General features: G+C 38.3%; 57 protein-coding genes (2 of these 57 cut by a window edge). 42 read left to right on the plus strand and 15 right to left on the minus strand.

Annotation, left to right across the window (positions count from 1 at the left end):
• Positions 1 to 708: the 3' portion of a glutamate-5-semialdehyde dehydrogenase gene (locus tag PI20285_RS01405; RefSeq protein WP_057775265.1), read on the plus strand. 540 nt of this gene lie to the left of the window's left edge; only the last 708 of its 1,248 coding nucleotides appear in the window; the start codon falls outside the window, past its left edge; its stop codon occupies positions 706 to 708.
• Positions 709 to 777: 69 nt separating this feature from the next.
• On the opposite strand, the gene PI20285_RS01410 is transcribed toward PI20285_RS01405, so the two are convergent.
• Positions 778 to 1,155: a VOC family protein gene (locus PI20285_RS01410; RefSeq protein ID WP_057775264.1), complete on the minus strand. Its 378-nt coding sequence runs from the start codon at positions 1,153 to 1,155 to the stop codon at positions 778 to 780.
• A gap of 139 nt (positions 1,156 to 1,294) precedes the next feature.
• On the opposite strand from PI20285_RS01410, the gene PI20285_RS01415 reads away from it, so the two are divergent.
• From PI20285_RS01415 to PI20285_RS01435, 5 genes are all read left to right on the plus strand, one after another.
• Complete coding sequence (locus tag PI20285_RS01415; RefSeq protein ID WP_057775261.1) at positions 1,295 to 2,842, plus strand: ABC-F family ATP-binding cassette domain-containing protein; 1,548 nt, start codon at positions 1,295 to 1,297, stop codon at positions 2,840 to 2,842.
• A 60-nt stretch (positions 2,843 to 2,902) separates the two neighbouring features.
• Positions 2,903 to 3,388, plus strand: a complete 486-nt coding sequence (locus PI20285_RS01420; protein WP_063698689.1) for a helix-turn-helix domain-containing protein — start codon at positions 2,903 to 2,905, stop codon at positions 3,386 to 3,388.
• A gap of 20 nt (positions 3,389 to 3,408) precedes the next feature.
• Positions 3,409 to 4,257 (plus strand): IS3 family transposase, encoded by an 849-nt coding sequence (locus tag PI20285_RS01425; RefSeq protein ID WP_245080607.1) that lies wholly within the window; start codon positions 3,409 to 3,411, stop codon positions 4,255 to 4,257.
• Positions 4,258 to 4,423: 166 nt separating this feature from the next.
• A complete protein-coding gene (locus PI20285_RS01430; protein WP_245080610.1) occupies positions 4,424 to 5,713 on the plus strand; it encodes an ISL3 family transposase in 1,290 nt (429 codons plus the stop codon).
• A 134-nt stretch (positions 5,714 to 5,847) separates the two neighbouring features.
• Positions 5,848 to 7,137, plus strand: coding sequence for an ISL3 family transposase (locus PI20285_RS01435; RefSeq protein ID WP_245080612.1), 1,290 nt, complete (start codon positions 5,848 to 5,850; stop codon positions 7,135 to 7,137).
• Between the two features lie 220 nt (positions 7,138 to 7,357).
• Here PI20285_RS01435 and PI20285_RS01440 read toward each other — a convergent pair whose 3' ends face one another.
• Together PI20285_RS01440 and PI20285_RS01445 are read right to left on the minus strand one after the other, a co-directional pair.
• A complete protein-coding gene (locus tag PI20285_RS01440; protein ID WP_057774147.1) occupies positions 7,358 to 8,266 on the minus strand; it encodes a proline-specific peptidase family protein in 909 nt (302 codons plus the stop codon).
• A gap of 53 nt (positions 8,267 to 8,319) precedes the next feature.
• Positions 8,320 to 8,874: a DUF2179 domain-containing protein gene (locus PI20285_RS01445; RefSeq protein WP_057774146.1), complete on the minus strand. Its 555-nt coding sequence runs from the start codon at positions 8,872 to 8,874 to the stop codon at positions 8,320 to 8,322.
• A gap of 87 nt (positions 8,875 to 8,961) precedes the next feature.
• On the opposite strand from PI20285_RS01445, the gene PI20285_RS01450 reads away from it, so the two are divergent.
• Positions 8,962 to 9,840, plus strand: a complete 879-nt coding sequence (locus PI20285_RS01450) for a biotin--[acetyl-CoA-carboxylase] ligase (protein ID WP_158694965.1) — start codon at positions 8,962 to 8,964, stop codon at positions 9,838 to 9,840.
• 39 nt (positions 9,841 to 9,879) lie between these two features.
• Here PI20285_RS01450 and PI20285_RS01455 read toward each other — a convergent pair whose 3' ends face one another.
• Both PI20285_RS01455 and PI20285_RS01460 read right to left on the minus strand, forming a co-directional pair.
• Positions 9,880 to 12,318, minus strand: coding sequence for a Xaa-Pro dipeptidyl-peptidase (locus PI20285_RS01455; RefSeq protein ID WP_057774142.1), 2,439 nt, complete (start codon positions 12,316 to 12,318; stop codon positions 9,880 to 9,882).
• 96 nt (positions 12,319 to 12,414) lie between these two features.
• Complete coding sequence (locus tag PI20285_RS01460; protein ID WP_057774140.1) at positions 12,415 to 13,818, minus strand: APC family permease; 1,404 nt, start codon at positions 13,816 to 13,818, stop codon at positions 12,415 to 12,417.
• 431 nt (positions 13,819 to 14,249) lie between these two features.
• Between PI20285_RS01460 and PI20285_RS01465 the strand changes: the two genes are divergently transcribed.
• The gene (locus tag PI20285_RS01465) at positions 14,250 to 15,068 is read left to right on the plus strand and encodes a PfkB family carbohydrate kinase (RefSeq protein WP_158694966.1); all 819 of its coding nucleotides are present in this window, start codon (positions 14,250 to 14,252) and stop codon (positions 15,066 to 15,068) included.
• Positions 15,069 to 15,072: 4 nt separating this feature from the next.
• A complete protein-coding gene (locus PI20285_RS01470) occupies positions 15,073 to 15,624 on the plus strand; it encodes an ECF transporter S component (RefSeq protein WP_057774136.1) in 552 nt (183 codons plus the stop codon).
• Between the two features lie 53 nt (positions 15,625 to 15,677).
• Here the strand turns inward: PI20285_RS01470 and PI20285_RS01475 are convergent, their stop codons facing one another.
• Positions 15,678 to 15,857, minus strand: a complete 180-nt coding sequence (locus PI20285_RS01475) for a hypothetical protein (RefSeq protein ID WP_046871436.1) — start codon at positions 15,855 to 15,857, stop codon at positions 15,678 to 15,680.
• A 254-nt stretch (positions 15,858 to 16,111) separates the two neighbouring features.
• Between PI20285_RS01475 and PI20285_RS01480 the strand changes: the two genes are divergently transcribed.
• From PI20285_RS01480 to PI20285_RS01540, 13 genes are all read left to right on the plus strand, one after another.
• Positions 16,112 to 16,681 (plus strand): nucleoside/nucleotide kinase family protein, encoded by a 570-nt coding sequence (locus PI20285_RS01480; RefSeq protein ID WP_057774134.1) that lies wholly within the window; start codon positions 16,112 to 16,114, stop codon positions 16,679 to 16,681.
• Between the two features lie 76 nt (positions 16,682 to 16,757).
• On the plus strand, positions 16,758 to 17,195 hold the full coding sequence (locus PI20285_RS01485; protein ID WP_057774132.1) for a Fur family transcriptional regulator: 438 nt from the start codon (positions 16,758 to 16,760) through the stop codon (positions 17,193 to 17,195).
• Between the two features lie 166 nt (positions 17,196 to 17,361).
• On the plus strand, positions 17,362 to 17,829 hold the full coding sequence (locus PI20285_RS01490) for a hypothetical protein (RefSeq protein ID WP_057774130.1): 468 nt from the start codon (positions 17,362 to 17,364) through the stop codon (positions 17,827 to 17,829).
• A 19-nt stretch (positions 17,830 to 17,848) separates the two neighbouring features.
• Positions 17,849 to 18,706: a DUF6681 family protein gene (locus PI20285_RS01495; protein WP_057774127.1), complete on the plus strand. Its 858-nt coding sequence runs from the start codon at positions 17,849 to 17,851 to the stop codon at positions 18,704 to 18,706.
• A gap of 204 nt (positions 18,707 to 18,910) precedes the next feature.
• The gene (locus PI20285_RS01500; protein WP_057774125.1) at positions 18,911 to 19,651 is read left to right on the plus strand and encodes an amino acid ABC transporter ATP-binding protein; all 741 of its coding nucleotides are present in this window, start codon (positions 18,911 to 18,913) and stop codon (positions 19,649 to 19,651) included.
• A gap of 12 nt (positions 19,652 to 19,663) precedes the next feature.
• Positions 19,664 to 20,497, plus strand: a complete 834-nt coding sequence (locus PI20285_RS01505; protein WP_057774123.1) for a transporter substrate-binding domain-containing protein — start codon at positions 19,664 to 19,666, stop codon at positions 20,495 to 20,497.
• The gene (locus PI20285_RS01510; RefSeq protein WP_057774121.1) at positions 20,494 to 21,132 is read left to right on the plus strand and encodes an amino acid ABC transporter permease; all 639 of its coding nucleotides are present in this window, start codon (positions 20,494 to 20,496) and stop codon (positions 21,130 to 21,132) included. The genes PI20285_RS01505 and PI20285_RS01510 overlap by 4 nt, the downstream gene beginning before the upstream one ends.
• Positions 21,133 to 21,145: 13 nt before the next feature.
• Positions 21,146 to 21,799 carry an amino acid ABC transporter permease gene (locus tag PI20285_RS01515; protein WP_057774119.1) on the plus strand — a complete coding sequence of 218 codons (654 nt, stop codon included), beginning with the start codon at positions 21,146 to 21,148 and terminating at the stop codon, positions 21,797 to 21,799.
• Between the two features lie 249 nt (positions 21,800 to 22,048).
• Positions 22,049 to 24,025, plus strand: a complete 1,977-nt coding sequence (locus PI20285_RS01520; RefSeq protein ID WP_057774116.1) for a peptide ABC transporter substrate-binding protein — start codon at positions 22,049 to 22,051, stop codon at positions 24,023 to 24,025.
• Positions 24,026 to 24,107: 82 nt separating this feature from the next.
• Positions 24,108 to 25,598, plus strand: coding sequence for an ABC transporter permease (locus tag PI20285_RS01525; RefSeq protein ID WP_057774114.1), 1,491 nt, complete (start codon positions 24,108 to 24,110; stop codon positions 25,596 to 25,598).
• Positions 25,599 to 25,650: 52 nt separating this feature from the next.
• Positions 25,651 to 26,538: an oligopeptide ABC transporter permease OppC gene (oppC, locus tag PI20285_RS01530; protein WP_406827451.1), complete on the plus strand. Its 888-nt coding sequence runs from the start codon at positions 25,651 to 25,653 to the stop codon at positions 26,536 to 26,538.
• Positions 26,539 to 26,553: 15 nt separating this feature from the next.
• Positions 26,554 to 27,648: an ABC transporter ATP-binding protein gene (locus tag PI20285_RS01535; RefSeq protein WP_057774110.1), complete on the plus strand. Its 1,095-nt coding sequence runs from the start codon at positions 26,554 to 26,556 to the stop codon at positions 27,646 to 27,648.
• Positions 27,629 to 28,585 (plus strand): ATP-binding cassette domain-containing protein, encoded by a 957-nt coding sequence (locus PI20285_RS01540; RefSeq protein ID WP_410250475.1) that lies wholly within the window; start codon positions 27,629 to 27,631, stop codon positions 28,583 to 28,585. Before PI20285_RS01535 ends, PI20285_RS01540 begins: the two co-directional genes overlap by 20 nt.
• A 148-nt stretch (positions 28,586 to 28,733) precedes the next feature.
• On the opposite strand, the gene PI20285_RS01545 is transcribed toward PI20285_RS01540, so the two are convergent.
• Positions 28,734 to 29,636: a magnesium transporter CorA family protein gene (locus PI20285_RS01545; protein ID WP_057774108.1), complete on the minus strand. Its 903-nt coding sequence runs from the start codon at positions 29,634 to 29,636 to the stop codon at positions 28,734 to 28,736.
• 18 nt (positions 29,637 to 29,654) lie between these two features.
• Positions 29,655 to 30,989 carry an APC family permease gene (locus PI20285_RS01550; RefSeq protein WP_057774106.1) on the minus strand — a complete coding sequence of 445 codons (1,335 nt, stop codon included), beginning with the start codon at positions 30,987 to 30,989 and terminating at the stop codon, positions 29,655 to 29,657.
• 472 nt (positions 30,990 to 31,461) lie between these two features.
• On the opposite strand from PI20285_RS01550, the gene PI20285_RS01555 reads away from it, so the two are divergent.
• The 3 genes from PI20285_RS01555 to PI20285_RS01565 all read left to right on the plus strand — a co-directional run bounded on the left by PI20285_RS01555 (position 31,462) and on the right by PI20285_RS01565 (position 34,772).
• Positions 31,462 to 33,087: a peptide ABC transporter substrate-binding protein gene (locus PI20285_RS01555; protein WP_057774104.1), complete on the plus strand. Its 1,626-nt coding sequence runs from the start codon at positions 31,462 to 31,464 to the stop codon at positions 33,085 to 33,087.
• A 120-nt stretch (positions 33,088 to 33,207) separates the two neighbouring features.
• On the plus strand, positions 33,208 to 33,882 hold the full coding sequence (locus PI20285_RS01560) for a helix-turn-helix domain-containing protein (protein ID WP_057775631.1): 675 nt from the start codon (positions 33,208 to 33,210) through the stop codon (positions 33,880 to 33,882).
• On the plus strand, positions 33,879 to 34,772 hold the full coding sequence (locus PI20285_RS01565; RefSeq protein WP_063696711.1) for an IS3 family transposase: 894 nt from the start codon (positions 33,879 to 33,881) through the stop codon (positions 34,770 to 34,772). Before PI20285_RS01560 ends, PI20285_RS01565 begins: the two co-directional genes overlap by 4 nt.
• A gap of 109 nt (positions 34,773 to 34,881) precedes the next feature.
• Here PI20285_RS01565 and hflX read toward each other — a convergent pair whose 3' ends face one another.
• Positions 34,882 to 36,159 carry a GTPase HflX gene (gene hflX, locus PI20285_RS01570; protein WP_057775241.1) on the minus strand — a complete coding sequence of 426 codons (1,278 nt, stop codon included), beginning with the start codon at positions 36,157 to 36,159 and terminating at the stop codon, positions 34,882 to 34,884.
• A 340-nt stretch (positions 36,160 to 36,499) separates the two neighbouring features.
• On the opposite strand from hflX, the gene PI20285_RS01575 reads away from it, so the two are divergent.
• The 7 genes from PI20285_RS01575 to PI20285_RS01605 all read left to right on the plus strand — a co-directional run bounded on the left by PI20285_RS01575 (position 36,500) and on the right by PI20285_RS01605 (position 46,238).
• Positions 36,500 to 38,134 (plus strand): peptide ABC transporter substrate-binding protein, encoded by a 1,635-nt coding sequence (locus PI20285_RS01575; RefSeq protein ID WP_057775245.1) that lies wholly within the window; start codon positions 36,500 to 36,502, stop codon positions 38,132 to 38,134.
• 299 nt (positions 38,135 to 38,433) lie between these two features.
• Positions 38,434 to 40,071, plus strand: a complete 1,638-nt coding sequence (locus PI20285_RS01580) for a peptide ABC transporter substrate-binding protein (RefSeq protein WP_057775248.1) — start codon at positions 38,434 to 38,436, stop codon at positions 40,069 to 40,071.
• Between the two features lie 355 nt (positions 40,072 to 40,426).
• Positions 40,427 to 42,055: a peptide ABC transporter substrate-binding protein gene (locus PI20285_RS01585; RefSeq protein ID WP_057775251.1), complete on the plus strand. Its 1,629-nt coding sequence runs from the start codon at positions 40,427 to 40,429 to the stop codon at positions 42,053 to 42,055.
• 120 nt (positions 42,056 to 42,175) lie between these two features.
• Positions 42,176 to 43,105 carry an oligopeptide ABC transporter permease gene (gene opp3b / locus PI20285_RS01590; protein WP_057775254.1) on the plus strand — a complete coding sequence of 310 codons (930 nt, stop codon included), beginning with the start codon at positions 42,176 to 42,178 and terminating at the stop codon, positions 43,103 to 43,105.
• 4 nt (positions 43,106 to 43,109) lie between these two features.
• Positions 43,110 to 44,132, plus strand: a complete 1,023-nt coding sequence (locus PI20285_RS01595; RefSeq protein WP_057775256.1) for an ABC transporter permease — start codon at positions 43,110 to 43,112, stop codon at positions 44,130 to 44,132.
• A gap of 12 nt (positions 44,133 to 44,144) precedes the next feature.
• Complete coding sequence (locus PI20285_RS01600) at positions 44,145 to 45,272, plus strand: ABC transporter ATP-binding protein (RefSeq protein WP_057775258.1); 1,128 nt, start codon at positions 44,145 to 44,147, stop codon at positions 45,270 to 45,272.
• 12 nt (positions 45,273 to 45,284) lie between these two features.
• Complete coding sequence (locus PI20285_RS01605; protein ID WP_057775260.1) at positions 45,285 to 46,238, plus strand: ABC transporter ATP-binding protein; 954 nt, start codon at positions 45,285 to 45,287, stop codon at positions 46,236 to 46,238.
• Between the two features lie 133 nt (positions 46,239 to 46,371).
• Here PI20285_RS01605 and PI20285_RS01610 read toward each other — a convergent pair whose 3' ends face one another.
• A complete protein-coding gene (locus tag PI20285_RS01610; protein WP_245080531.1) occupies positions 46,372 to 47,661 on the minus strand; it encodes an ISL3 family transposase in 1,290 nt (429 codons plus the stop codon).
• Positions 47,662 to 47,765: 104 nt separating this feature from the next.
• On the opposite strand from PI20285_RS01610, the gene PI20285_RS01615 reads away from it, so the two are divergent.
• Positions 47,766 to 48,302, plus strand: coding sequence for a helix-turn-helix domain-containing protein (locus PI20285_RS01615; protein WP_063698703.1), 537 nt, complete (start codon positions 47,766 to 47,768; stop codon positions 48,300 to 48,302).
• A 59-nt stretch (positions 48,303 to 48,361) separates the two neighbouring features.
• Complete coding sequence (locus PI20285_RS01620) at positions 48,362 to 49,180, plus strand: IS3 family transposase (RefSeq protein ID WP_245080653.1); 819 nt, start codon at positions 48,362 to 48,364, stop codon at positions 49,178 to 49,180.
• A 69-nt stretch (positions 49,181 to 49,249) separates the two neighbouring features.
• On the opposite strand, the gene PI20285_RS01625 is transcribed toward PI20285_RS01620, so the two are convergent.
• Entirely contained in the window at positions 49,250 to 49,561 is a 312-nt protein-coding gene (locus tag PI20285_RS01625) for a substrate-binding domain-containing protein (protein ID WP_057773439.1), read from the minus strand.
• 345 nt (positions 49,562 to 49,906) lie between these two features.
• On the opposite strand from PI20285_RS01625, the gene PI20285_RS01630 reads away from it, so the two are divergent.
• Positions 49,907 to 50,200: a hypothetical protein gene (locus tag PI20285_RS01630; RefSeq protein WP_063698250.1), complete on the plus strand. Its 294-nt coding sequence runs from the start codon at positions 49,907 to 49,909 to the stop codon at positions 50,198 to 50,200.
• A gap of 109 nt (positions 50,201 to 50,309) precedes the next feature.
• Here PI20285_RS01630 and PI20285_RS01635 read toward each other — a convergent pair whose 3' ends face one another.
• The 4 genes from PI20285_RS01635 to PI20285_RS01650 form a co-directional block, all read right to left on the minus strand.
• Positions 50,310 to 50,492 (minus strand): hypothetical protein, encoded by a 183-nt coding sequence (locus tag PI20285_RS01635; protein WP_057773443.1) that lies wholly within the window; start codon positions 50,490 to 50,492, stop codon positions 50,310 to 50,312.
• 51 nt (positions 50,493 to 50,543) lie between these two features.
• Positions 50,544 to 51,962 carry a PTS transporter subunit IIC gene (locus PI20285_RS01640; RefSeq protein ID WP_057773445.1) on the minus strand — a complete coding sequence of 473 codons (1,419 nt, stop codon included), beginning with the start codon at positions 51,960 to 51,962 and terminating at the stop codon, positions 50,544 to 50,546.
• Between the two features lie 109 nt (positions 51,963 to 52,071).
• Positions 52,072 to 52,377 (minus strand): PTS sugar transporter subunit IIB, encoded by a 306-nt coding sequence (locus tag PI20285_RS01645; RefSeq protein ID WP_057773446.1) that lies wholly within the window; start codon positions 52,375 to 52,377, stop codon positions 52,072 to 52,074.
• Positions 52,378 to 52,434: 57 nt separating this feature from the next.
• Complete coding sequence (locus PI20285_RS01650) at positions 52,435 to 52,926, minus strand: PTS sugar transporter subunit IIA (protein WP_057773448.1); 492 nt, start codon at positions 52,924 to 52,926, stop codon at positions 52,435 to 52,437.
• Positions 52,927 to 53,167: 241 nt separating this feature from the next.
• Here PI20285_RS01650 and PI20285_RS01655 point away from each other — a divergent pair, with 241 nt between their 5' ends.
• From PI20285_RS01655 to PI20285_RS01680, 7 genes are all read left to right on the plus strand, one after another.
• On the plus strand, positions 53,168 to 53,956 hold the full coding sequence (locus tag PI20285_RS01655; RefSeq protein ID WP_057773450.1) for a DeoR/GlpR family DNA-binding transcription regulator: 789 nt from the start codon (positions 53,168 to 53,170) through the stop codon (positions 53,954 to 53,956).
• Positions 53,953 to 54,381: a galactose-6-phosphate isomerase subunit LacA gene (lacA, locus tag PI20285_RS01660; protein ID WP_057773452.1), complete on the plus strand. Its 429-nt coding sequence runs from the start codon at positions 53,953 to 53,955 to the stop codon at positions 54,379 to 54,381. The genes PI20285_RS01655 and lacA overlap by 4 nt, the downstream gene beginning before the upstream one ends.
• Positions 54,382 to 54,678: 297 nt before the next feature.
• The gene (gene lacB / locus PI20285_RS01665) at positions 54,679 to 55,197 is read left to right on the plus strand and encodes a galactose-6-phosphate isomerase subunit LacB (RefSeq protein ID WP_057773454.1); all 519 of its coding nucleotides are present in this window, start codon (positions 54,679 to 54,681) and stop codon (positions 55,195 to 55,197) included.
• Positions 55,198 to 55,372: 175 nt separating this feature from the next.
• Positions 55,373 to 56,368 (plus strand): tagatose-bisphosphate aldolase, encoded by a 996-nt coding sequence (gene lacD / locus PI20285_RS01670; protein WP_057773456.1) that lies wholly within the window; start codon positions 55,373 to 55,375, stop codon positions 56,366 to 56,368.
• 64 nt (positions 56,369 to 56,432) lie between these two features.
• A complete protein-coding gene (locus tag PI20285_RS01675) occupies positions 56,433 to 57,110 on the plus strand; it encodes a DUF4867 family protein (RefSeq protein WP_057773459.1) in 678 nt (225 codons plus the stop codon).
• A gap of 14 nt (positions 57,111 to 57,124) precedes the next feature.
• On the plus strand, positions 57,125 to 57,247 hold the full coding sequence (locus tag PI20285_RS11995) for a hypothetical protein (protein ID WP_269084004.1): 123 nt from the start codon (positions 57,125 to 57,127) through the stop codon (positions 57,245 to 57,247).
• A 148-nt stretch (positions 57,248 to 57,395) separates the two neighbouring features.
• On the plus strand, positions 57,396 to 57,671 hold the 5' portion of the coding sequence (locus tag PI20285_RS01680; protein WP_057773460.1) for a MarR family winged helix-turn-helix transcriptional regulator. The gene runs 186 nt beyond the window's last position; only the first 276 of its 462 coding nucleotides appear in the window; the start codon lies at positions 57,396 to 57,398; the stop codon falls past the right edge of the window.

Consider the following 57,671-nt stretch of genomic DNA (forward strand, 5'->3'; position numbering starts at 1 on the left):
ACTTCACATGAAACGGCGACGGCTTTAATGCAGTTGACAGACTATTTGGATGTTTTGATTCCTCGTGGGAGCGCCAAATTTATCAAGATGGTTGTGGACAAGGCCAAAGTTCCGGTAATCGAAACAGGAGCCGGCAATTGCCACGTATATGTGGATGAAGGTGCTGATTTGCAAATGGCCACAGATATTGTGGTTAACGCCAAAACGCAACGACCTTCTGTTTGCAACGCGATGGAAAAATTAGTTGTGAACCAAGCTGTTGCAGCTAAACTGTTACCAATGGTTGCTGAGGCGCTGAAGCCTTTTAACGTGGATTTGCGTGGTGATGAACGTGCCAAGCAAATTTTGCCAGAAATCAGTTCAGCGACAGAAGCCGACTGGGGTACGGAATACAACGATTATATAATGGCAATCAAAGTGGTGGATGATTTAGACCAGGCAATTGCGCATATTAATCGCTATAACACCAAGCATAGTGAAGCCATCATTACCAACAATTATGCGCATAGTGAACGATTTACAAAAGAAATCGATGCTGCAGTTGTTTACGTAAATGCTTCAACCAGATTTACGGATGGGGTGGAATTTGGATTTGGTGCCGAAATTGGCATTAGTACTCAAAAGCTACACGCCCGTGGACCAATGGGCTTAAACGAAATTACATCTACGAAGTATGTGGTTCGTGGAAACGGACAAGTTCGAAAATAAAAATAAAAAAACAGCTTTCGGTTTTAGAATTTTTCTAAACCAAAAGCTGTTTTTAGTATCAATGGAAAATTAATAGTTACTGATTTCAATCAAGTTACCATCGGGATCGCGGACGTATACGGAAGTCAGTTTTCCGTGAGCACCGGTTTTTTGAACTGGGCCTTCAATGATATCAACGTAGTAGCTCCTGAGGTGATTAATGACCTCAGGTAACTTGTCTTTTACCACAATACACAAGTCTGCTGATCCAGGGGTGGGCTCGGATGCGACCGGATTGTGAGGGTGATCGCTGAGTTGAAAATTAATTTTTTGTTTCCCACATAAAACTGCCTTCCGATCATCGTCAAAGGTCATGATTGGCATATCGAAGACCTCGTGATAAAAACGGAGGCTCTTTTCAATATCGGTAACAGTTAAGACAATGTGGTCAATTTCACGTACATTCATAATAGATAACTTCCTTACTGAATTTAATTACCAATAGTATAGCATATTTCCTGATTGTGAATTGCTGTAGTTGACGCTGTTTGGCCGTTTGTGATACGGTTGATGATAGTAATTTACGAACGGATAGAAAGTGAGAAATATGAGTATACTAGCAGTTGAAAATTTATCACATGGATTTGCGGACAAAAGATTGTATGACGATGCCAATTTTGACCTCAATAAACAGGATCATATGGGGATCGTTGGTCAAAATGGGGCTGGAAAAAGTACCTTAATCAAAATATTAACTGGTGCCATCTTGCCTGATGAGGGATCAATTAAGTGGCAGAATAAAGTTACTTATGGTTATTTGGATCAATATGCAGATATTCCGGCTGGCGATACGCTTTACCAATTTTTAACAACAGCCTATGCTCATTTGTTTGAGTTGAAAGATCGTATGGATCAAGATTATGCCGATTATGCAGAGAACTTAGACGACGATCTGCTTGAAAAAGCTGGTCGGATTCAAGAAACTTTGGAAGCTAAGAATTTTTATGAAATTGATACCGAAATTGCGCGGGTAATGAGTGGACTTGGGTTAGATGACATCGGTAGAGATAACATTGTGAGTGAGATGAGTGGGGGACAACGGTCAAAGATTATTTTGGCAAAATTGCTTTTACAAAATCCTGATGTTCTTCTCTTGGATGAACCGACTAACTACTTGGATACGGCGCACATTGAATGGTTAGAGAACTATTTAACCACTTTTGATGGTACTTTTATTGTAATTTCTCATGATTATGATTTTTTGCAAGAAGTAACTAATTGTATTTGTGATGTGGCGTTTGGCAAAATTATTAAGTATCGTGGTAATTTCAAGTCTGCTATGCGTCAAAAAGAAGCTCGGAAAGAAGCCCAACTAAAGGCTTTTGAAAAACAACAGGTTGTGATTGAAAAAGCCGAGAAATTTATTCGCAAGAATAAGGCTGGATCTCATTCGACGATGGCCAAATCACGGGAAAAGATGTTGTCACATATTGATCGGGTGGATCCACCAAGCGAAAATCTACGTGCGCATTTTGATTTTCCATATTTGGAAACTGGTTCTCAGAATTCCGTAACTGTTAAAAAGTTAGCAGTTGGTTATGGCAAACGACAATTGCTGGAACCTGTCACCTTTAGTTTGACGGCTGGTGAAAAAATTGCCTTTTCTGGTTTTAACGGTGCCGGTAAGTCTACCTTGATCAAGTCGATCTTGGGAAAAATTCCAGCACTTAGTGGTACGACTTCATTTTCACCTTCGGCTAAGGTTAATTATTTTAGCCAAGAATTAGTTTGGGAAAAGCCTGAATTAACGCCGCTACAAACGATTCAAAATGTGTATCCAGATATGCAGCCAAGAACAATCCGCACAAAGTTAGCCAAATGTGGCATTAATGCGGCGGATACCCAAAAGGCGATGAGTATTTTAAGTGGTGGGGAACAGACGAAGGTTAAAATTTGTTTGTTGGAATTGGTTGAAGCAAACTTCTTAGTTATGGATGAACCAACAAACCATTTGGACGACGAAACGAAATCAGCTTTGAGTGAGGCTTTGCAGAGATTTAAGGGTAATTTGATTGTCGTCAGTCATGAAGATGGGTTTTATACTGACTGGATTGACAAAGAATTGAACGTTGAAAAATTACGAATTGATAAGTAAAAAAAGGAACCTGAACTGAACCCCGATAATTGGAGTAATCCAAATTATCGGGGTTTTGTTATGTTCTCAAAGGAAAATAAAATAAATGCAGTTTTAGAATTAACTAGTGGCCTGCCGCAAAGTATTATCATGAAAAAGTACGGTATCAAGGGCTCTGCCACTTTATATGAATGGAAACGCAGGTTAGAACAGTTCGGTGTTGAAGGTCTAAGTTTAAACCATAAGAAGACTTACTTTGATTATTCGTTTAAAATGAAAGTAATTAAATGGCGTTTAGATCAAAATGCATCCTTGCCGATAACTGCTAAGCAGTTTCGAATTAAACATCCAGCTGTAATTTGGCAATGGGAACGAGCTCTTGAACAAGGACGCCTTAATCCTAATCAAAGGCGGTCAAATACCATGTCAGATAGTAATAATGAAAAGTCTAAAAAGGAATTAGAAGAAGAAAACCGTGAATTGAGAGTTAAATTAGCTTATTTGGAAAAATTACACGCCTTGGTTCAGAAAAAGAAAGCATTAAAAACCAGGAAAAAGCACAAATAGTTGCTGAATTAAGGCGTGATTTGAACGAAGTGCTTAGCTTTATTTTAAAAGTTGTCGGTATGTCAAGTAGTAGTTATCATGATGCACTTAACCGACAATATAAAACTAATTATTCCCAGGACTTAGTGGATGAAATTCTTCAAATTAGACAAGATAATCCAGATTTCGGGTATCGTACGGTTACCGATGCATTAAGGAACAACGGTAAAATTGTTAACCATAAAGTGGTATTAAAGATCATGAAACAAAATGACGTGCTTTGTCATGCTTTTGATCGAAAAACTAGAAAATATAATTCTTATCGAGGTACTGTTGGTAAACTTGCTAAAAACAAACTGAATCGCAGATTCAATACGGATCGACCTTATCAAAAAGTAGTGACCGATGTGACTGAAGTTCGCTGGGGTTCTGGTTCGATTTCTGAGCGTGCTTATTTTACTTCATTTGTTGATCTTTACAGTAACGAGATATTGTCATGGAATATTGGTCTTAGCCCTAATGTAGCGTTTGTCACAAAACCTTTAATGGATTTAATTCGTTCAAAACCACAATTACCTTATAAGATGACAATTCATTCAGATCAAGGTTTTCAATATCAGAATTATCAGTATGTTTCCAAGCTAAAGAAAAACCACATTATGCAGAGTATGAGTCGCAAAGCGACTTGTCTGGATAATGCGGTTGCTGAGAGTTGTTTCCATATTTTAAAAGTTGGAACGGTGCATAATAACCACTATTCCTCCTACGAAGAATTAAGAATAGCCATAACTGAATACGTTAGTTATTATAATAATAAAAGAATTAGAACAAAACTGGCCGGAAAAACTACGGTACAATACCGAAACCTATCCGACCAGTTGGTTGCTTAAAATTCACTCCAAATTATGGGGTTCAGTTCAACCTGAGAAAAAATCTCAGGTTCCTTTTTTGTGATCTTTAGATTTTATTGTCGAAAATGTGGGTCTACACTTTCTGGTATTGGTGAATAACTGATACCAGTTTTTATTTTGAAAATTAAAAGGACATCTGTCCTCTTTGTGCTACGATTTAATCGCCAAACAAAATCGAAAAGAGGAAAAACAGATGTCCCTAACTAATTCTATCTTAAGCTTGTTTGAAATGACAGACCCAAATATAACCGTAACTGGTGTTACCAAGAAACGTTGCCCGAATGGACAACGAATTCATGTCGTTCACGCCAACCTTTCTTATCAGCTTGTGAAATGTCCCCATTGTGGCCATAAAAGTCTAATTAAAAACGGTACCCACGTTAGTCATCTAAGGTTGGGAACCTTATCAGGCGGACGTTATGAAATGCAGCTAAGACGACAAAGATATCAATGCCAACATTGTTTAAAAACCTGTGGAGCTAAAACTAACCTCGTTAGACGTAATGAAACTTTTACCCACAATGTTAAACATCAGGTCATTGTGCTAGCTCGTGACATGCTGACCAGTAAAGAAATCGCTAAAATTTGTGGCATTTCACCAAGTAGTGTTCAACGTATTTTAAATGCAAATATTCACTTGGCTTACCGTGTTAAGCAACTTCCGCCAAATCTTTGTTTCGATGAATTTCGTTCCTGTAATCATCTAATGTCCTTTAACTGTTGCGATGCCGTTAGTCATCGCCGCATTGTGACCCTCAAAGATCGTCTCAGTAAGGATATCATTGATTACTTTGAAGCTCGTTATTCAGTTCAAGAACGTGCGAAAGTTCAAACAATTACTATTGATATGAACGCCGAATATGCTAGCTTTATTCATCGTTTATTCCCGAATGCTGTCACGATTATTGACCGTTTCCACATTATTCAGCTTGCTGGTCGTGCACTAGACAATGAACGTACATGTATTATCCGTACTTTTCAAGATAAGCATTCACGCATTTACCGCATCCTTAAATCTCAATGGCGTTTATTTCATTTGGCAGAAGAGAAAATCAATGACACTAAGCTTATCTATTTACGAGGCATTAACGAGTATATGACCCAACAGAACGCCATCGACCTTGCCTTAGATGAATTTCCAGAATTCAAAACTGTGTATCAAACTTATCAAGGCATTCTAACCGCTATTCACCAAAAGGATGCCACGGAATTTAAAAATTTGATTACCAACTACCAAGTAGCTGGTAATCAAATGGACGTCACCATTTCAACCTTCGTTAAGAACGGCTCAGCAGTGCTCAACAGTTGTCGTTATCCGTATTCTAACGGTCCTATTGAAGGACTTAATCGTAAAATCAAGGTATTAAAGCGTAGCTGTTTTGGTTTTCGAAATATTCATAACTTCTTCATTCGTATCAGTTTAATTCATGAGTAAACAAAAAGCACATTCACCGAAGTGAACATGCCTTCAAAAATCTGGGTCTACACTTTCTGGTATTGGTGAATAACTAATACCGGTTTTTTGTCTGTTTTGAAAATCAGAAAAATAAAAAAGGACATCTGTCCTCTTTGTGCTACGATTTAATCGCCAAAACAAATCGAAAAGAGGAAATTCAGATGTCCCTAACTAATTCTATCTTATGCTTATTCGAAATAACAGACCCAAACTTAATTGTCACTGGTATTTCTAAAGAACGGTGTTCCACAAACCAACGTATTCATGTCGTCCATGCAACTTTGTCTTATCAACTTTTAAAGTGCCCACATTGTGGCCATAAAAGCTTAATTAAAAACGGAACTCACATGAGTCACCTGCGTTTAGGAACCTTATCCGGTGGTCGTTACGAAATGCATTTAAAACGTCAAAGATACCAATGTAAAGATTGTTCAAAAACCTGTGGTGCTAAAACTAAGTTGGTTAATCGTAACGAAACTTTCACACATAATATCAAACATCAAGTGATCGTTTTGGCACGCGATATGTTGACGAGTAAAGAAATTGCTAAACTTTGTGGAATTTCGCCAAGCAGTGTTCAACGAATCCTAAATGCCAATATTCACTTAGCCTATCGTGTTAAACATCTCCCAGAGAATCTTTGCTTTGATGAATTTCGTTCCTGTAATCACTGTATGTCCTTTAATTGTTGCGATGCCGTTAGTCATCGCCGAATTGTTACTTTAAAAGATCGGCTAAGTAAAGATATCATTGACTACTTTGAAGCTCGTTTTTCGGTTCAAGAACGTGCCCAAGTTCAATCAGTGACGATTGACATGAATGCTGAATATGTCAGCTTCATTCATCGCTTATTTCCCAATGCGGCCACGATTATCGATCGTTTCCATATTATTCAACTGGCTGGGCGTGCCTTAGATAATGAACGCACGCAGACCATTCGTACTATCCAAGATAAGCATTCACGAATTTATCATATTTTAAAATCTCAATGGCGTTTATTTCATCTTGATGAAATAAAAGTTAATGATTCTAAGGCTGTTTATTTACGCGGAATTAACGAGTATATGACGCAACAAAACGCCATTGATTTAGCTCTAGACGCTTTTCCCAGATTTAGATCTGTGTATCAAACCTATCAAGGTATCTTAAGTGCCATACACCAAAAGGATGCTAATGCGTTCCAATCCTTACTTACTAACTACCAACCCACTAGTAATCAAATGGACATAACGATCAACACGTTTATCAAAAATGGTTCAGCCCTTCTAAACAGTTGTCGTTATCCATTTTCCAACGGTCCAATTGAAGGACTTAATCGTAAAATCAAGGCATTAAAGCGTAACTGTTTTGGTTTTCGAAATATTGACAACTTCTTTATCCGGATTAGTTTAATTCATGAGTAAACAAAAAGCACATTCACCGAAGTGAATGTGCCGTTCAAAATCTCCACCAATACGATTTGACAGAGACCCAAAAATCTCTACCAATACAGTTTGACAGAGACCCGAAAATGTGTTCGATAAGGCAGCTTCCTCCGCTTAGCTACGATTAACAAACGGTCCCAAGTGCGGACCATTCGTCAATCTAGGCTATGCTCAGAAGCTAACCGCCTTGTCTCACACTCTAAAATTTGCCACTTTCGACATCACGGAGATAATCTGCCAAATGTTTGAAGTAAACAGGGGCATTATCAATCATATGATGGTGACCACCGTTTGGCGTTGTGACCAAACGTGAATTTGGAATTGCTTGTGCCATTCGTTGTGCGGACTTCAGTGGCATTGTTTCATGTTCACCGAAAGTTAACAACGTTGGGACTTTAATCTTGTGGATTTGATCACGAATATCCCATTCTTTTAGTTTCCCAGTAACAACAAATTCATTGTCACCTTGGAAAGCGTTATAAACAGGGACAGCCATTGTGTCAACCAAATGAGAAATTGCTGGTGGCTGCTTACGATCGACGTAGCCTTCGTTTAAAACCTCAACAAGCTCTTGGTAACGTTCATTATGCCAATCACCATTCTTTTCGCAATCGCGCATGAATTGGGCATCTTTAGGAGAAAGAGCTTCATCACGGATAGCGTCTTGGTGCTCTAAATATTCATCAATGTTATCTACCATGCTGGAAATGATGGCACCCTTTAAATGGCTACCGTATTTTAAAGCGTAAAGCATGGTTAATGCACCGCCCCAAGATTGACCAATCAAGTAGAAGTGGTCAATCCCTAACTTTTGACGAACTTCTTCAACTTCATCCAAGAAGTAGTCGTAAGTTAGGTATTTAGCAGCAATTTTTGGATCTGAATAATCAGGTTGGTCAGAATACCATGATCCTAATTGATCATAATAATGAACCTGCACGTTTAAGCCTTGTTTCTTGAGCTCATCATGGAAATTTTCCCAGTATTCATGATTCCCACCAGGGCCACCATGCAATGCTAGTAAATGAATCTGACTATCTTCGCCATCTGTGTGTGACCACAAATGGTAGCCGTTGTTCAACGTTAAAATCTTTGTTCCTTGTTTCACTAGATCACCCTATTTCGTTTTAGTTAACCCTTATTCTAGCAAAACTAAGGCAACTACTCAATGTTTCGGTTTTGTTTTTGAACCCGTTTTCGTAAATTTTTGCGCCAAAAGCCACCCTTAATGAATTTTGGTTCATAAGAAATAATAAAAGCGTCTGGATTGTTGGCCTCGATAAAGTTGTAGAGATGTTGTTCTCGTTTACGAGGGGTTAAGATTTCAAATTCTAAGCGAGCACCTTCACGTCCTTGGGCATTTTTGACAGTTACACCATAACCTTCGTCACGGATGTTTTCAGCAAACTTTTTGCTTTCGTCCGTTTTAGGTAGAATGACATTTACATTCAATAATCCGAGGCGTAGTCTGTCCTCCAGCCAGGTTCCAAAATAAATACCGGCGCCATAACCGAGGGCGTAAGCAGCAATATTCCAGACATTATTAAGTTTGCTTAACACCAAGCTTAAACCCACCACGTAGGTCACAATTTCTGCAATCGAAAGTAAGGAAGCCCATAGTTTATAGCCTTTCATCTCTAAAAGAGTTCGGATAGTGTTCATGGTAATGTAAGCAAAACTAAGGGTAAAAATAAGTGCAAGTTGTCCGTAATTCATGGTGCGGGCCTTCTTTCAAGAAATTTGAATATTAGGAAAGTATACCAAAGTGCAAGGAAATCATGCAAGGTGTTTGGAAGTGAATTTTTGTTAAAATCACTAAAAGACGTTTGCTTGTTCTTATCTCAATCAATTGATAAGATTAAGAAAAAAGTAGAGGAAGTTTTCGCAATCAAATTTAATTTTAAAAAACTTCAACAAAAAAGTATCGCAGCGGGATTTAATATTGACTTTCACATCTTTGATCAGATTGATTCGACTAACTCAGAGGCCAAACGAGTGGGTCGGCAACTTGAACGCATAACCCAGCCGCAAATTTTTATTGCGAATCATCAAACAGCAGGATATGGACGATTAAAACGTGATTTTTATTCACCTGAAGACAGTGGCTTATACATTAGTTTTTTAATTCCAGTGGTGGGGAAGACATTTAATCCGGGATTATTGACAACAATGACTGCGGTGGCCAGTGCAGAAGCGATTCAAAAACATTTTTCGGTTCAGTTGCAGATCAAATGGGTAAATGATTTGATTTTAAATAAGCGAAAAGTGGGCGGAATTCTGGCTGAGGCAATCACTGATCCGATAACCAATCAATTAGCAGGAGTGGTGATCGGGATTGGTGTAAATTTATATACCCAATCTTTTCCAGCAGAGATTCAACAAATTGCGACCTCTTTAAGTGATCAAGCGGAGGCTAAGGACCAAACGGACTTTTTGGCTGATTTTGTGAATAACTTTTTAAACCACCTAAAAACTTATCAAAACGCAGATTTTATGTCGAAGTATCGGCAGCTATCATCTGTAATTGGCCAGCAAGTTCAAGTTCAGTTTCAAAATAAGACCGTTGTTGGCGTCGTTGAAACGATTGATGACCAAGGAAGACTAATTTTACAAACCACACAACAAAGGCTAGTCATCTCAAGTGGCGAAATTATTCACGTAAGTCCAACTAAATCCAATTAAAAAAGCGTTCGGAAATTAATTTTCCGGACGCCTTTTTATTTATTTGATTGGTAAAGTTATTTTGCATTGATTAATTTGTAATGAATATTGTAATTCTTGGTTACCACGAACAGTTGTTGCAAAATCAGTTGCATAAACGACTAAGCCAAGCTGGTGACCAGCTAACAAATGGTAAAAAGTGGGTTGTAAATCGACGGTCAAATCATAAAAATCATTTGCCTTCAGTTCATCTACTTGATAAGCATTATGACGATTTTGCAAATTAATATGGCCCTTGGTAATCATCTTCCAAGGGGTGGCCTCTTTTTGCAAGGTGAACTCGCGGAGATTATCACGACGCCAATCATAAGCACCACTCAATGATTTTCCTGCTAGAATCGTTGGGCTTACGGTGAGGCGTTTGGCATCGCCGTAATCAACCAACTGAAAACTCAGCATTCCAAATGGTTCGTTGACGGCTACACGAATTTTGAGTTGTGCACACCCATCAATATAAGTGTCATGATCGTAGCGACTGGTTTTGAAGATCAAGCGATTATCACGCAATTGATTTTCACCTTTTGTGTCATGGTTTGTGGTTAGTAAATCACGTTCCCAGACATTTAAATGTTTTTTATAGAAGTCGAATACTTCAGGATCAAGATGATCGCTAAACGAAGCTGCGGCAGTCCGAACTGGAACGGTTTCTGGAACCAACTCTTTGGCTTCAAAATTGAAAACCTGTTTTTGATCAGTTGGTGCTTGCCAATCTTCATAGCTAGTCCATGTTTCAGGCTGCACGTTATCTTGAATTAGCACATCAGGTAATAAATCTTCTGCATGATTATCTAAACCAAAGAGTTCATGACTAAACCAAAGATTCATCATGTCAGTGAAATCGAGGGAACGAAATCCATTGACGTAAATGTGTTGACCTTGATGCAGAATCAACTTTTTAGTGATTGGGGCATCTCTTAAGGCGTTCCATAAATTACCAACGTTACGTGGCTTAACATTCCAGTCATTTAAACCATGCACCATAATCATATCAGCTTTAATGTTTTTAACATTGTTGACATAATTACGTTCGTCCCAGTAGTGACTGTAATTCCCAGTTTGACGATCCTGATCTTTGGTCATGGTTTGTAAAACTTGATCAAAGAAGTCCTTGATCTTTAAATAGTCACCAGGCTTTTGCATCCGGCTAAATACTTCCGTAGCGAGGACATCCATGTCTTCACCCTGGAAAGTATCGGGCGCGGCAACTAAACCGCCATCACGATAATAGTCGTACCAACTTGAAATTGCTGCTTCAGACACGACTGTCTTTAGTCCATCCACGCCGGTTGTGGCAGCTGCGACAGCTAAAGTACCTAAATAAGAGCGGCCGGTCATCGCAATCTTACCGTTAGACCAAGAAGCTTTGATTTCAATATTATCAGTTTTGTTAGTGAAAGCCGTCCGATTTCCAGCGAGCCATTCAATAACGGCAATGGTTGAAACTGTTTCGGAAACGGCCCCTGTGTCCCGAATTCCGTCAGAATCTTTAGTTCCAATTCCAGCTGCATAAACAACGGCAAATCCGCGGGTTAGGAAATAATCATTTAAAGTATAAGGCGATTCCATCGCAAAGGTTTCGTCGGCTTCTTGTTGTTCACCAGCAATTTTGCGTTTAGCAGGTAACTTCTTTGGTGTCTCTTGATAATGGACGTCTGCGTAAGTGAGTTGATTGGGTTCTTTAGGTTCTAAAGGTACGTCAACATTATGCATAGCTGCACTGCCAGCTTCGTCGTTAATACCTTGATTGTAAGGACTAGCCGTATATAAAACTGGTGCACGATAGTCATCTGCGGTTTGTTTAGCCCGAAGGATTTCGACCTTCAATAGATCTCGTTTGCCATCCTCATCGGTGTCTAGCGGCGCCTCCACATAAACAACGTCACGAATTAATTGGTGAGGATCAAAAACAGCTTGGGCCTTGCCGTTGAAAAATAAAGGTTTAGTGGTTGTTGCATAGAAAGATACAAAATAGCCGGCCTGTGCTAACTTGTCTAAGTAAGTCTGGCCCTTTTTCGTATGGGTACAAAGCAATAGATACCAGGCATGCAGTAAGTCAGACTTGGTTTTGATTGGCTCACCAACGATGGGGAGCTTAATTTGTTTCATGGCTTCAATGGGGTTATCAAGCTTAAAATCGATATCTACATCGAATTCAAGAAGCTGCATAGCCACACGATAAAAAATGTCATTGGTAAGTGCCTGTTGGGAGTCTAAAAAGTCTCCCAAGGTCATTTCTGGGGTAGCTAAATAATTATTCAATTTTTGTTTGAAGACGGTTTGGCTTTTTGCTTCAAGGACTGTTTTGTGTAAAAGCTCTTGCCAAACTGCGATTGGATCATCTAATTGATCAATTGAGTCATCGATAAAGTGGGTCGCTCGTAACTCTTTAAGTTCGGTTGTTCTATCGACAGGTTCAATTGCAAATTGGTTATTTTTCATAATATAAAAACCTCCGAAAAGTTGTATGGCACCAATTATACGCCATTCTGCAACTATTCGGAGGTAATTTAACTAATTAATTTTTAATGATCTAATTTACTTTTTTTCGTTATCTTTTTGTGCCAGTTGGCTGTGATGAATTCCGTAAGTAAAGTAAATTAGTAGACCAAATGCAAACCACAATAGAGACGCAATCCAGGTTTCCTTAGATAAAGTGGTCATTAAGAAGATACATAAGAATCCCGAAATGATTGGTAATACTGGATAAAATGGGACTTTAAATCCATGATTAGGGATATCTTTTCGTTTCCGAAGGGGAATAATTCCAAAGGATACAACGGCAAACGCAATTAGTGTACCAATGTTAACAAGGTTAGTTAATTGGTCCAAAGGAACTAGACCACCCAAAATGGCAATGACAATTGTGACAACCGTCATGGCATGGAGTGGCGAATGATTAGCACTAACTTTGCCCAATGTTTTTGGCAATAAGCCATCACGACCAGTGGAATAAACTAATCGGGAGCTACTAAAGATCATTGTCACCATCATGGTGGTCATCCCGGCTAATGCGCCTAAAGATAAAAGACCAGCTAGCCAGTTTTGATTAACAGCTTGTAAAGCAAAGGCCACGGGATCTGCGACGTTTAATTTGGTGAATGGAATCATCCCAGTCAATACGATTGAAACGCCAATGTACAGGACGGTTGCGATAATCAAAGTCCCGATAATTCCAAATGGCATGTTGTGATCTGGATCTTTTACTTCGGCTGCCGAAGAAGAAACGGCATCGAACCCAAGATAAGCAAAGAAAACGGTAGAAGCGCCTTGGAACATCCCTTTAACACCAAAGGGCATAAAGGGATGCCAATTACTTGGCTTGACGTAAAATGCGCCAATTAGTAAAAATAGCACGATAATCACAAGTTTGACGATGACCATGATGTTGTTAATTCGAAGGGATGATTTCAATCCTTTCGATAGAAATAACGCAATGATACAAACGATTATGATGGCCACAATATTTATGTAAGTCCCATGGGCAGGATCAAATGGGCCAGACAAGGCTTGAGGAATATGAAGGCCAAATCCTGATATAAATGAACTAAAGTAGGCCGACCAACCGGTGGAAACCGCCGCGACGGCCAGGACATACTCTAAAATGAGGGCCCAACCTAAAATCCAACCGACGATTTCACCAAACACGACGTTCCCATAAGAATAGGCGCTACCGGCAACGGGCAACGCGGAAGAAAATTCAGCGTAACACATGGCAGCGACAGAACAAACAATGGCAGCAACCACGAAGGAAAGAATAATGGCAGGACCAGCTTTGGTTGCGGCGACGGTTCCAGGTAAAATAAAGATTCCGGTACCAATGACGGCACCAATTCCAAGGGCAATTAAATCCCAACCGTTCATGGTTTTTTCGAAACGGTTGTCGCGCTCAATGTAACGATCACGACTTTCTTTGCGGAAAATTCGTCCGCGTAATGACATAAACAACACTCCCTAAATGTAGTGACTCAAACTGTAACCAGTTTATTAGACTATATCCAGAAAAATATTAAAAGTCAATGAGAAAAAATAAAAGTGAACGTAACAAGTCGTTAAGCAATGAATATATAAGTGAGGTGGAAGCGGGATCGCATCCCGCTGCGAGTTATTGCGGCCGAACTTTGCCACAAGAATCGACAACGACCGAAGCATAAAAGGTTTTCGTTCCGAAAACCAACAACTGAAGCGTAGCAGTGGGAACCTTACTTATATATTCATTGCTGACTTGTGGAGTTGTCCTACTGCCTAGCAGAAACATTAACAGTGATTGCAGACCACCAAAACAACATCTACCATTAGCTATTCGTCTTCATGGTATAATGAAAAAAATTAAAATCTGAGCAAAGGTGGCGGTCATTACGGCAAATGAAGCATTGTTAATCGAAGACTTATCTACAGTTGGATCAGTTTCTATGAGTATTGCCACGCCAGTCGTAACTGTATTCGGGGAACAGCCAGCCATTTTGCCTTCAATCCTTTTGTCCACACACACCGGTGGTTTTGGGCAACCTGCCTCAGTATCCATGGAAACAGCAATCCCAGAATTTCGTCACCATTGGCAAACAGCCGATGTTCGTTTTAAAAATGTTTTAATTGGATATCTAGGTAATAATCAAAAAGTCTATCATGAAGTAAACAACTTGTTAAAGGCGGATCAGCCTAATCTGGTGGTTTTAGATCCCGCATTTGCCGATCATGGAAAGTTGTACACAGGGATGACTGCGGTAGTTGTGGAGAACTATTTGCAGTTGTGTAAGCATGTTCAAGTGTTTCTGCCGAATTTTACAGAAGCTTGCTTGATTTTGAATCGGAAAGTACCTGAGCATGTCACTAAATCAGAATTGGCTATAATTCTTGCCGAGCTTTCAAAAAAAACGGGTCTCTCTAAAGTTGCCATCACTGGAATTGAACGAGATAACCAAATTGGCATGGTATTTATGAGTGACCAACAAGTTAAATATGTTTCTTCCCAAAAAGTTTCCGGAGATTATTTTGGTACTGGAGATCTTTTCTCGAGTTTGGTATTTGAATTTCTTTTAAATCAAGAATCATTTGAGACTGCTTTAACCCTTGCCAATCAATGGACAAGTGAAGCAGTAGCTGATACAATCAAACAAATTTCACGAGACCCACGAATGGGAGTTCGGTTACAAACTGTTTTTTCAAAAATATTAGCATACAAGGGGAGTTAACGTTATGCATAACAATCAATTAAGAAAAATTATCGTTACGGCGTTATTTGCTGCAATTATTTTTATTGGTATTTCAGTATTTCAAATTCCAATTCCTGCCATGATTGGCCGGCCATTTGTCCACTTTGGCAATGCCTTGACCGCTTTAGCAATTATGTTTTTAGGTTTCGGATACGGATCGTTAGCAGGGGCAATTGGGTTGGGACTGTTTGATGTCACCCATGGATATGCAAGTACGGCCTATCTCACAATCATTGAAGTGATTATTGTGGCGGCAGTTGTCACCTTGGTGTTCCGACTTTTGCGGCGTGATGATACAAAAAAATGGCATATTGTCCTTGTCGCATTTGTAGCTGGATTCACGAAAATTTTTACTTCATTTGGGAACTCAGTGATTGAAGGGGTTGCGTATGAAGGGATGCAATTACATGCGGCAGTTGTTGGGGCGATTGCCAGCGAACCCGCGACCATCGTTAATTCGATTACCACGTTTGTACTAGTGATGATTCTTTATTATCCATTAAAAAATATCTTAAAACGCTCAGGATTAGGTTAAATAAATAGGGATCAGAGAAATGATAAAATTTCTCTGACCCCTTATTTATTTGGTTAGGCATCCTGTAGATTACCTTGAATGGCCATAATCGTTTTTAAGTTTTGAACAGCTGATTCAATGGTGATTCCAGTCGCTTCAAATGTTGGGTCAGCTTTGTCATTGGCGATAAAAACTTGTTTTTCCGTATCAAGAGCAATGCTGAACCAGTTGTGGCTATATTTTTCAAAGGTCATAATGTTGACCCTCCTTTGTTTTAGTGTCGCAAAAGGCTTAGCGGTCAGAGAAGCTTAGATAGTCAAATGATCCTAATTGGGAATCGTTTGATTATCTAAGCTAATCGGATAGAAGCAGCTTTTTGACACATTTATTTTATTAAGTTGAAAAGATTTCAGAAAACTTTAGAAATCGCTTACATCTAACTTTATTTTTTTATTCTACAGCATGTTACAATAAAAGACAAATGAAATAACTATGGAGTGGAAAATTGATGAATAAAATCATTGTCATTACTGGTGCCACGGGGACTGGTAAAACAACTGTTAGTGACTACTTAAAAACTTATTATCGGATCCCGCAAGTCATCACTCACACAACAAGACCTGCGCGCAAGGATGAAATTTCTGGAAAAGACTATTATTTTGAAACGGATAAAAGTTTTTTCGATAATCATTATCTTGAAAATGTGGTTTATGCAGGGTATCATTATGGTTCTTCGTATGAAGGATTAGAGCGGGGCTGGAAACGAAATGCGCTTGCCAGTATCGTGTTAGATACCAAAGGTGCTGTGACCTATGTAGAAAAACTTGGCGCACAAGTGGTCGTTTTGTACATGACAGTTTCAAATCATAAAAGTTTGGCCAAACGCCTCCATGAACGCGGGGATGATGCCGAAATGGTTGAAAAAAGGCTCGCGAGTGAAGAATATCAGCGTGATCTTCAGTTGCCGACAGCGCTTCGAGGTAAGGCACACGTGATTTTAAATGATCAATGGGAAGATGCCCGCAAACAAATTGACGAGATTGTTCAGAATTTACAAAAAGTTGTGGCCAATCAATAATCTATCAAGTTTGGCTTAGGTATGCTAAACTTTTATAAAGAGTAATTATTACTATTTAGGATTAGAGGAGTTAAAAATGGATACCAAGTTAACCGCTGCAATTGAAGTACTAAAACAAAATAATTTAAAAATCACGCAACAACGTCAAACCTTAATTCAGATTATGACGCAACATGAAAACAAATATATTGATGTCACTCAAGTAGATGAACAAATGCGGACCCATTATCCTAAAATGAGTCATAACACCGTTTATCGTAACTTAAAAGAATTTGAATCCATCGGCTTGGTAGAGCAAATTATTCAAGGTGAGCATGCCCAAGTAAAGTATCAGTGTGACGTCACTCAACAACATCATCACCACTTTATCTGTACGAATTGTGGCAAGGTAGAAGAAGTGGAGATGTGTCCACTTGATTTCTTTGAACGCCAATTACCGGGCTATCAGATTTCAGGGCATCGCTTTGAGTTATACGGACTATGTGCCAACTGTGCAAAAAAGCAGCAAGCCTAATAAGATTAAATTTGCCGTTCTGATAATTTGTACGGCATTTTTAATGTCTTTAATATTCAAATAATAGTTTTAAAGAATTACTATGTTTTTTAAGTTTTGAGATGCAAATACCGTTTGGTTTGTTAAAATTTAAGTAACTAAGAAATAACCGTGAAGGAGAAATGTTATGGTCTATCGAACACCACCTTTTATTACGCCGTTTGCCATTGTAAGTATTCTAATTGCTTTGAGTGCCACAAACGTTGTGGTCAACAAGGTTACGGGCACGACGGATGGTGGATCCGCAAGAACAACACAAACAGTTAATAAAACTTCTGATTCAGACTCAAGTAGTTCTGCTTCAAAAAAGAAGAGCTCTGATGATAGTAGTAAAAAAGAAGATAGCAGCTCGAGCGACGATAGCTCAAGTTCGTCTTCTGATTCTAATAGCTCGTCCAGTTCTGCACAAAATAGTGGGTCCTCGTCGGCCGCAAGCAGTAGTGTCTACTCCAGTAGTAGTTCTTCAACTGCTCCGACAACCAATAGTTCAAGTGCAACTTCGGCTTCGTCTAGCGCAGCGAGTTCGGCAACTACAAAAGCGGCTAGCTCATCAAGTAGCACGGCGACAACGACTCAAAATGATACGGGTGACTAAAAGGGAGGAGTGATCAGACTTGTTTTCAATTATTGATATGATTAACCATTACTTAGGTTATATTAACGTTAATCTAAAACTAAAAAATCGCATTTATACCATTGTTGGTTTTGTCGGTAACTTTTACATGTTATATCTGGCATATCGCTTCTTCGAAAATGGTCGCTGGCTCCGGGGCCTTGGATTTATTGCGGTTTTTATTATTTTTCTCTACTTTTTGATTATGAATATTTATTATTATTTCACCACTAAAAAGGCGCCGTTTGATATTTCGCCCAAAATCGAAAAAATATTAGGCGGAAAGCCACGAGAAGCAATCGAAAACGAAAATCTGCGTAACCGGGCAAACCGAGGTCGAACAGCAATTGTGCCCTCCACCGGAATTTTTGAGAAAAATTCAATTTTACCAGCCACAATCAAATCTAATCAGAGCGATCTACACAATATTCAGCAACTTGCAGAACAAATGATTCAAAATAATTTTGCGATGGCAGACTATGAAGGCCTTAGCGATGATGAAATTTTAAATCATTTGCAGGAATCTAACGAAACGGAAATGAATGCCATTGGTCAAGGGATGCCTTTTCCATATTTTGAACTTCGTGAAGAAGATGGTGAGGCTAATGTGTACGCTGGGATGAATCAGATGAGCTTAGTGCGAATTGGTAAAGTAGCTAGTGTTGGCCTATCAGATTACTTTAGCGCCAAAAAACAATATGAGTTATATTTGGCACAGGCCGTTTTGATTGGTGGACAGCGAAAATTTGCCGGGCGTTCCAGTTTGATGACTGAAGAAGCACCTTATCAAGCAAAAATTCAAATGGCGTACAAAAAAAGGGAAGATGAAACTACCCAAGTAAGAAGAAAATCGTATTAAAAGCATGAATTATAAATGTATAAGAATGAGAAAAAGCCTATCAAAATTATTAAATTTTTGACAGGCTCTTTTTTGTACCTTAAAATTGATATAATAGATAATGAACATTAATTTTCATTTTGCTAAGGAGTACCAAACACGACGAGTAAATGCAGAGATGAATTTAAGCACAAGTCGTATATTGAAGAAAAAGAGGAAGATTACATGTCAATGATTGAATTTCACGATGTTGAAAAGTACTATGGAGATTTCCATGCCTTACACAATATTAATTTGACAATTGAAGCCGGAGAAACAGTTGTTTTAATTGGACCATCTGGTTCTGGAAAAAGTACGTTGATTCGAACAGTCAACGGATTGGAACGCATCAATCAAGGCCAACTAATTGTTGATGGATTTGATCTGGCTGATAAGAAAACGGATATGAACAAAATCCGTAAAAATGTCGGAATGGTATTTCAACATTTTAATCTTTATCAAAATAAAACGGTTTTGGAAAATATTATGTTAGCTCCTCGAATTGTTTTAAAAAAGGATGAAGCTAAGAATAAAGAACTTGCTATGCAGCTTTTGGACAAGGTAGGGTTGGCCGACAAGGCACAAAGTTATCCTGCTCAAGTTTCTGGTGGCCAAGCACAACGAATCGCCATTGCTCGTAGTTTAGCCATGGAACCTAAGTGTATCTTGTTTGATGAACCCACAAGTGCCCTTGATCCAGAAATGATCGATGATGTTTTGAACGTTATGAAAGATATCGCGCGAGATTCCAGCATGACAATGTTGGTTGTTACACATGAAATGGGATTTGCGCGTGAAGTGGGTGATCGGGTTATTTTCATGGCTGATGGACATATTTTGGAAGATGATACCAAGGAGAAATTCTTTGATGGGCAGCCTTCAAATGAACGAGCAAAGCAGTTTCTTAGCAAGATTATTAAGCACTAGAGGGGGATCCGCATGAAAAAAATAATTCGATATTTAGGATTGCTGACCTCGCTGTGTGCGCTCGTCATGATTCTTAGTAGTTGTGGTGCAACGACAACCAAGAGTCAAAGTGTCTTGAGCAATGCAGAGAAGAGCAACACAATTGTTTGGGGTGTCAAAGCTGACACCAAACTGTTTGGGTTGATGGACGTAAATGATTCGACCATTAAAGGGTTTGATGTTGATATGGCCAAGGCGCTCACAAAACAAATTCTAGGACCAAGTGGAAAAGCTAGTTTTATTCAGGTTTCTAGTCAAACTCGGATTCCACTGTTGAAGAACGGTAATATTGATGCCATTATTGCCACAATGACCATTACACCTGAACGTCAAAAAGTGGTTGATTTTTCTGATCATTATTTTAATGCCGGTCAATCCTTGATGGTAAAAGACGGCAGTTCAATTAAAAGTGTCAAAGATTTAAACAAGACAGGAACTCAGGTTTTGGCTGTTACAGGTGCTAATTCGGTTGAAAACTTCCAAAAAGTGGCGCCTAAGGCCAAAGTTTTGGAATTACAAGATTACGCCCAAGCACTACAAGCCTTGAAGTCTGGTCAAGGAAAGGCCCTGACAACGGATAATGGGATTCTTCTAGGAATGGCTGCTGAAAACCCAGGATATAAAGTTGTGGGTGGCGCCTTTACTAAGGAACCTTATGGAATTGCCGTGAACAAGGGACAAAAACCATTTGTAAATAAGATCAATCAAGCCATGGTAAAACTTCGCGAAAATGGTGAGTACGATCGCATTGTTAAAAAGTGGTTTGGTAACATTTCTGGATTTGACTATAAGGAGGCAGAGAAATGATTAGTATTATCGCGAATCATTGGCAAGACCTCCTCTATGGATTAGGTCAAACGTTGTTATGCAGTATTTTAGCGCTCTTTTTTAGTCTGATTATTGGTTCGTTTTTTGCCATTTTTGAAGTGGTTCCCAGTAAAACACTGAGAATTATTGCGAGAGTCTATATTGAAATTTTCCGAAACATTCCTTTATTGGTAATTACCATGTTCTTTTACGTGGTCATTCCAATGTTCTTTGTGAAGGTAAACGGCTTTACTGCCGGAACGATCGGCCTGACGATTTATACATCGGCATTTATTGCAGAAACCGTCCGTTCGGGAATCCAGTCAGTGGATCCTGGCCAAATGGAAGGGGCCCGCGCAAACGGGATGACCTTTTCGCAAGCAATGCGGTTTGTTGTTTTACCACAAGCATTCCGAATTGTTATTCCACCATTGGGTAACCAATTTATTAATTTAGTGAAGAATTCCTCTGTCTTGGCCTTTGTGGCGGGATTTGATTTGATGTATCAAGGTAATACAATCGCTTCAACAAGTTTTGATACACTGAATGCCTACTTTGTAGTAGGAATTTTGTACTTAATTATCACGATGCCGCTTAGCTATTATATGCGATATCTTGAAAAACGTTTGGATTAGGGGGTGAAGAAAATTGCAAAATTTTATTAATGCTTATTCTTGGGTAAATATTCATTATCTCCTTGAAGGACTTTGGATTACGATTGAGGTTTCGGTGGTTTCGATTGTATTTAGTTATATTTTAGGAGCTATTTTAGGGCTGATTCGTTATATCAAAGTTAAATACTTATCAGCTGTTGTTGGCTTTGTCATTGATTTGATTCGTAATTTACCATTGTTGCTGATTATTTTCTTCACTTACTTTGGTCTTCCAAACATAGGGATTCGTTTAAATCCGATTTGGTCATCCATTTTAGCGATGACGATCTTTGAATCAGCCATGTTAGCAGAGATTATTCGTAGTGGGATTGGTGCAGTGGACTCTGGTCAAATGGAAGGGGCCCGGGCAAACGGGCTTTCATACTGGGCGGCCATGTGGCACATTGTTTTGCCACAAGCACAAAAGAAAATGATTCCAACAATTGTGAGCCAATTCATTTCATTGATTAAGGATACTTCCTTGGCGACAATCATCGTGTTACCGGATTTAATGTATCACGCACAAATTATTTACGGACAAAACAGTAATTATATTTTACCGATGTTTCTGGCATTAGCTGTTATGTATTTTGTGGTGTGTTATATGCTTTCAATTTTGTCACACTATTTGGAAAAACGCTTGGCTTAAAAAATCGATTGAAAAGGATGCATGCGAAAGCATGCATCCTTTTTTATCTCATTTGTTTCTAATCTTTCTAACTTTTTAAAATCATTTTTAATCCCTTTATAAAGGCATTTATCTAATATAGTATTAGACAAAATTTAAAAAATATTAAATTTATCATTGACATTAAAAAAAAGTGAAGCTATTATTTAAATAATCTCATAAAAAGAGCACGGGCGTTTGAGGAGATAAAAAAATAAGGGAGTTGGGCGTATGAAGGTAAAAAAAGGATGGCTAGTCGCAACGTTTTTGGTTGGCGCACTTGTGTTAGCTGGCTGTGGTAATAGCAAAGCAAACTCAGGTAGTTCTAGTAAATTAGCTTCAAGTTATAATTATGTGTATACACTTGATCCAGATAATTTGGATTATACAGTGTCATCACGGGCATCAAATAGTGACATTTATTCAAACTTTGAGGACGGACTTTTGGAACGCAATCCAGAGGGGCAACTTAAAGGGGCCTTAGCTAAATCATGGTCAGTCAGCAAAGATGGCAAGACTTATACATATCATTTGCGTAAGGGCGTCAAATGGGTTGATAGCGAAGGTAATGATTACGCCGACGTCAAAGCTCAGGATTTTGTAACTGGTTTGAAGCATGCGGTTGCTGCTAAATCAGAAACCTTATATGTGGTTCAAGACAGCATTAAAGGCCTTGACGATTATGTAAGTGGCAAGACAAAAGACTTTTCAAAGGTTGGTATTAAAGCAACTGGCAAATACACAGTGCAATACACTTTGAATCAACCAGAAACATATTGGAATTCTAAATTAACTTATGGGGTTATGTTCCCAGTTAATGCTAAGTTCTTAGCTCAAAAGGGTAAAGACTTTGGTAAGGCACAAGCCGATGGAATTCTCTATAATGGCCCATTCGTCTTATCCAACTTCACTTCTAAATCAGTTATCGAGTTTAAGAAGAACAGTAGTTACTGGGATACAAAGGATGTTCATCTTAAAACTGTAAAACTCACATACAATGATGGTAGTAATCCAGATGGTCTCTACAAATCATTTAAGAGTGGCGATTACACTGCCGCTCGAGTTTACCCAAGCTCTGCTGGTTACAAAGATGTTGTTAAACAAAGTAAAAATAACATTATCTGGTCTGATCAAGATGCATCTGTATATAACTTTACGTTTAACTTAAATCGTCGTGCTTACAGTGCAACATCTAAGAAAACATCTAAGGCTAAAGCTAATACTAAAAAAGCTATTTGGAACCGTGATTTTCGTCTAGCTGTTCAATTTGCCTTTAATAAGACCAACTACGCGGCACAAATTAACGGTAAGAGCGGTGCCAATAAAGCCTTACGTAACGAGATGACTCCTCCTTCATTCGTTACAATTGATGGTAAAGACTACGGCTCACAAGTTGAAACTGATTTGAGCAAGAACGATTCTGATGCATTTGGCAGTGTTAACTTAGCAGATGCTCAAGATGGAACTTACAAACCAGCAAAGGCAAAAGAGTATCTTGCCAAAGCATTAAAGACACTCAAATCTGAAGGCGTCACTGGCACAATTCATTTAGATTTACCAGTAGATGAGAAATCTACAACTAACTTGAATGAAGCAAAATCATTTAAAAATTCAGTTGAAAAAACACTTGGTAAAAAGAATGTCACAATTGATCTTCAAATGTTAAATGAAGACAAGTTTAATGCTGCAACATACGCAGCAACCACTGGTGCAGCAAGTGATTTCGATATTAGTAATGCTTCTGGTTGGTCTCCAGATTATGATGATCCTTCATCATATCTTGAAATCTACAACCCTGAATCAGGTTCAATGTTACAAACAATTGGATTAGATGCTAGTTCAACAACTAAGATTGCTTCCGACACAGCCGCTGTAAAAGCTGTTGGCTTGGATCAATACGCTAAGTTGTTAAGCAAAGCTGAAGCAATTACAACTGATACAAATGCTCGTTACAAAGCATTTGCAAAAGCTGAGGCATGGTTGCTTAACAGTGGTATTCAGATTCCTGTATATTCACTTGGTGGTTCACCTTCTGTTACAAAGGTTGTACCATACACAAAGCCATACGCACAATCTGGGCTTGGTGCACAACGTTATAAATATGTGAAAGTTCAAAAGAAAGCTGTTACGATTTCACAAAATAAGAAAGCAAAAGCTGCTTGGACTTCAAAACGTGAAAAGATTGCCAAAGCTGCTGACAATAATTAATAGATTTAACGCTTAAAAAGAAGGAGGGCTAGCCGTTAACTAGCCCTTTTTCTATTTAGAAGATGCGAGGAGGAAGAAGTTTATGAAGAAATATTTATTATTTCGAATTGTACGATCTATTGTCAGTATCTTTTTGGTAACGACTTTAACTTTTATTATGATTTATTCATTAGTCCCAAGACGAGATGTCTTCAAATCAGATTCTATGATTAGTAAACTGAATTCTCAGCCCGATAAATTGATTGATTACAAAGATAATGCGTATAACAAAATGAATTACATTGAGTACTTGGATACAAAATCACTTTTAAAGAAAGTTTCTAATAGTGGTAAGGAAGTAACAACTGCTCATACGCAAAGTAATGCAACGGCGATTAAAGACTGGGCTAAGAAGAATGGCTTTACAGTTCATCGTTATCCACAAAACAAAAACTATTACGTGACGCGTGAGCTTTCCTTAGTAGAACGGCTTGGTAAGTTTTATGGGAATCTGATTCATATTGATAACCCCTGGGCTATTCATGATGCTAAGAATCCCAATTTGCCTAGATATTTGAAAATAACAAAGGATAAGGTTGTTGGTTGGGCATTAGTTGGGTCTGGTACGAAATATAAATACCAAATTTACTTTAATAAAGCTTTCCCATACATCCATCAAAATATTTTCCATATTGATTTAGGAACATCATATCCTGGTTACTCAGGAGTAGCTGTTATGGACGTTATTGGTAATCATCAAGGTGAGACCAAGAGTAGCGAGTATGTATTTCCAAACGGTAATAAGATGAATAGTTCTGACAACGTTTATACGCGTCAATATCAAACTTCAGCGAAGCAAGATTCAATGGCAAAAGAACGTTATGGTGGACATTACACAGGTACAGAGCAAGAGTATCAAGATCCATCAATGATCGGAACCTCCTTTAGAGCTGGTTTTATTGCTTTGATTATTTCTTACGTCATTTCAATTCCAATGGCTATCTTGATGGCTCGTTTTAAAGGCAAGTGGTTTGATAAAGTTGGTACCGGAATTGTCACTGTTTTAATTGCAGTACCAAGTTTGGCCTTTATTTATGTTTTCCGTTACATTGGGAGTGCAGGATTCGGATTTCCTGATTCCTTCCCAACGAAAGGGGCAGAAGTCTTTGGATCGTGGGTTTTGCCATCTGTTATCTTGGGACTCTTATCAGTTTCTGGTCTGGTTATCTGGTTTAGACGCTATATGATTGATCAACAATCTTCTGATTATGTGAAATTTGCTAAGGCGAAAGGGCTGGATGACGGTGAAATTTATCGGAAACATATTTTTAAAAATGCATCAATTCCAATTGTGCAAGGATTGCCAGGATCTATCATTGGTTTAATCAGTGGTGCTACCATGACTGAAACCATTTTTGCAATGCCTGGAATGGGAAAAATGTTACCTGATGCAATTCTTACTCATAATAATCCGATTGTGATTGCATTAGTATTTATTTTCACCACCATCGCTGTGTTCTCAATCTTGTTGGGTGATATTCTAATGACGATTGTAGATCCTCGAATTAAATTATCAACGTCAGGAGATGATTAAGATGGCAGAGAATAATCAAGAAATTACAGAAGACGATTTTGCACTCGTTAAAATGGATAAAAAAGCGACTGAAAAAATTGACACGCCAAAGTATTCGTATTGGAAATCAGTAGCAACAGTTTTCTTTTCTAACAAGATTACAATCGCCATGTTTGTTCTGATTTTAATTATCCTGTTGATGGCTTTTATTCAACCGCTATTCAGTGGTTACAACTTAATGAGTGTCAATAAAATTAATGATTTTAAAGCCCGGTATAATTGGCCAAGTCTGAAGTATTGGTTTGGAACGGATGCCGATGGCCAGTCTTTGTTTGATGCGATTTGGGCAGGGGCTCGAACTTCAATTTCAATTGGGGTTATTGCTTCACTAATTACAACAGTTATTGGGGTTATTGTGGGAGCCTTTTGGGGGTTCTCAAAAAAGTTTGATCGTCTTATGCTTGAAATTTACAATGTTTTTTCAAACGTACCAACCCTACTCATCATTATTGTGTTGTCCTATACGTTTGGTAATGGATTTTGGAATTTAATTTTTGCGATGACTGTAACCACCTGGTTAGGAACAGCATACTTTATTCGGGTTCAGGTTATGTTACGTCGTGATCAGGAATACAACATTGCTTCTAAAACGCTAGGGACCCCAACTACGCGGATGATTCTCAGAAATATCTTGCCGTATTTAACTTCAGTAATTGTTACGCAGCTTTCACAGTTATTACCTTCATTCATTTCTTATGAAGTATTTCTTTCTTTCTTAGGTGTTGGTTTAAGTTCTGATGTGCCATCTTTAGGTAGGTTAATTTCTCAGTATTCACCGTACATGACTAGTTATCCATATCTATTCTGGCTGCCAGTGTTTGTTCTTGCCTTGATAGCCGTTTCATTGTATATCGTTGGCCAAAATTTGGCTGATGCTTCTGATCCACGAACACATATGTAGAAAGGAGAGACAGAAATGAAAAATAATGTTGTATTATCAGCCAAGGATCTTTCTGTAGATTTCCAAGTGCGTGGTCGTCAACTAAAAGCGATTCGTCATGTCTCTTTGGATCTGAAGGATCAAGAAGTACTCGCGATTGTTGGAGAATCCGGTTCGGGCAAATCAGTTTTAACGAAAGCATTCACGGGGATGCTTGAAACAAATGGTTACATTTCGAATGGAACGGTGACCTATGAGGATAAAGTGCTAAGTGACTTAAAGAAGGATAAAGAGTGGGATGGTATCCGAGGAAAAGGAATTGCAACGATTTTTCAAGATCCGATGACTTCACTAGATCCGATTAAAACAATTGGTTCCCAAATTGCCGAAGTTGTTGTTAAACATCAAAAGAAAAATGCAAAAGAAGCAAAAAAAATTGCGATTGATTTAATGGAACGAACTGGGATTCCAAATGCCAAAAACCGGTATAATGAATATCCATTTGAATATTCAGGAGGTATGAGACAACGAATTGTTATCGCAGTTGCCTTAGCTTGTCATCCCAAGATTTTGATTTGTGATGAACCAACCACTGCATTAGATGTAACGATTCAGGCGCAAATCTTGGAGCTAATTAAGGATCTTCAAAAAGAATATCATTTCACAACAATTTTTATTACGCATGATCTTGGGGTAGTAGCTTCAATTGCAGATCGAATTGCGGTTATGTACTCAGGCCAAATTATTGAACTGGGAACCTGCGATGAAATTTTTTATGACCCACGTCATCCATATACGTGGAGCCTGCTTTCATCATTGCCACAATTGGCAACTGAAGAAGCCGGGTTGTATTCAATTCCTGGGACGCCACCATCATTGTATAAAGATATTGAAGGGGATGCCTTTGCACCTCGAAATAAGTTTGCCATGGAAATTGATTACAAAAAAGAGCCTCCAATGTTCAGAGTTTCGGATACTCATTGGGCTAAAACATGGTTGTTAGATCCGAGAGCACCGAAAGTTGAAAAACCGGCATTAATCCAAAATTTACACGATCATTTTGTAAAAATGATGGAAACGGAAACCACTATGGATTTTGAGAAAGGCGGCGATGCAATTGTCATCAAATAAAGAAGTATTACTTTCTGTTCGTGATCTTGAAATTGCATTCGGCTCTGGAAAAAAAGAATTTGTGGCCGTTCAGGATGTTAATTTTGATATTTACAAAGGAGAAACCTTTTCTCTTGTTGGTGAATCAGGATCTGGTAAAACTACAATTGGACGAGCAATTCTTGGTATTAATCCAACTAAAAAAGGAACCATTAATTTTCATGGTGAGAAGATTAATGCACCGATGTCGGATGCTAAAAAGAAAGACGTTACCCGAAAAATTCAGATGATCTTTCAAGATCCTTCAGCGTCTTTAAATGAACGTGCAACAATAGAATATATTATTTCTGAAGGACTTTATAATTTTAAATTGTTCGATTCTGAGGAAGATCGTGTAAATAAGGTTAAAGCAATAATTGAAGAGGTCGGCTTGCTCCCTGAACATTTATATCGGTATCCACATGAGTTTTCAGGTGGTCAGCGGCAGCGGATCGGAATTGCCAGGGCACTAATTATGAAGCCTGAATTGGTGGTTGCCGACGAACCTATTTCTGCTTTAGATGTGTCGATTCGGGCGCAAGTCTTAAACTTATTAAAGAAGTTTCAACGCGAAAGTAGTCTTTCCTATCTTTTTATTGCTCATGATCTTTCGGTTGTACGGTTTATTTCAGATCGGATTGCAGTTATTCATAATGGAAGAATTTTAGAACTGGCGACAACGGAAGAGCTATTCTCAAATCCGCTTCATCCATATACAAAGTCGTTATTGTCAGCTGTTCCCATTCCAGATCCAATTCTGGCACGTAAAAAGAAACTTTTGGTTTATGATGAATCGGTTCATCACTATGAAAATGACAAGCCGAGATTTATCGAAATAAAACCCGGACATTTTGTAAATGCCAATCATGAAGAAGAGGAACGTTACCGAGAACTTTTAGCTCAAACGGCCTCTGTATAAACGTTAATGAATGAAAGCTTGGTCCATCTCGCAGCTTGTTAGGGCAGTTCACTCCAACCCCGAACTGTTTTAGCAGGTTGCGAGATGGACCAAGCAAAACAAAAATTGCTAATCATTAAGTTGATTAGCAATTTTTTTGTTTGAATTATTAAACTGAATGGTGATTATGCAAGTATATGATCAGTGCCAACATAAGGACTCCTGTTAGGATAATAGAAGCCAACCAGGCTAGTGAACCAGAAACCAGCGGTAAATGCATGTTCATCCCGTAAAAGCCACTAACGATGGGTGGGACTGCTAATAGAAGTGACCAGATAGTAAGAAAACGCATGATATCATTTAGGTTGTTATTAATTAAACGATCATAGGTATTGCTTAACTGTTCAACGCTTTCGGAAATCAAACCAATCATTCGACTAGCTTGATTGGTTTCTAGTTGAATATTATGCAACTTTCGATTGCAGATTTTATCAAAGGGAATGTCTGTGTCTTTTGAAAGAGATTTAATATCTTCAAAACAACTGGAATTTTCTTGAATTGAAGCGCGTAAATAAATTGCATCTTGATTAATGAGGGTCAAGTCATCTAGACGTTTCATGCGGGTTCGAGCACTGAGCTTGTCTTGAATTTGGTCTGCACGATATTCTAGTTTAGTTACCCGACCAATATATTTACGGACAATCGGTAAAATGAGGTCTAACACAAAAGACATGCGTTTTTCATACGCTTGATCACGCAACTCTTTAAGAGTGTCGCTGACAAAATGCATTTCAGAACTCAAAAAGATAAAAAGTTTTTTATCAAAGAAAATGACAGAAATTGGTTCAGAATGAGCAGATCCCTTTAATGGGGCCCAGAAAACCAAAAGGGCATAATCGCCCTCTACATCAACCTCAGTTCGTGCCGGTTCATCCTTATCGTCAACGTATTCTAAAACGGTCGAAGGTAAGTCGAAATCTTGAATCAATTGTTTTTTATCCGTTTCCGTACAGTCTTGAACAAGAATTAATTCAAATTTTTGTTTTTGATCACTTTCATAGGACTTGATCACAGTATGAGCCTCCTGACCTTAAGCTTTGTTTTGATAATGGTGTTTACAATAATAATATACTGGAAAACCAAGTAAAACAAATACAAAGGAGAAAGCGACACCAATTAAGTCAGATTGAATTTCGCTGACAATAACAAAAAGGGATCCCAAAATTGCAATAATGGGGGTAATTGGGAAGAACGGTGTGCTAAATGGGCGTTTTAAATTTGGCTCCCGCTTTCTTAAGATAAAGGCTCCAACAAAGGTCATGACATAAAAACAATAGACAGTGAAAATACATAGTTCCGAAAGGCGATCAGCGTTAAAAAATAGAATCATAATCGCTGAAATTGTGACAGTTGTTAAAACCGACACAACCGGGGTGTGTGTGTTACGGTTCAGGTAAGAAAGTTGCTTGGCAAATGGTAATTCGTGATCGCGGGCCATGGCATACATAATTCGGGGGAAGGTCATGATTTTTCCATTCATACACCCGACAATTGAGATGATAATGCCAATGCTGAGGATCTTACCCCCAATGGCCCCAAAATCTTTATCAGCCATATAAGGAATTGCGCCGATCCCAAGTTTGTGAATTTGTTCAGCAGGCATGCTACGAAAAACGCCAAAGCTGACTAATAGATAAATGACTAAGACTAAGAGAATCCCAAATGTAATTGCTTGGGGCAGTCGTTTCTCAGGATTCTTAATTTCATCACCAAGATTGGCCACCAAAATCCAGCCGTCAAAAGCAAATAAAGTGGCCAAGATGGCTATACCAAAATTTCCAGCAGATTGGTGAACAGTGGTAAAACTTTGAGAAAAAGCATTTTCTTTACCAAAGAATAACCCAAAACCAATGAGTGCAATGACCGGGACAAGTTTGCAAATGGTGGTCACAATGGCAAAAGTTGCGCCGTAGCGGTTAGATAGCAAGTTTAAACAAGCGACTAAAATAACGGTAATGAGGGCAATCGGCACGGTCCAGCTATGGGGCATGTCAAAAAAGTCGACTAAGAGAATGCCAAGATAGGCGGCAAGAGAAGCGATCATGGCTGGACCATAGATGATAATTTGCATCCAGCCAGCTAAGAATCCCCATACTTTGCCGTAAATTTTTTCCATGTAGTAGTAGAGTCCACCCGTTTTGGGCATTTGGGAGGCAATCTCGGCGATGGTCAGTCCGGCGGTTAAGGTGATGATGCCACCTGCGAGCCAAGCCAACATGGCGTTGGTGGTTGAACCGGCATCGTCCAATACAGCGGCTTGGCGAACAAAAACGCCAGAGCCAATAATGGTTCCGATGACAAGTGCGAGTGCGGACCAAAGGCCGAGCGACCGACTGAGGGTAACTTCGTCTTTTTCATTGTTCATTAAGAATACCTCCCGAAAATTTGTTTTATGTAATATTGTAACGTAAAAGACTAAGTGAACGCAACAAGTCGTTAAGGCTCTTAATTATAAGCAAGGCGGAGGCGGGATCGCATCCCGCAGTGAGCCTTGCTTATAATTAAGAGCCTGACTTGTGGAGTTGTCCTAATGCTTAGCAGAAAAAGGATAAAGGAAAGCAAGGCGGAGGCGGGATCGCATCCCGCAGTGAGCCTTGCTTATAATTAAGCGCCTGACTTGTGGAGTTGTCCTAATGCTTAGCAGAAAAATAAAAAGGACGGAATTAAATCGATAAAGGTAAATTTGCTTACTGATAGCGGTGCATATTAAAACGCTAATAATGAGTATTCTTAGCAATAATACTTGTTTAAATGAATAAATATTCAAATAAGTGTTGATATATTCAAGCTTTGTGTATATAATAAATTCATTCAATAAAACAGGGGTGCAGACAGACATGAAAAAACAGGATACTTTAAGAATTTCGATCATAGGCGTTTTAATCGCAATAACGTTAGCAGGTTGTGGCAGTAAAAAGGCTAGTCAAAAAGAGGTTGTTAACATGGCAACCGGAACAGAAATCACCACTTTAGATTCATCCACGGCAATTGACGACACGAGTTTGACACAAATTTCGAATTTTAACGAAGGACTATATCGGATTGGCAATAACAGCAAAATCCTACCAGGAATTGCGACGAAGTCAACGGAATCTAAAGATGGCAAGAAATATACTTTCACGTTGAGAAAAAATGCGAAGTGGAGTAATGGGGACCAAGTCACGGCGCAGGATTTTGTTTATGCTTGGCAACGGACCGTTAATCCAAAGACGGCTTCCGAGTTTGCCTACTTATATTCTGGTATTCATAACGCAGATAAAATTTCAGCAGGAAAGTCTTCGGTAAAGACGCTAGGGATCAAAGCGACAGGTAAATATAAATTAACCGTAACTTTAGATACACCGATTCCTTATTTCAAGTTATTGATGGGATTTCCTAGTTTCTTCCCGCAAAATCAAAAAGTGGTTGAAAAATATGGCAGTAAATACGGATCATCATCTAAAGATATGGTTTATAACGGACCATTTGTTCAAAAGGGGTGGACGGGAAGTAATCTTAGTTGGAAAATGATTAAAAACACTGACTACTGGGATAAGGGCAGTGTCAAACTTAATCAAATGAATTTTCAGGTGATTAAAGATTCGACTACGGGGCTGAATTTATACAATAGTAAGAAATTGGACGAAACGACTCTGAGTGGTAGTCAGGTAGCTCAGTACAAATCAAATAAGAACTTTGTGAGTCGAAAACTGGCACAGACCTCTTATGTTGAGTTTAATCAAACTAAAAATGCAGTTTTGAAGAATAAAAAAATCCGTCAGGCGCTCTCTCTAGCAATTAATCGGGATCAATTAACCGGAAAAGTGCTTGCGGATGGTTCCGAATCAGCCAAAGGATTTGTTTCCAGCGGTCTGATGAAAAATCCAACAACTGGACAGGATTTTGCTGCTGAAGCATCTGTAACATCAGCCACTTCATATAATTTAAAGAAAGCTAAGAAATTAATGGCGGAGGGGCTCAAAGAAGAAAACAAAACTTCTTTGACACTCGATCTTTTAAATAATGATAGTGACGTAGGTAAAAAGACTTCCGAATTTTTACAATCTGATTGGGAAAAATTACCGGGGGTTAAAATCACTTTAACAAATATTCCATACAAATCATTTTTAACGGATGAATCAAACAAGAAATTTGATGTCGCCTTATCTGGTTGGGCTGCCGATTTCTCTGATCCAATTTCGTTTTTACAAATTTTAACATCCAACAATGCGCAAAATAACGGTGGATGGAAAAATGCAGCTTATGATAAGGCTATCTCGAAAGCAGATACAACCGATGCCACTAATCCGAAAAAACGGTTTGCTGACATGGTTCAAGCCGAGAAGATTTTAATGCAGGATCAGGGTGTGGCTCCAATTTATCAAAGCACCCAAGCACAACTTTGGAACAAAAAAGTGACTGGACTCGTGCATAATTCAGCGGGAATCTATTATGATTACAAGAACTTAGTTGTGAAGAAGTAATCGCTGATTTTTAGGAAAATTAAAAACCGTTACCTTCGTGAATTTGGTTATGCAATAATCCCTTTATGGTTGTCAGATGAAATAATATAATTCATCTGATTATCATGGAGGGATTTTTCTATGCCTAGATCTAAATATACAGCGGCTGAAAAATTAGCGATATTGACGGAATTTAAACAGTCAAACTTATCTTTAGGTAACTTTGCCAAACACAATAAGGTTGCAACCCAAACTGTGAAAGATTGGCAAGTAAAGTATCAAAGTGGCGGGACCGAAGAGCTTTCCGAAGCCCATCATAACAAGCATTACTCTAAGGAGTTAAAACGGGAAGCCATTAGTGATTTTTTGAATGGTGAAGGCACGTATCGTGAAATAGCTATAAAGTATGGATTACGATCAACGACTCAGATACTCAATTGGGTTTCCAGGTATAATAGGGATAAACAAATAACGGCCTCGCCGTTTAGAAAGCAGGTCCCTATTATGAGTCGTAAAACCAACTTTAAGGAACGTATTGAGGTTGTCGAATATGTGACAAGACACAAACATAGTTATGCTGAAGCAGCCGAACATTTCGCTGTTTCTTATCAGCAAGCACGCTCATGGGTACTTAAAACAAAACAAGCTGGCTATGAAGCTCTGATTGATAATCGTGGACATCATAAACAACTAAGTGAACTAACTGATTTAGAAAAAGCTAATTTGCGAATCCGACAACTAGAATCAGAGTTGAAAGATAAAGAACTTATGGAAGCCTTCATAAAAAAATTTCAAGAAATTCAGCGCAGGGAGTGAATAAACAGCATCGACTGGCATATCAGGCCATAAGTGAAGTCAGTCAGGGGAAACAAGGAGCGGTCACCAAACTACTTAAAGTTGTCGGCGTAAGCCGTCAAGCTTATTACAAAGGAATTAATCGCCAAATAACATCTTGGGAAAGACAAGATAAAGTACTTAAGGAGCGTGTCCAATACTGGTTTGATTTTCATTTTCAAGGAATAGGAGCTGGGAATCTTCTTACTAACCTAGAAAAAGATAACCAAGTCACTTTTGCTGTGACACTTAAACAAGTGAAACGAATTATGCGTGAACTCGGATTACGCTGTGAAATCAAGGTTAAGAAACATAATCGGGTTAAACAGTCTGATCAATATATCCTGGATAACACTTTAAATCAAAGCTTCAAAGTTACGGCACCTAATCAAGTTTGGTTATCAGACTCAACTGAATTAACCTACGGTGTAAATGGTGAGCACAAGGTACGTTTAAGTGGTGTCTTAGATTTATACGGGCGAAAACTGTTAGCCTACAATCTAAGCCTGACGGAGACTAGTGCAGCCGAAATTCAAGTATTTCAGCGAGCTTTCAATCAATTTAGTAATGCTCATCCATTAATTCACACAGATCGAGGATCTGCTTATACTTCTGGAGCTTTCAATAATTATTTGGCTCGTTATAACGTGACACGTAGCATGTCAAGACCAGGCACTCCATACGACAACGCTCCGATGGAACGTTGGTGGAATGAATTTAAACTTCGTTGGATGGCTCGCCATCCGTTGGCAAAAACTTATGAAGAACTAGTAAAACTTGTAGAAGATGGAATATATTATTTTAACCACCATAACCGTTCAGCAATAAGAAATGGCCTCACTCCAGATGAATACTGGAATGAAGCCATTTAGAAACAAACTTAAATTTATATTATTTCATCTGTCAACTTGACAGGGCCTAGTGCATTATCCACCAAATCAGGAAAGTAACGGCTTTTTTGTATACTTATTAGCTGAACATTTAATTTTCAACAGGTTCAACGAGATAATCATGGAACCGTTGATAATCATCGCTGCTTAATTCTGTGACAATCTCTGTACCAGTTTCTTTATAATCTGTTTTCAACACATTTGTATGTTGATTAAGATAATCGACCACTTGGCCCTTGTCAAATGGGATCAAGAAGGTAGCCTCACGATAACCAGTAAAGACCTTTTGTTTGATCATGTTGGTTAAAAGAACGAGTGACTTTTTGTCCTGGGCAGAATAAGTAATTTCTTCGTTACCTTCAAAGGTAGGAAATTCTACGCCAGCCATATCGGCTTTATTAAAGGCCACGATCATAGGAGCTTTGGTCACCCCGATTTCTTGCAACGCCTCATTAGTTGTTTGGATCATTTCTCGGAAATGGGGATCCGAAACATCAACTACTTGAACTAAGAGGTCAGCCTGCGCCGCTTCAGCCAAAGTAGAACGGAATGCTTTAATCAATTGATGAGGTAAATGACTAACAAACCCAACTGTATCACTAAGCAAAAGTTGTTTTTGATCAGGAAAAGTTAGTTTTCGAACGCTGGTATCTAAAGTGGCAAATAACATGTTTTTTTCAAAGACTTGTTTTTCGTCGCTTTCGCCATATAAACGAACTAAACCGTTCATAGTGGTGGACTTACCCGCATTTGTGTACCCAACCAAAGCCACGCTTGGCAAACCAGTTTGATCCCGTTTTTGCCGTTGAACCGCACTAGATGTTGTCATTTCTTTAAGCTCGTGATTTAAATTGTTAATCCGTTGCTGAATAGTTCGGCGATTCATTTCAAGCTTTGTTTCACCAGAACCACGGTTAGTGTAACCACCACCTGCATCGCCAGCTGACTGCTGGTCAAGTCGCTGCGAAGAGCTTGTTCGCAATCTTGGCATCTGATAATTTAATTTTGCAATTTCGACCTGGAGTTTTGCTTCTCGCGATTTAGCACGATTTGCGAAAATTTCTAGGATTAATCCGGTTCGATCAATCACATCGAGTTTCGATTCTTGTTCTAGATTACGAATTTGGCTTGGCGATAATTCGGCATTCACAACTAATGTGTGAACATTGATGCTTTCACCGAGTTCGTGAAGTTCGACAACTTTACCACTTCCAAAATAAGTAGCAGAATTTGGTCGATCCAATTTTTGAATGACATTTTCAGTAGCTTCCATATTATTTGCTTCAACTAAAGCTGCTAGTTCCTGCATGGCATAATCCATGTCTTGATTAGGCAGCTGCAAACCTGCAATAATGACTTTTTCTGTCATAGCGACACCTCGAATTCTTTAATGCCTTCAGTATAGCATAGGGACGCGGGGTTCTTAAGTAATATGAGTGGGGTTACAGGATATGGAAAAGTATGAGGAGGTTTTCTTATAAAAAGATTAATGAGATACACATTAAAATTGTAATCTTTGTAACATAACGAAGATACTTCCCATTATACAGGTGATGAAAGGGAATTTTTTTTGAACGTCTTGCTAGATAGTTAAAAATAAATTAGTAAAAACCATTGTATTTAATATTTCTTTAACCTATAATAAGGTCGTTTTTGAGAAAGCAAGCAATAAAAAATGGCAAAGATGCTAGAAAGAAAGTCGAATTTTTATGAAAGTAAGATCAGTTGTCAAGTTAAGTGCGGTAGCGTTAGCTTCTACATTTGTGTTAGCCGCATGTGGAGCGAAGGGTAGTACTAGTACCGCAAAAAAACAGTCAGTTAACTTTATGGAATCAGCAGAAATTTCCACTATGGATCCTTCAAAAGCTGATGATGTTGTTAGTATGACACAGTTGTCCAATACCGGAGAAGGTCTTTATCGATTAGGCAAGAATAGTTCTGTACATAATGCGTTAGCAACAAGTACAAAAGAGTCTAAAGATGGTAAGACGTGGACATTTACAATTCGTAAGGGTGCCAAGTGGAGTAACGGGGATAAAGTCACAGCCAAAGATTTTGTTTATTCATGGCAAAGAACGGTTAATCCGAAAACTGCTTCAGAATATGCTTATCTTTTCTCAGGCATTAAAAACGCCGATCAAATCATGGCCGGCAAAACTAACTATAAGAAGTTAGGCATTAAAGCTGACGGTAATTATAAGTTAACAGTTACTTTAGACCGCGCAATTCCATACTTTAAACTCCTAATGGGCTTCTCGGTATTCTTCCCACAGAATCAAAATGCTGTTGAAAAATATGGGTCTAAATACGGAACGACTTCAGACAAGATGGTTTACAACGGGCCGTATAAACAGGAAGGTTGGAAAGGAACTAATTTAAGTTGGAAATTAGTTAAAAATCCAGAGTATTGGAATAAGAAGAACGTTAAGATGAATACAATCAACTATCAAGTTGTCAAAGATTCATCGACTGCTTTGAACTTATACAATAGTAAGAAACTTGATGTGACAACCATTAGTGGAACACAGGTTGCTCAATACAAGAACAATAAAGCTTACGTATTGCGTAAAGAAGCTTCAACCTTCTATCTACAATTAAATGAGAAGAGAAAGATCTTTAAGAACAAGAAGATTCGTCAGGCCGTTTCAATGTCAATCGATAGAACGCAGTTGACTGGGAAAGTCCTAGCCGATGGGTCACAAAATGTTAATGGTCTTGTTTCTAACGGTTTAGCAAAGAATCCTTCTACTGGTGAAGATTTTGCTAAGGAATCCGCCGTGAAATCTGCTTCTACTCGGAACTTAACTGAAGCTAAAAAGCTTTTAAAGGAAGGTTTGAAAGAAGAGGGCATGTCTAGTTTGAAGTTTACTTTGATGGCTGATGATACAACTGCCGGAAAAGCGACAAACGAATTTTTACAAGCTCAAATTGAAAAATTAGGTAGTAACGTCAAGGTCAGTGTTCAAAATATTCCATTTAAGACCCGTTTGACTGATTCTAGTGACGGTAAGTTTGATGCCGTTGTCACAGGTTGGGGAGCTGACTTCTCAGATCCAATCTCGTTCTTGCAGTTGTTTGTCACAGGCAACGCACAAAATAACGGAAGTTACAGTAGTAAAGAATATGATGCTTTGATCAAGAGCTCTAACACAACCGATGCAACTCATCCACAAAAGCGTTGGGCAGATATGGTTAAGGCCGAAAAAGTCTTGATGAATGATCAGGCAATTGTCCCACTTTATCAACAAGCGACCTCACAGCTTTGGAATACAAAACTTAAAGGTGTTGTTTATAACACTGCGGGTAACGAATATGATTACTCTAAACTCAATTTAACAAAATAATGTAATTAGAAGTTGAAGACTTAAATGGCTTCAACTTTTTTTGTGGGTTTAATTACTATCAAACATGATAATGGATTTAAAATTAAAATATTTGTTATTTTAACAGAAAGCCCATGATCCTTTGTCTCATAGCGTGAAAAGGCGTGAATAATCAAAATAGTTATTTCAATAAATTAAAAATAAATAAGCATACTGGGTTGTATTTAATCTTTCTTTAATGTACAATAATAACAATTCGTGAAATGAGTACACAACAAGCGATTAAAAAATTGCTTATCAAAAAAGGGGAGATGTCATTTATGAATGTGAAATCAGTAGTGAAATTAGGAGCCGTTGCGTTGGCTTCAACATTTGTCCTAGCAGCCTGTGGGTCAAAAAGTGATAGTGGATCGTCAAAAAAATCAACCGTTAACTTTATGGTTGCTTCAGAAATCCCAACTATGGATACTTCTAAAGTTACCGACACGATTGGTTTAACTCAGTTAGCTAATACTGAAGAAGGTCTTTATCGTTTAGGCAAGAACAGTTCTGTACACAATGCTTTAGCAACAAAAACGGTTGTTTCTAAAGATAAAAAGACTTATACTTTCACCTTACGTAAGGGTGCAAAGTGGAGCAATGGTGACAAAGTTACAGCCAAAGATTTTGTTTATTCTTGGCAACGTACTGTAAATCCTAAAACTGCTTCAGAATATGCTTATCTTTTCTCCGGAATCAAAAATGCTGACAAAATTACAGCCGGCAAAGCTAATTACAAAACTTTAGGGATTAAAGCTGACGGTGATTATAAACTGACCGTTACTTTAGACCGTCCCGTACCTTACTTTAAGTTATTAATGGGATTTGCATTATTCTTCCCACAAAACCAGAAAGCTGTTGAAAAGTATGGTTCTAAATACGGAACAGCTTCAGACAAGTTAGTTTACAATGGCCCTTACAAGTCTACTGGTTGGACAGGAACTAACTTGAAATGGAAGTTAGTTAAGAATGACAATTACTGGAACAAAAAAGATGTGAAAGTTGATACAATCAACTATCAAGTAGTTAAAGATTCATCTACGGCCTTGAACCTCTATAATAGTAAAAAACTTGATGTGACAACCATTACTGGTAGTCAAGTTGCTCAATACAAGAACAACAAAGCATACAAGTTACGTAAAGAGGCTTCAACCTTCTATCTTCAATTAAATGAAAAGAAGGACAAGTACTTTGCTAACAAGAAGATTCGTCAGGCAATTTCAATGTCAATCGACCGTAGTCAACTAACAGGAAAAGTTTTAGCTGATGGTTCGCAAAATCCACTTGGGTATGTTTCAGCTGGATTAGCAGAGAATCCAAAAACAGGTCAAGATTTTGCTAAAGAATCAGAAGTTAAATCAGCAGTTACCCAAAACTTAACTCAAGCTAAGAAGTTATTAAAAGAAGGCTTGAAAGAAGAGGGTATGACAAAGCTTGAATTCTCATTGATGGCTGATGATACACCTGCTGGGAAATCTACAAATGAGTTCTTACAATCACAAATCGAAAAATTAGGTAGTAACGTGAAAGTGAATGTTGAAAACATTCCATTTAAGTCTCGTTTGACTAACTCAACAAACGGTAAATTCGATGCTGTTGTTACTGGTTGGGGTGCTGACTTTGCCGATCCAATTTCGTTCTTACAGCTATTTGTTACTGGAAACTCAAATAACAATGGTTCATGGAGCAATAAAGAATACGACAAGTTGATCAAGGCATCTAGCACAACTGATGCTAACAACACACAAAAACGTTGGGATGACTTAGTTAAGGCAGAAAAGATCCTTATGAACGAACAAGGAATCGTGCCACTTTATCAACAAGCTGCTTCTCAATTATGGAATACCAACTTGAAGGGTGAAGTTTACAACACTTCTGGTGTCAATTTTGATTACTCAGGTCTTTACTTGGCAAAATAATTAAGTAGATACAAGCAATAAGGGAAAAGAGTTATACGACTCTTTTCCCTTATTCTCTTCTCAAATGTGATCTTTCTAAGAATCCCAAACAACAAACCGCCTTTAAAGTGCGCATTTTAAAATAATTCATGAGTAAAAATGAGCAATTTTAAAAATGTAACATAAATCGCATACATTCAGTAATGGCGGGTATTGATTATGAACTTGATTTAGCAAATATAGTTTTTATTGACGTCAAAATTAGAGATAACGATTGAATTTAATCTTCTTCTAATATATAATAAGAACAACTTTTGTTAAGAAAGTACATAATGATGGAATTCGCAAGATTTCACAGAGGGGTTGGAAAATAATTATGAATGTTAGATCAGCAATAAAAGTTGGAGCAGTTGCGCTCGCTTCAACATTTGTTTTGGCTGCGTGTGGATCCAAGGACAGTAGTTCGTCGAAAGAATCAGTTAACTTTGAAGAAAGTGCTGAAATTGCGACAATGGATCAATCGAAGGTTACCGATGTCGTTGGTTTTACCCAGTTAGGAAATACCCAAGAGGGCCTTTACCGATTAGGTGAGAAGAGCAAAGTTAACAATGCTCTTGCAACAAGTACAAAGGAATCTAAAGATGGTAAGACTTGGACATTTACAATTCGTAAGAATGCTAAGTGGAGCAATGGCGATCCTGTTACTGCTCAAGATTTTGTTTATGGCTGGCAACGAACGGTTAATCCAAAAACCGCTTCTGAGTATGCTTACTTATTCTCAGGCATCAAAAATGCTGACAAGATCATGTCTGGTAAAGTAAACTACAAACAGTTGGGAATCAAAGCTGAAGGTAAGTATAAGTTGGTTGTGACGTTAGATCGTCCGATTGCTTACTTCAAGTTGTTAATGGGCTTCCCAACTTTCTACCCACAAAACCAAAAGGCTGTGGAAAAGTACGGCTCTAAGTACGGAACAGCTTCTGATAAATTAGTTTATGATGGTCCTTACAAACAAGTTGGTTGGACTGGTACAAACTTAAGTTGGAAACTTGAAAAGAATAATAATTACTGGGATAAAAAGAACGTCAAAATGAATACCATTAATTATCAAGTTGTCAAAGATTCAAGTACTGGTTTGAACTTGTATAACAGTAAGAAGCTTGATGTTGCTAATATTATTGGTAACCAAGTTGCACAATACAAGAACAACAAAGATTATGTTTTACGTAAGCAATCATCAATGTTCTATCTTCAATATAATATGAAGAAAGAAAAAGTTTTCCGTAATGCTAAGATTCGGAAAGCAATCTCAATGACGATTAATCGTAACCAATTGACAGGTAAGGTTCTTGCTGATGGTTCAACAAATCCTAAAGGACTTGTTTCAACTGGTTTAGCAAGCAATCCTAAGTCTGGTGAAGATTTTGCAACTGAATCTGAAGTTAAGTCAGCAGTTACACCAAACTTAACGGAAGCTAAGAAATTAATGGCTGAAGGACTTAAAGAAGAAGGCAAATCAAGTTTGACCTTTACACTTCTTGGTGATGATACAGCTTCAACAAAGCAAATCACTGAATTCCTACAGTCACAAATTGAAAAGTTACCTAATGTCAAAGTTAATTTGCAAAACGTACCATTTAAGACACGTTTGACAAATTCTTCAAATGGTAAGTTCGATGTTGTTCTCTCTGCATGGGGTGCTGATTTCTCTGATCCAATTTCCTTCTTACAATTATTTGTAACTGGAAATGCTCAGAATAATGGTGGCTTCAGTAACAAACAGTACGACGCATTGATCAAGGCTTCCAATACAACTGATGCCACAAATCCTGAAAAACGTTGGGACGACATGGTTCAAGCTGAAAAGATCTTGATGAATGATCAAGGAATTGCACCTGTGTACCAGCAGGCAAAATCGCAGCTTTGGAACTCTAAGTTGAAGGGCGTTGTTTACAACACTGCTGGTGTCAACTTTGATTACAAGAATTTAAATCTGACAAAATAATGTTTCATTATATTAGGCGTTAATTTTGGACAGGAGGGTAAGGGCTCGCGTAACTGCTGACCCTTACCCCTTTGTTATAAAGGCAAAGTTGGTTTGAGAGAAAGATTGGGAGGAATATAAATGGCAAGATATTTAGTAAAGCGAATCTTTTACCTGGTTTTAACGCTGTTTTTGATTGCAAGTATCACCTTCTTCTTAATGAAGTTGATGCCCGGAACACCATTGAATAACCAGGCAAAATTAACACCGGAACAGATTAAAACAATCTATGCTCACTATGGATTGAACAAACCGGTATGGCAGCAATATATTAGCTACATTGTGGATGCAGCACATGGAAACTTTGGGTTATCATTCCAGTTTAGTGATCAACCTGTTTCTTACTTGATTTCAAGCCGGATTGGACCTTCATTACAATTAGGTGGTCAAGCCATCATTGTAGGTGTTTTCTTCGGAATCATCGTTGGATCTTTAAGCGCAATCCGTAAAAACACATGGATTGATGGAACTTCAACTTTTATTTCAATTTTAGGAATCTCGATTCCAAGTTTCGTACTGGCAATCTTGCTTCAATACTATTTAGGACTGAAATTGCAGTGGTTCCCAATTGCTGATTGGGGTGGATTCTCATACACGGTGTTACCAACCTTGGCGTTAGCAGCTTCGCCTTTTGCAGAAACTTCACGGTTTGTCCGAACTGAAATGGTCGATGTTTTGGGAAGCGACTATATCGAATTAGCGAAGGCAAAAGGATTAAGTCGAATTGGGGTTGTTTGGCATCACGCCTTACGTAATAGTTTAATTCCATTAGTTACAGTTATTGGGCCATTGGCAGCCGCTATTATGACTGGATCAATGGTTGTGGAAAACATCTTCTCTGTACCAGGAATTGGGGAACAATTTGTAAAATCCATCTTGGTAAATGATTACCCAACTATTATGGGTGTCACGATGTTATATTCTGCTTTACTATGTGCAATCTTATTGTTAACTGATTTAGTTTACGGAATTATTGATCCACGAATCCGAATTTCTGGGAATGAGGGGTAAATAAATGGAAGAAAAAATGAATTTAGCACCGGATGCATTTGAACCGGTATCTAAAAAAGATGAACTAGATGATGAAAAAATCGTAGCCCCTTCCCGGACATTTGTTCAGGATGCATGGCGGCGGTTGAAACAAAATAAGGCTTCCTTTGTTTGTTTATGGATCTTGGCTATTATCTTTGTGGTTGCTTTTACATCACCACTTACAGCTTCACATCCAAATGATTCAAATCCAAACTATGCCAATTTACCACCCAAGATTCCCGGCATCAATATCAATGGTTTGAATGGAACTTCAGTGGTTGCTGGTAAACGTGTAGATGCTTATAAACAAAATAATGTGCCAAGTAAAGTGCATTACACTTTAGGAACTGACTACTTAGGTCGTTCATTGGCTCAACGTATCTTACGAGGAACTTTAGTTTCCTTGTTAATTGGTCTTTTTGCTACCTTGATTGATTTAATTGTCGGGGTTGGGTATGGGATTGTTTCGGCCTGGAGAGGTGGAATAACCGATATTGTCATGCAACGGATAATTGAAGTTATTTCATCTGTACCTAACATCGTTATCATGGTTTTATTCATGCTTGTTCTAAAGGGCGGGATGTTACCAATCATTTTGGCGATTGCCTTTAATGGATGGACGACGATGGCCCGGCTGACGCGAGCGCAAACCTTGCAATTGAAAACACAAGAGTATGTCCTGGCAGCCCGTACATTAGGTGAGTCAACTTTTAAAATTGCGATTAAACATTTATTGCCTAACTTATCAAGTGTGATCATTATTCAAACAATGTTTACAATTCCATCCGCTATTTTCTTCGAAGCTTTCCTAAGTTATATCGGAATTGGGATTCAAGCTCCAACTGCTTCTCTAGGAACATTAATTAGTGATGGTCAAAAGAACTTCCAGTTCTTGCCATATCAAATGTGGTATCCTGCAATTGTGTTATCCATTGTTATGATTGCATTTAATATTTTGGCTGATGGTTTACGTGATGCGTTTGACCCTCGAACAGCCCGCAGATAGGAGGAAGTTACAATGGAAAATGCAGAAGAAAATATTCTAGAAGTAAAAAACTTAACCATTGACTTCCATACCTATGCAGGGACAGTCAAAGCGATTCGTGACGTTTCTTTCCATTTGAAAAAGGGAGAAACTTTAGCAATTGTTGGTGAGTCTGGTTCTGGTAAAACAGTTACGACTAAAACTGTCATGGGATTATTAGCAAATAATGCTGAAGTTGTTGAAGGAACAGTGAAGTTTCATGGCAAGAATATTCTTAAAATGTCAGAAAAAGAACTAGAAGATATTCGTGGAAAAGATATTGCCGAAATCTTCCAAGATCCGATGACTTCTTTGGATCCAACCATGAGAATTGGTCGCCAAATTGCGGAGCCTTTACAGATTCACAAAGGTTACAGTCGTGAAAAGGCCAACAAACAAGCCTTAGAAATGCTTAAATTAGTTGGAATTACAAACGCTAAAGAACGAATTAATGATTATCCACATCAATTTTCTGGTGGGATGCGTCAACGAATTGTGATTGCCATTGCGTTAGTTTGTTACCCAGAGATCTTGATCGCTGATGAACCAACAACTGCCTTGGATGTGACAATTCAGGCTCAAATTCTTGATTTAATGAAAGAATTACAAGAGAAAATTTCGACTTCAATTATCTTTATCACCCATGATTTAGGAGTTGTTGCCGGGATGGCTGATCGTGTGGCTGTTATGTATGCTGGTAAAATTGTGGAATATGGAACGGTTGATGAAATCTTCTATAATCCGCAACATCCTTATACATGGGGGCTCCTGAATTCAATGCCTACTCTTGATACGCGCAAAGGGAAGTTGGAATCTATTCCAGGAACACCGCCAGATTTATTGGATCCACCAGCTGGTGATCCGTTTGCTGCGCGGAATCCTTATGCAATGAAGATTGATGAGCAAAAAGAGCCACCATTTTTCAAAGTGTCAGATACCCATTATGCTGCCACTTGGCTTTTGCATCCAGATGCACCAAATGTAGAACCTCCAGTCGCAATCAAACGTCGTCAAGAAGTCTATGCAGACCGTTTGAAAAAGGGTACGATCAATCAAGGTCATATTCATTCAACTGGGAATACAAGCTTTGGTGTGAACGATGACGATGCAATTGGTGAGTAAAGGAGGCTAATCATGGATACACGAGAAAAAATTCTAGAAGTAAAACATTTAAAACAATATTTTAATGTTGGTAAAAAAGATGAAGTACGTGCCGTCGATGATGTTTCCTTTGATATCTATAAGGGTGAAACCTTTGGATTAGTTGGCGAATCTGGTTCTGGTAAGACAACCACTGGCCAAGCTATTATTCGCCTACTTGATCCAACTGATGGTCAAGTGCTTTTTAACGGGCGCGATGTAGCTTCACTTAAAAGTAAAAGTGATTTGATGGCATTTCGTCGTGAGATGCAGATGATCTTCCAGGATCCATACGCATCATTAAATCCACGGATGAAAGTTAAAGATATCGTGGCTGAAGGAATTGATATTCATCATTTGGCCAAAAATGACCTTGATCGAACAACTCAAGTAGAAGACTTACTTGAAACGGTTGGGTTGAACCGAGATCATTCTAGTCGTTATCCAAACGAATTTTCTGGTGGTCAGCGTCAACGAATCGGGATTGCGCGTGCTTTAGCTGTTCAACCTGATTTTATTATCGCTGATGAACCAATTTCAGCTTTAGATGTTTCAATTCAGGCTCAAGTTGTGAACTTGATGAAGGAACTCCAAGAGAAATCTGGGTTAACTTACTTATTTATTGCACATGATTTATCAATGGTTAAATATATCAGTGATCGAATCGGTGTTATGCATTATGGTAAGCTCCTTGAAATTGGCCCCGCAGAAGAGGTTTATAATCATCCGCTTCATCTTTACACGAAGAGTTTGGTTTCAGCTGTACCACAGCCTGATCCTGAATTTGAACGTAATCGTCGTCAAGTTGTTTATGACTCATCTCTAGAATTTGATGATAAAAAACGTCAAATGGTAGAAATTGCGCCACAGCATTTTGTCCGTGCAAGTGAGGATGAAGTTGCCATTTATCAAAAACGAGCGACTGAAGAAGGACTTGAAGTTCTTTAAAAAACAGTACCAATTAAAAAAACCCGTAAGATGAAGTGAACCCCCAAGATTGGACAGATAAAATGGGTCTCTGTCAAACTGTATTGGTAGAGATTTTTGAAGGCATGTTCACTTCGGTGAATGTGCTTTTTGTTTACTCATGAATTAAACTGATACGAATGAAGAAGTTATGAATATTTCGAAAACCAAAACAGCTACGCTTTAATACCTTGATTTTGCGATTAAGTCCTTCAATAGGACCGTTAGAATACGGATAACGACAACTGTTGAGCACTGCTGAGCCGTTCTTAACGAAGGTTGAAATGGTGACGTCCATTTGATTACCAGCTACTTGGTAGTTGGTAATCAAATTTTTAAATCCCGTGGCATTCTTTTGGTGGATAGCAGTTAGAATGCCTTGATAAGTTTGATACACAGTTTTGAATTCTGGAAATTCATCTAAGGCAAGGTCGATGGCGTTCTGTTGGGTCATATACTCGTTAATGCCTCGTAAATAGATAAGCTTAGTGTCATTGATTTTCTCTTCTGCCAAATGAAATAAACGCCATTGAGATTTAAGGATGCGGTAAATGCGTGAATGCTTATCTTGAAAAGTACGGATAATGCGTGTACGTACATTGTCTAGTGCACGACCAGCAAGCTGAATAATGTGGAAACGGTCAATAATCGTGACAGCGTTCGGGAATAAACGATGAATAAAGCTGGCATATTCGGCGTTCATATCAATAGTAATTGTTTGAACTTTCGCACGTTCTTGAACTGAATAACGAGCTTCAAAGTAATCAATGATATCCTTACTGAGACGATCTTCGAGGGTCACAATGCGGCGATGACTAACGGCATCGCAACAGTTAAAGGACATTAGATGATTACAGGAACGAAATTCATCGAAACAAAGATTTGGTGGAAGTTGCTTAACACGGTAAGCCAAGTGAATATTTGCATTTAAAATACGTTGCACACTACTTGGTGAAATGCCACAAATTTTAGCGATTTCTTTACTGGTCAGCATGTCACGAGCTAGCACAATGACCTGATGTTTAACATTGTGGGTAAAAGTTTCATTACGTCTAACGAGGTTAGTTTTAGCTCCACAGGTTTTTAAACAATGTTGGCATTGATATCTTTGTCTTCTTAGCTGCATTTCATAACGTCCGCCTGATAAGGTTCCCAACCTTAGATGACTAACGTGGGTACCGTTTTTAATTAGACTTTTATGGCCACAATGGGGACATTTCACAAGCTGATAAGAAAGGTTGGCGTGAACGACATGAATTCGTTGTCCATTCGGGCAACGTTTCTTGGTAACACCAGTTACGGTTATATTTGGGTCTGTCATTTCAAACAAGCTTAAGATAGAATTAGTTAGGGACATCTGTTTTTCCTCTTTTCGATTTTGTTTGGTGATTAAATCGTAGCACAAAGAGGACAGATGTCCTTTTAATTTTCAAAATAAAAACTGGTATCAGTTATTCACCAATACCAGAAAGTGTAGACCCGATAAAATCTAATCTTGGGGGTTCTTTTATGGTTAAATTTAATTTTGATTTCAAAGTGAAAGTAGTAACTGAATATTTAGGTGGTCTGCCCGTTAATTCATTAGCACACAAATACAGGATTGGTAGTAGTGCCACAGTTTTAAATTGGATTCAAAGATATGAGAAATTTGGCCTTAACGGTCTTAAACGCAAAGCAATGGATTTAGAATATGCTAGCCAGTTCAAAGTCGATGTATTAAACTGGAGAAAACAAAATCAGGCCTCGCTTCCAGTAACTGCCTTACATTTTAATTTATCCTCGCCGAGTACCATTTGGCAATGGGAAAGTCGGTTTAAGGCATTAGGAATTGTGGGTCTAGAGCGAAAGCGAGGCAACGCCAAGAACATGGTAAAACACAAGAATAAAAGTCGCAAACCCATTGTCCAAAAGGACAATTCCACAGCCAAAGAGGATTTAAAACAGCTTCAAAAAGAAAATGAAATGTTAAAGATTGAGAACACCTACCTAAAAAAATTAGAGGCCTTAACTCGGAAAAAATCAGTACAAAAGAAATCTCAGAAATAGCCATCGAGTTAAGGCAACTATTCCAAACTTCTATCAAACTGATTCTTAAAGTAATCCAAATTCCACGCAGTACCTATTACTACACTCAGAGTCATGAGAGACGTAAATTTGATGATGACCAGATTATTCAAGCAATAGACGAGATTCGCCAAAAAGATCCAAAATACACCAAAAAATACGGCTATCGAAGACTTACAAATGCATTACATGATTTAGGATTTAAAGTTAATCATAAACGCGTTTTGCGAATTATGCAGGAACACGGGTGGTTGTGTCATGCCTTTAATCGACAAACTAAAAAATATAATTCATATAAAGGTTTAGTGGGTAAAATCGCCGCTAATCGCTTAAAGCGACGCTTCAAAACCGATAGACCTTATCAAAAGCTCGTCGCAGACGTTAGTGAATTCAGATATGGAAGCATGGGAATGAACGAACGAGTTTATCTCGAACCAGTTCTTGATTTGTTTTCTGGAGAAATTCTAGCATTCAATATTAGTGAACATCCAACAGTTAAATTCGCAATTAAACCACTTAAGGAGGCTTTAGAAAAACTACCAAAACTAAATTACCGGACAACAGTCCATACTGACCAAGGCTTTCAGTATCAACATCGACACTGGCAGCAGGTTTTAAAGAAACATCACGTTTATCAAAGCATGTCACGTAAAGCAACTTGTCTTGATAATGCGGTGATGGAGTCTTTCTTTCACATTATGAAGGCTGAAATGATGGATGAACATTTTGAAGATAAAGCTAGCTTAGTCCAAGCAATGACCGAATGGATAGGCTTTTATAATAATCGTCGAATCAAAACAAAATTAAACGGCAAGTCTCCGGTAAAATACCGAGAACTCGCCGTTCAAAAAGCAGCATAAATATTTGTCCAATTTTATGGGTTCACTTCAAGATCTGAAAAAAGATCTTACTGTTTTTTTGGTTCATTTTTAAATACTGCTATCGCGAATAATTAGTGAAGTCCCAATTGTAAGCTTTCTGGGGACCATATTACGTTTTTGAAACTGTTCATTTAAAAGATCAAAGGCCGCCCGGGCCATTGCGTTACGTGAGACGTGGACCGTGCTCAAACTAGGGGTAACGTATTGCGCTGAAGTAATATCGTTAAAGCCAATAATCGATACTTGTTTGGGGATTTCTATTTTGTGTTCTGCTAAAGCTCTCATCGCCCCAATTGCAATAGAATCAGAGCCGATTAGAAAGGCCTTAGGAAGCTTTGAACCCGATTGCTGGATAATCATTGGTGGCTAATGTGGAAGTATTCTTCCTGGACGCGAAGCTGATTTCTTAATTTGGAACCATGACATGGATCTTAAAGAAACATACTTGGATGGTGAATCACGATACCAAGCATAAACGTAACTAATTTGCGCGTTGATCGTTTGAAACTGGGACTTAACCGGAATCAAATGATCAATGCGTTTTTGTTTGGTTTATTGAGCACCGAAGCATGGTATTGATTGACAAGAGAAACCGCTTCCTGCCATAATATAGGTGATGATTATGTAACTTGGGGGAGATGCTTAACTTTGTATAGACATTTGGTTATAACCACACAGGTTAAGGAGAACAGGTATGCTTATCACATGGCTTCTAAAGACGATAGTAAGATTCTCAGTCAAAGGGATGCCTTGATCCAAGCATTGCCTAGTAATGCGTTAAACGTGCTCTATTATGTGCATGTTCTAGATGCTACAGGTAAAAGCTTTGAAGCTGTTCAAAAAGATAATGAACAACTTAAAAAGGTTGAAGAAGTTACAGACGCTAAAGAATTTACCAAGCTGGTTTTTGATAGGAAACTCTTACGATTAGCCGATAAACTCCAGTACAGAGAAATGAATAACTTAGACCAGTTAATTGACTGGTTTAACGAAAACTAAGTTTTACGCATTTTAGTGAATTGCGTAAGGCTTAGTTTTTGATTACATACAAAAAGCCAATCCTTGGGAGGAAGGATTGGCTTTTTAATATTTATAACACATCGATTGTTTAGATCTTCAAGACTTCTCGTAGAGCAAAGAAGGTAACAATGAGCTGACCAAAGGTTACCCAGATGTTATGGTGTGTTGCTGAGGCAATCACTGCCGCGACAATGACAACTAAAGCCCATAACATTGTCTTTGTAATCTTTTGTTTCTTTTGTTTATCAGTTAATTCTTGTCTTTCGTTCATTTTATTGACCTCCTTTGCCAAGTCAAAGTTTTAAGTTTCTATTCTATCAATTTAGTTGCTTTCTGCAGCAGCAGCTTGTTCTTTAGCGTAAACAGCGTTACGTTTCTTCATTTGAACAGAGTACCACCAGAAGAGTAAGCAATATGCTGCAAGTCCTAAGACTGCGTAGATAACAAACTTGATTTCACCGGTAGATGCTTTACCTACTGCGTAAGCTAAGAATTGTTCGATAGGACCTTCTTTAGTAGATTCAGCAATTTGGGTTCCAGCTTTAAGTCCAGCAGGGAATGCACCAACTGATTTAGCAACTGATGTAACGAATGGAGCACTTAATGTACCAGCCCAAAGGAAGATAGGAAGTTCAACGGCACCAATAACGATCATACGAATGATACGTCCACGAGTTACAACCAAAAGTGCTGGTGTAACACCCATAGCAATGATTCCGCCTAAAGGAAGAATATGGTTACCAGGGAGAACTAATGATTCGAGTAAAAGAATAGGTGCAAGGACGTTTGCGGCAGCCCACATTTCAGAACGGCCGGCGATAAATGGCCAGTCAAGGCCGATATTTAATTTACGTCCCTTTAAGTGTTTGTTAGCTAAGTCAGTAACACCTTGTGATAAAGGTTCAACAGCTTTGATGAACCATGAACCGATAAGTGAGAATAACTGCAAGCAGACACCACCAGTAAATGATAATGTAAAGATTGTTTCAACATTTTGACGACCAACTAAACCAATGAAGATACCTAGGTAACATCCAATGGCGAAGTTGCTTCCCCAGAAACCAATCTTTTCGTTCAATTTTGCAGAATCAAAATCAAAACGGTCTAACCAACGGAAAAGTAAATCATAAATCTTGTTTAATAACATAATTACAGGGTTCATCATGTAGTTCAAATGAGTTGTAGTCATTGGGTTTTCATGATTATCCAGTAAATCATCAAACGTAGGTTTCATTAAATCAGAGTTAACAATCTTCAAGGCACCAATTAAGAGAATAAGTAGTGTAGCAACCCAGAAGTTTGCTCCAAAGTAAATTGCCATTAAAGCTGTAAATGAAATATGCCAAATATCGAAAATATCAACATCTAACGTATCTGTCCATTTAAGCGCTAACATTGCAACGTTTAAAAGAACCATAAGTAGCAAGAAGAATAAGGTATATGGAGAACCCCATGTGATCGTTGCTAGTGGAGCCCAACCAACATCAGTGATAGAAAGTTGGATTCCAGTTGACTTAACGAACGCTGTTAAAGCTGGTTGGTAGGTAGTAGTAAGTAAATTAATAATGGCACTAATACCAGTTAAAGCGATCGCTAAACGAATACCACCTTCAAGGGCTCTAAAGAATTTAACTCCTAAGGCCCAAGCAATCAAGGTTAAAACAATTAACATAATAGGCGCAGCACCCAAAGCGATAATGGGCTTGAATACCACGTTGGCAAAATGAATAATGGTCTGCATCTTGTTCAACTCCTTCGTATTTTTTGGAAATTTTGTAACCAAATTTAGTGGCGAAGACTCCATAAAAGAAATATGTAAGCGAAGAGAGGGATGCTCTCTTCAAAATCACTTAGCTTAAGTGATTCTTTTTAATAGCGTCTTCAATCTTATCGTAAACTGGAGCAGCCATTGCAGGCATTCTGTAAAGAATGGCACCAGCATCAATTTCAGGAACTGTAATATCAAAGCTCAAATCTGGTTTGTTAATAGGTAAGAAGACTTGCACACCCTTCATTGTTTCTGGGTTGAGATCTTTGATTTGGATAGCTTCAACGTTAACTTGATAGCCACGTTTCTTCATTTCCGCTTCAACAGCATCCTTAATTTGATGACTGGAATTAACACCAGCTCCACAAGCAGTTAACATTTTAATCATAGTAAATTCCTCCTTAGAATTTTTAAAATTTATTACCAAAGTTAATGAAACGAATATCTAGAACTTAGACTGCAAAAATGAATAAATAGCTTCTTCAGTGTTGCTCTTGAAGAATGTCAAAAGCTGATTTTGGGGAGTCTTGCTAATGAAGTCCATGATTTGCGCTAGGACATTCGACTGACCCTCTGGATCGTCATTCAAAATCATAAATAGGAAGTTAACTTCTAATTTTTGACTTGGATCGATCATATTATTAAAGGCGATAGGGTTCTTCAATTTAATAGGAATAACCTTACGTTCTTTAACAAATTCAGCTTCCGTATGGGGAATTGCCACGTTAGGGTATTCTGGAGAAACCACTGACAAATCAATTCCGGTTGGATACTTATCTTCTCGTTCGTTTAGGTTCTTTAAGAAGTCGGCTGTGACGTGACCTTTTTTATAGAGGTCATCAGCAACTGTCTTAAACACATCTGCACGTGAAGTTGCATCACTCACGTACACAGTGTCTCTATCAAAAAGAGAAGTCTCTGCTATTTTATCTGACATATATTTTCACCACCTCAATCACAAATGTGAAATAATGTTCACTTTTGTTTGATATCGTTTACAAACTTAATTATAAACAAGCGCTTTCAAATGTCAACCAAAAATTTAAAATTAAAAAAATGCGCTAGGGTATTGACTTTTTGTTAGGGCTCGTCTATTCTAGAAACCGAAACATAAATAAACAAAAACGAACATTCTGTAACACGGTTTGTTCTTAAATTATTCCAAAGGAGGGAGGCCAGTGCTAAAAAATGAAAGAGTAGCGACCATTTTAAGCACGGTCAATCAATCAGGTGTTGTAACAGTTCAAGAGTTAGTGAATGAACTTAATGTATCATCCATGACAATTCGTCGTGATTTAGAAGAGCTCGAACAAGAGCATCGCATCGTGCGAGTTCATGGGGGTGCACAAAGTATTCATACCTCGGATCAGCGTGAAGCTTCCTATATACAGAAGCGAAAACTACATGTTGCTGAAAAAAGCGGGATTGCGCAACAGGTGGCAAGCATGATTGCAGAGGATGAAACAATTTTTCTTGGACCAGGGACTACAAACGAACTCGTTTCGAAATACCTTAACCTTGCAAACCTAAGAATTGTCACAAACAGTTTGCCGGTCTTTGAACAATTTCGAAATGAACATAGTGAGTACGAACTGTTTTTGGTTGGTGGAACTTACCGTGAACGAAGTGGTGCTTTTATAGGAAGTTTAGCAAACGGCCTCCTAAAAAATTTAAAAATGCATAAGGCATTCGTTGGTGTCAATGGCATCAATGGAAACAGCATTATGAACGCCAATTCTGATGAAGGGCAGACGCAAAGCATTGCGTTGGATCAAGCCCAAAAGAAATTTGTCGTTGCTGATCACTCTAAACTGAACCGTAATGATTTCTATGCCTTCTATCATTTGGACAAATGTGATGGCTTGATTACGGATCAGGATATTGATTCGGCAACCTTACAAAAGTATCAGAAATTGACAAAAGTTTATAACAGTACAAACAAAAAACAAAAGGAGAGATTTGCATGAAAGTCGTAATTGGTTCAGACGAAAAAGGATTCAATTTAAAGGAATTAGTTAAAAAGTACTTGTTGGATCATAGCTATGAGGTTATTGATGTGAGTGAAAAACCTGCAGAAGATTTTGTTGATTCATCACTTGCCGTTACTAAAGAAGTTTTGAATGGTAACGCTGATAAAGCAGTTATGTTTGATGAATATGGGGTTGGTTCCGCAATGGCAAGTAACAAGGTTAAAGGAATGGTTACAGCTAACGTCGTTGAAGAAAATACCGCACATATGACAGCAATGCATAATGGTGCAAAGGCCATCTCAATTGGTAGTGGCGTGGTTGGCGAAAAGTTAGCATATAATATTGTTCAATATTACTTGGATACAGAGTATGCTGGTGGCCGTCATCAAGTTCGTTTGGATATGTTGAATAAGATGATCTAAGTTTGCGGAGAGAAGCGGTTATTCATTGAGCATAACCGCTCTAGGTAAGAGAGCAAGAGAATTATTCAAGTAAACAACAAAACTATACAAAAGATTGAAAACGTTTTATTTGTAAGATGAATTCTAAGGATGAGTATTCGTCCTTAGAATAAGATTTTGCAAATGCAAAATAGACAAAAATTTTGAGGAGGAGCCAGTCCAACTAGGAGCGAAAGCGACGTAGCGAGGATGGACATCCGTCCCGAAAGTAAGATTTTGCGAATGCAAAATAGACAAAAATTTTGAGGAGGAAATCACATGATTATTTCTATTGGTAATGACCATATTGTTACAGAAACAAAAATTCAACTTTCAAATTTCTTAAAGGATCAAGGACACACTGTTATTGATGAGGGTACTTACGATACAACAAGAACCCACTATCCAATCTATGGCAAACGTGTTGCTGAAGATGTTGCTGATGGTCGCGCAGACCTCGGTGTTGTTCTTTGTGGTACTGGGATTGGTATCAGTACTGCTGCAAACAAAAATGAAGGTATTCGTGCAGCTTTAGTTTCAAACTTGGTTGCTGCTCGCTATGCTAAAGAAGAATTAAATGCCAACATCATCGGTTTTGGTGGTGCAACAGTTGGGGAACATCTTTGCGAAGACATTATCTCTGTATTCTTGGATTCAGAATATAAAGAAACAGCAGAAAACAAGAAGTTAATCGATAAAATTGACAATATTGCAACTCCAAATCCAGATCAAAAAGATAACCCACACTTCTTCGATGAAGAAAATGAAAAATGGGCTGAAGGCGTTTATCACGACTAGAGTGTGTTCAAAAGCTGTTTTTTGAAACACATTTTGGCTGATTAAGTTGGCAAAACAACTTGTGATATTTAGAAATGTGACCTCATTGTAAAATTGGTGCAACCGTTTTATAATGAAAGCGTTGTTGAAATAAATCATGACAAATCATGAAAAAAACAAAAGGGGTAATCATTTTATGTTGAAATTAACACCAGGTAAGGAAAAAGGAATCAAAGCTTTATCAAATAAAGATGGCGTCATTGATGCTTTAGCTATTGACCAACGTGGATCATTGAAAAAAATGATTGGTGCTGCAAGTGGTAAAGAAGCTTCACAAAAAGAAATTGAAGACTTCAAAGTTGCTGTATCAAGCGAATTAACTCAATATGCTACAGGTATTTTGTTGGATCCTCAATACGGACTTCCAGCTTCAAAGGCTCGTGCTGACGGTGCTGGTTTATTGCTTGCATACGAACGAACAGGTTATGACGCTACTGAGCCTGGCCGTTTCCCAGATATCTTGGATGACTGGTCAGTTCGTCGTTTGAAGGAACAAGGCGCTGATGCCATTAAATTCTTACTCTACTATGATGCTGATGAAGGCGGCGACATTAACCATCGCAAACAAGTCTTTATCGAACGTTTAGGTAGTGAATGCAAGGGCGAAGATATGCCATTGTTCTTGGAATTAGTTTCATATGATGCTAATAACGACGATGCTACCGGTAAAGAATATGCTAAGGTAAAGCCACACAAAGTTATTGAAATGACTAAAGAATTTTCAAAACCTCAATACGGCGTTGATGTATTGAAGCTTGAAGTTCCTGTTAACCAAAGCTATGTTGAAGGTTTTGCTAAAGATGCTTCTGATGTTGTTTATAGTAAAGCAGATGCTGCTAAATACTATAAAGAACAAAGCGATGCAACAGACCTACCATTTATCTTCTTGAGTGCCGGTGTTACTGCTGAGTTATTCCAAGAAGAATTGAAGTTTGCTAAAGAAGCAGGCTCAACATTTAATGGTGTCCTTTGTGGCCGTGCGACATGGCGTCATTCAGTTGAACCATTTGCTGGCGAAAGTGAAGAAGCTGGTCGTAAATGGTTACAAACACAGGGCCGTCAAAACATTGAAGACTTAAATAAAGTTTTGGCTGCTACTGCAACTTCATGGTACGACAAGGTTCAAAAATAATTGCTTTTAACCTTAAGGATTGTGCCAACTTGGTGCAATCCTTTTTCTGAAAATGGAGATAAATATGAGTAACTTTGATGAAATAAAAAAGGCTAATCCAGACAAAACCATTTATGACGTTAATATTGATGAATTTGCGGATTTTGGATTGGTTTATAAACAGTATGATTTAAGCAAAATGACAAGCTACATGGATTCGCAAATTGAAATTCCTAGTGATCATAACGATTATGTCCCAGATGATGAAACACTTGAAAATGACGCAACGATTCAACAAATTGCCGCTGATGTTTATGCAGGAATGCCTATTTCAGCAGGCCCTTGTGTGGGTCAGAGCACTTCATTTTCAGCGATTGAATTTCATCAGGGAAGTGAAGTTAACATCACTTTCACCGATGTGGTGATGGTTTTAGGGAAACGTCAAGATATTCATAATTATGAATATAATGCTGAAGAGCATGCGAAACTTTTCTTCGTCCCACGCGGAACTGTGTTTGAAATGTACAGTGATACATTACATTACAGTCCATGCAAGGTCGATGACAGCGGCTTTAAGGCAATTGTCATGGTCTTGGAAGGTACAAATCAACCGTTACCAGAGGGCTTCAAAGGTACCAATAAAATGATCGTGAAGAAAAATAAGTTCCAGATGGCGCATGCTTCTAGAACTGACAAGATTGCACAGGGAATCTTACCTGGTGTCAAAGGCAATTTAATCGACATTAAGCCAATTCAAAAATAGAAAGGTAGATAGAAATGGCTGACACAGAAAAGAAAACTTTATCCACAGAAGAAAAAAATGACATTGATACAGCAGAAGCGTTACATCAACAAATGATTAAAGAACAGATTGCTGAATTTCCAATTACGAAAGCATAATTTAGTTAATAAAATTAAAAATGAGCTGTAAACCTAATATGTGTGACCAACTGCACACAAGGTTTTACAGCTTATTTTTTTGCAAAAATCCGAATAATTGAGCTGTAATAAAAACGTTAGTATGCTAACGAAAAAAGAGGCGGAGTGTATGAAACAAGATTTATCTATGTATGGACGGCTGGTCAAACACGCAAGTAATATGATGAGTCGCCATATTGACAGTTTTGCAGCCGGCTACGGTTTAACCGGTGTACAATTATCAATTATCGATTTTTTGGGTAAATATCCGGAACAGATTTGTTTGCAACGTGACATTGAAAATGAATTTGCCATTCGGCGATCAAGTGCCACCACCCTGTTACAACGGATGGAGAAAAAAGGGTTGGTTGTTCGTTCAATTGCGAAAAGTGATGCCCGGCAAAAA

Source organism: Pediococcus inopinatus, from assembly GCF_002982135.1.
Taxonomy (GTDB): Bacteria; Bacillota; Bacilli; order Lactobacillales; family Lactobacillaceae; genus Pediococcus; species Pediococcus inopinatus.

What these genes read in the sequence shown, in the direction of transcription:
- PI20285_RS01420 (WP_063698689.1), top strand. Translation starts at nt 2,903, where the DNA reads ATGTTCTCAAAGGAAAATAAAATAAATGCAGTTTTAGAATTAACTAGT.
- PI20285_RS01410 (WP_057775264.1), bottom strand. Translation starts at nt 1,155, where the DNA reads ATGAATGTACGTGAAATTGACCACATTGTCTTAACTGTTACCGATATT.
- PI20285_RS01650 (WP_057773448.1), bottom strand. Translation starts at nt 52,926, where the DNA reads ATGTCAGATAAAATAGCAGAGACTTCTCTTTTTGATAGAGACACTGTG.
- lacB (WP_057773454.1), top strand. Translation starts at nt 54,679, where the DNA reads ATGATTATTTCTATTGGTAATGACCATATTGTTACAGAAACAAAAATT.
- PI20285_RS01475 (WP_046871436.1), bottom strand. Translation starts at nt 15,857, where the DNA reads ATGACCTTTGAAAAATATAGCCACAACTGGTTCAGCATTGCTCTTGAT.
- opp3b (WP_057775254.1), top strand. Translation starts at nt 42,176, where the DNA reads ATGGCAAGATATTTAGTAAAGCGAATCTTTTACCTGGTTTTAACGCTG.
- PI20285_RS01525 (WP_057774114.1), top strand. Translation starts at nt 24,108, where the DNA reads ATGAAGAAATATTTATTATTTCGAATTGTACGATCTATTGTCAGTATC.
- PI20285_RS01490 (WP_057774130.1), top strand. Translation starts at nt 17,362, where the DNA reads ATGGTCTATCGAACACCACCTTTTATTACGCCGTTTGCCATTGTAAGT.
- PI20285_RS01520 (WP_057774116.1), top strand. Translation starts at nt 22,049, where the DNA reads ATGAAGGTAAAAAAAGGATGGCTAGTCGCAACGTTTTTGGTTGGCGCA.
- PI20285_RS01505 (WP_057774123.1), top strand. Translation starts at nt 19,664, where the DNA reads ATGAAAAAAATAATTCGATATTTAGGATTGCTGACCTCGCTGTGTGCG.
- PI20285_RS01595 (WP_057775256.1), top strand. Translation starts at nt 43,110, where the DNA reads ATGGAAGAAAAAATGAATTTAGCACCGGATGCATTTGAACCGGTATCT.
- PI20285_RS01485 (WP_057774132.1), top strand. Translation starts at nt 16,758, where the DNA reads ATGGATACCAAGTTAACCGCTGCAATTGAAGTACTAAAACAAAATAAT.
- PI20285_RS01585 (WP_057775251.1), top strand. Translation starts at nt 40,427, where the DNA reads ATGAATGTTAGATCAGCAATAAAAGTTGGAGCAGTTGCGCTCGCTTCA.
- PI20285_RS01455 (WP_057774142.1), bottom strand. Translation starts at nt 12,318, where the DNA reads ATGAAAAATAACCAATTTGCAATTGAACCTGTCGATAGAACAACCGAA.
- PI20285_RS01540 (WP_410250475.1), top strand. Translation starts at nt 27,629, where the DNA reads ATGCAATTGTCATCAAATAAAGAAGTATTACTTTCTGTTCGTGATCTT.
- PI20285_RS01580 (WP_057775248.1), top strand. Translation starts at nt 38,434, where the DNA reads ATGAATGTGAAATCAGTAGTGAAATTAGGAGCCGTTGCGTTGGCTTCA.
- PI20285_RS01575 (WP_057775245.1), top strand. Translation starts at nt 36,500, where the DNA reads ATGAAAGTAAGATCAGTTGTCAAGTTAAGTGCGGTAGCGTTAGCTTCT.
- PI20285_RS11995 (WP_269084004.1), top strand. Translation starts at nt 57,125, where the DNA reads ATGGCTGACACAGAAAAGAAAACTTTATCCACAGAAGAAAAAAATGAC.
- PI20285_RS01615 (WP_063698703.1), top strand. Translation starts at nt 47,766, where the DNA reads ATGGTTAAATTTAATTTTGATTTCAAAGTGAAAGTAGTAACTGAATAT.
- PI20285_RS01630 (WP_063698250.1), top strand. Translation starts at nt 49,907, where the DNA reads ATGGCTTCTAAAGACGATAGTAAGATTCTCAGTCAAAGGGATGCCTTG.
- PI20285_RS01510 (WP_057774121.1), top strand. Translation starts at nt 20,494, where the DNA reads ATGATTAGTATTATCGCGAATCATTGGCAAGACCTCCTCTATGGATTA.
- PI20285_RS01605 (WP_057775260.1), top strand. Translation starts at nt 45,285, where the DNA reads ATGGATACACGAGAAAAAATTCTAGAAGTAAAACATTTAAAACAATAT.
- PI20285_RS01675 (WP_057773459.1), top strand. Translation starts at nt 56,433, where the DNA reads ATGAGTAACTTTGATGAAATAAAAAAGGCTAATCCAGACAAAACCATT.
- hflX (WP_057775241.1), bottom strand. Translation starts at nt 36,159, where the DNA reads ATGACAGAAAAAGTCATTATTGCAGGTTTGCAGCTGCCTAATCAAGAC.
- oppC (WP_406827451.1), top strand. Translation starts at nt 25,651, where the DNA reads ATGGATAAAAAAGCGACTGAAAAAATTGACACGCCAAAGTATTCGTAT.
- PI20285_RS01480 (WP_057774134.1), top strand. Translation starts at nt 16,112, where the DNA reads ATGAATAAAATCATTGTCATTACTGGTGCCACGGGGACTGGTAAAACA.
- PI20285_RS01460 (WP_057774140.1), bottom strand. Translation starts at nt 13,818, where the DNA reads ATGTCATTACGCGGACGAATTTTCCGCAAAGAAAGTCGTGATCGTTAC.
- PI20285_RS01600 (WP_057775258.1), top strand. Translation starts at nt 44,145, where the DNA reads ATGGAAAATGCAGAAGAAAATATTCTAGAAGTAAAAAACTTAACCATT.
- PI20285_RS01625 (WP_057773439.1), bottom strand. Translation starts at nt 49,561, where the DNA reads ATGATTATCCAGCAATCGGGTTCAAAGCTTCCTAAGGCCTTTCTAATC.
- PI20285_RS01550 (WP_057774106.1), bottom strand. Translation starts at nt 30,989, where the DNA reads ATGAACAATGAAAAAGACGAAGTTACCCTCAGTCGGTCGCTCGGCCTT.
- lacD (WP_057773456.1), top strand. Translation starts at nt 55,373, where the DNA reads ATGTTGAAATTAACACCAGGTAAGGAAAAAGGAATCAAAGCTTTATCA.
- lacA (WP_057773452.1), top strand. Translation starts at nt 53,953, where the DNA reads ATGAAAGTCGTAATTGGTTCAGACGAAAAAGGATTCAATTTAAAGGAA.
- PI20285_RS01645 (WP_057773446.1), bottom strand. Translation starts at nt 52,377, where the DNA reads ATGATTAAAATGTTAACTGCTTGTGGAGCTGGTGTTAATTCCAGTCAT.
- PI20285_RS01415 (WP_057775261.1), top strand. Translation starts at nt 1,295, where the DNA reads ATGAGTATACTAGCAGTTGAAAATTTATCACATGGATTTGCGGACAAA.
- PI20285_RS01560 (WP_057775631.1), top strand. Translation starts at nt 33,208, where the DNA reads ATGCCTAGATCTAAATATACAGCGGCTGAAAAATTAGCGATATTGACG.
- PI20285_RS01470 (WP_057774136.1), top strand. Translation starts at nt 15,073, where the DNA reads ATGCATAACAATCAATTAAGAAAAATTATCGTTACGGCGTTATTTGCT.
- PI20285_RS01535 (WP_057774110.1), top strand. Translation starts at nt 26,554, where the DNA reads ATGAAAAATAATGTTGTATTATCAGCCAAGGATCTTTCTGTAGATTTC.
- PI20285_RS01635 (WP_057773443.1), bottom strand. Translation starts at nt 50,492, where the DNA reads ATGAACGAAAGACAAGAATTAACTGATAAACAAAAGAAACAAAAGATT.
- PI20285_RS01640 (WP_057773445.1), bottom strand. Translation starts at nt 51,962, where the DNA reads ATGCAGACCATTATTCATTTTGCCAACGTGGTATTCAAGCCCATTATC.
- PI20285_RS01555 (WP_057774104.1), top strand. Translation starts at nt 31,462, where the DNA reads ATGAAAAAACAGGATACTTTAAGAATTTCGATCATAGGCGTTTTAATC.
- PI20285_RS01500 (WP_057774125.1), top strand. Translation starts at nt 18,911, where the DNA reads ATGTCAATGATTGAATTTCACGATGTTGAAAAGTACTATGGAGATTTC.
- PI20285_RS01445 (WP_057774146.1), bottom strand. Translation starts at nt 8,874, where the DNA reads ATGAATTACGGACAACTTGCACTTATTTTTACCCTTAGTTTTGCTTAC.